We start from the raw sequence: 57671 nt of genomic DNA, 5'->3' as shown, positions 1-57671 counted from the left end.
AAGTCAGCCAAAGTAAAACAGTACCTTTGACATATTTTGGTGAAAACAGCATGCCGAACACGCCTTTTTTATCACCTACATTGGCTTTTTCTTCAGGCACATGAAATTCAGTGACGCCTTGTACTTGCTGTGGCGCAATACGTGTCAAAATCTGACGTACTTTTTCGTTATTGCCGCCTTTTACAATTAAGAAGCGATAAGATTCAGGCAGACAGAAAATCACCAGAAGCATTAAGATTAGAGGCGCCCAGCCACCTAATAAAAATAGGCTATGCCAACCATGGGCTGGAATCAGCCAGCTACTAATGAAACCACCCATTGCCATGCCCAAGTTATAACCACAAAACATGCAGGTCACTAAAAGTGAACGCACGCGCGCTGGGCAATACTCAGAAAATAATGTGGTGGCATTTGGCATGGCTGCACCAAGACCAATACCCGTCAAAAAGCGGAAAATCACCAAACTATCCAGATTGGTTGAATAAGCACAAGCCAGCGTAAAACCACCAAAAATCAGCATGGAAACAGACAAAACGATTTTTCGACCAAAACGGTCAGCGGTTGGGCCAGAAACCAGCGCACCGATAATCATCCCGCCCAATGCAGCACTCATCACAGGGCCAAGTTGAGAACGATCAACACCCCAATCCTGAGCCAATGCAGGTGCAATAAAACCCATTGCAGCAGTATCAATACCATCAACAAAAACAATGAGAAAACAAACAATGGCGATCAACCACTGATACTTACTTAAAGGAGCATCATTGATCAGTGCCTGTGCATCTAAACTCGTTTTTGAAGTAGCGTAATCCTGAGACGCCATATTTGCCTCCTAAGGCCTAAAGTCCTTTTAAATATCTAAACTACTGAATAGACTCAATAAATTGACTGAAGACTTGAGTAAAGGCTTCAGGTTGTTCAATATTGGAAAGATGAGAAGCTTCAATGATATAAAGCTGACTTTCTTTGATGTGCTGTTGCATAAATTTACCATCTGCAACTGTAGTTACAGGGTCAGCAGTTCCTGCAATAATCAAAGTTGGAATCGCAATCGATGCAAGTTGTTCACGTACATCCGCCTTTGCCAAAGCACGACAGGCATTGGCATAACCTTGAGCTGGTGTATTGGCCAGACTCTGAATGGTTTGTTGTGCCAAATCATTATTTTGATAATCGAACTTATCGCTAAACCAACGCGTATGTGTGGATGCGACCAAATCAGCCAAGCCGTTTACTTCAACTGTATCTGCACGTGCATTCCAACCCTCGACTGTCCAAATTTTGGCAGCAGAATTCGCCACAGTAATGCTATTAAAGCGTTGAGATTGATGAATACCCAACCAGAGTGCAGTCATACCGCCCATTGAAATACCGCAAAAATGTGCTTTTTCAATGTTGAGTGCATCCAAAATATCGATGACATCTTCACCCAGATTTTGTAGTGTTGTATTTTCAATGACATCACTTTGACCATGACCACGGGTGTCATAAGTTACAACTCGATACTGGCTTTTTAATGCAGCAACTTGCGGTTGCCACATCCCATGATCTGTACCCAATGAGTTTGAAAATACGATTGCAGGTGCATTTTCAGGCCCATTGATCTGGACAGATAATGTTTTGCCTTGACGATTGGTCATCATGATGCTGTCGTGTTCGCTCACTTTGCCACTCCTTTTGCTTCCTGCAATACTGCGTCGATCTGGTCTTGAATATTGCCCAGATATGACTCAGGTTTAAAAATTTCATCAAGTTGTGAGGCATTAAAATATTGCTTCACGTCTTCAATGTTTGAAATTACATCTTTTAAATGTGTCTGTTCTGCAACTGCTTTTTTGCATGCAGCTTCCACCACATGATGCGCATTAAGACGCCCCATATGCGGTGCCAATGCCATCATCACCGCTTCTGCCATAACCAGCCCATGGGTACACTCGATATTACGTTGCATGTTATCCGTATTGACTTCCATGCCTTGTAACACATCCAAAGTGCGCTCTAATGCACCTGCGGTGAGTTGAAAAATTTCAGGTAAACACAACCATTCTGCATGCCAACTACCTAAGCCGCGCTCATGCTCTTGCACCATACTTTGATAAATGCTCGACATCAGTGCTGGCACACGATTTGCTGCTGCCAATACAGATGCCGCTGCGACTGGATTACGCTTATGTGGCATAGTTGATGAACCACCGCGACCTGTCGCAGTAGGCTCAAAAACTTCTGCAATTTCAGTCTGCATCATGAGTGACCAGTCACGCGCCATTTTGCCTACGCTGCCCGTAATCATGCCAAGTACACTTGCGATTTCAACGATACGATCGCGTTCACCATGCCAAGTACAAGCGGCTGCATTTAGCTGTAATTGATGTGCAAAAGCATCGACAACCATTGAGCCTTGATTCTGCAATGAAGCCAATGAACCTACAGCACCACCCAGTTGCGCGGTTAAAACACGTGCTTTCATGGCATCTATACGATCCAGATCACGTTTAAAAGCAGAAGCCCAACGTGCCAATTTATGACCTAAAGTAATCGGTAAAGCCTGTTGCAACCATGTGCGACCCATCATCACTTGATAACGATAAGATTGTGCTTGAGACAAAGCAGTGTCATAACACTGCTGAACTTGATTTTGTACAATGGCTAAAGCAGCACGACATTGCAAAATACAGGCTGTATCTAAAATATCCTGACTGGTTGCACCCCAATGTACATATCGCGCAGCATCTTCATCCGCTTGTTTGACGATGGCAGTCAACTGTTTTACAAATGGAATGGCAATATTTCCTGCCAAACCTGTTGCGGTTGCCAAAGCATCAAAATCAATGTGTTCCAATGCTGTTTTTGCAGTACGCTCAATCACATCAGCAGCAGATTGAGGAATCACCCCAACCTGTGCCTGTGCTTGCGCCAGTGCTACTTCAGCTTCAACCATATATGACACTAAAGTACGGTCACTGAAAATTTCAGTCACCTCTTTTTGGTAAAACAAGCTGGCATATAACTGGCTCATGATGACTTTCCTTAAACCCGCTCAATAATCAAGGCAATACCCTGACCTACACCAATACACATTGAACATAACGCATACGTACCGCCTGTTTGTTCAAGTTGATTCAGTGCTGTCGTGACCAGCCGTGCTCCAGATGCACCCAATGGATGACCCAATGCAATCGCACCGCCATTTGGATTCACTCGTACATCATCGTCTTGTAGACCTAAATCACGGGTACAGGCTAAAGCTTGCGCTGCAAAGGCTTCATTCAGCTCAATCACATCCATCTGATCAATAGTCAAATTAGCTCGCTTCAATAGTTTTTTAATCGCAGACGCAGGTGCAAAACCCATAATCCGTGGTTCAATACCCACTGTGGTTGCTGCAATGATCTTGGCACGGGGTTTTAGCTGGTATTGTGCAATCGCTTCATCAGAAGCAATGAGTAATGCCGCTGCACCATCATTAATGCCAGATGCATTGCCCGCAGTCACTGTACCGTCTGCTTTAACCACGCCTTTAAGTTTGGCTAAAGCTTCTAAAGTGGTCGATGCACGTGGATGCTCATCGGTATCGATGATGATCGGATCGCCTTTGCGCTGCGGGATCGTGACAGGCACGATTTCTTTGGCAAAATAGCCTTTGGCTTGTGCTGCTGCCGTGCGTTGTTGACTGCTATAAGCAAACTGGTCTTGATCTTCACGGTTGATATCAAACTGCTCTGCCACGTTTTCAGCCGTTTGTGGCATGCTGTCGACACCATACATGGCTTTCAGCTTTGGATTGATGAACCGCCAGCCCATGGTGGTGTCTTCAATCTTTTGGCTACGACCAAATGCACCTTCTGATTTACCCATCACATACGGTGCGCGACTCATGCTTTCGACACCACCTGCAATGATTAAGTTAGCTTCACCCGCTTTAATCGCACGTGCTGCCATCGCAATCGCATCCAGTGATGATCCACATAAACGATTCACTGTGGTTGCAGGGACTTCAACGGGTAAACCTGCAAGCAGTGCGGACATTCGTCCCACGTTGCGGTTGTCTTCGCCTGCCTGATTGGCACAACCATAAATCACGTCATCGACTTGTTGCCAGTTCACGCTTGGGTTGCGTTGCATCAATGCAGTAATTGGTACAGCACCCAAGTCATCAGTGCGAACTGGTGCTAAACCACCTGCGTAACGACCAAATGGGGTACGGATTGCATCAACGATGTATGCATTTTTCATATTCAGTTATCCTTATCCCTGTGTCGCATCAATCAGCGTTGCACCCGTCAAGCTTTGTAATTCGTCAAAGCTTAAACCTTCTACTTTCTCAGTCACTTTCAGACCTTCTGGTGTCACATCAATAATGCATAAATCGGTGTAGATGCGATCTACACATTTTTGCCCTGTGGCAGGATAAGTCAGTTCTGCAACAATCTTCGGTTCGCCTTTTTTAGTCACGTGATCCGTGGTCACAAAGACTTTCTTTGCACCGACGGCCAAGTCCATCGCTCCACCTACCGATGGAATTGCATCAGGTGCACCGGTATGCCAGTTGGCAAGGTCGCCATTAGCGGCAATCTGGAAGGCACCTAATACACAAATATCGAGATGTCCACCACGCATCATCGCGAATGAATCACCATGATGGAAGAAACAACCACCTTTGAGCATGGTCACGTATTCTTTACCGGCATTGATCAGTTCTGGATCTTCTTCACCTTTTGCGGGTGGTGGGCCAAATGCCAGTAAGCCATTTTCTGAATGTAGGAATACATCTTTGTCCGCAGGCAGGTAGCTGGCAATTTTGGTCGGTAATCCAATACCAAGATTGACATATGAACCTTCGGGAATGTCTTGTGCCACACGCTGTGCAATCTGGTCACGGCTTAGTTTTTGATAACTCATGTCGTTCTCCTTATGCTGAAACAGGTGCGGGTGCAGGCTGTACCTGTACCACGTGTTGTACAAAGATGCCTGGGGTCACGACTACTTCTTGATCAAGCTCACCGAGTTCAACCACTTCACTGACTTGGGCAATGGTTACATCGGCAGCCATCGCCATAATTGGGCCAAAGTTTCGTGCAGATTTGCGATAGACCAGATTGCCCCAGCGGTCGCCTTTATGCGCTTTAATCAGGGCAAAGTCGGCTTTGATTGGATTTTCTAAAACGTAGTCTTTGCCGTCATATTGAAGGGTCGGTTTACCCTCAGCCAACAATGTACCAAAACCTGTTGGGGTGTAGATTGGACCAAGTCCCATGCCTGCGGCTTGCATACGGCAAGCCAGATTGCCCTGTGGTACGATTTCCAGTTCGATTTTGCCTGCACGATACAGTTCATCAAACACGTATGAGTCGGCTTGACGTGGGAATGAGCAGATGATTTTTTTGACTGCGCCAGTTTTGAGTAGCTTGGCAAGACCGTAGTCGCCATTGCCTGCATTGTTGCTGACGATGGTGAGGTCTTTCAGTCCAAGTTCGATTAAACCATCAATCAGTTCAGCGGGTTGACCTGCTGTACCAAAGCCGCCAATTAAAATGGTGGCACCGTCTTTAATCTGGGAGAGCGCTTCCGCGAGGGTCGCTGCACTTTTATCTATCATTTAGATAACTCCATTGTGCATCAAGCAAAATTAGAAAGGTGGAAAACTAGGACATGGCTAAGGAAGAACATTTCATGCAAGTTCAAATACTATTCCTTAGTCATTCGGTAGGATTCCCTTGTCTGATCATTTTTTATAATTTTTTGTTTGAGTTCCAGACCAGTTTAGTAGGTTTTGTTCGGTGATTAAATCATTTGTTCGACTATCGAACAAAACCTGATTTATCTGGTCGGCTTTAGCGTTATAGTATGCAAATCAATATGACGAATGTATCAAATGCTAGGAATGTCAGTAGATATGGATAAAAAAATAGAGAAAGAAGAAAAAATTCTTCACAATTCAAGTAACAAAAAAACGATTCGTCATGAAGATTTTGTTGCTGGAATTGGTAAAGGCATGGCGATTTTAGACAGTTTTGGTACGGATCGCCACCGATTAAATATTACCATGGCAGCTGAAAAAACAGGGATGACTCGGGCAGCTGCACGACGCCATTTACTTACTTTAGAGTATCTCGGTTATCTTGAATCCGATGGGCATTACTTTTACTTAACACCTAAAATATTAAAATTTTCAGGCTCTTATCTTGGTGGTGCACATCTTCCAAAAATTTCTCAGCCTTTACTTAACTTATTGACAACACAAACTTCTCTCATCTATTCGGTCATGGTACTTGATGGCTACGAGGCGATTACCATTGCCAGAAGTGCTGCACACCAACAAACAGATCGGGTAAATCCCTATGGTCTACATTTGGGAAATCGCTTGCCTGCACATGCAACCTCAGCAGGAAAAATTCTTTTAGCCTATCTAGATGATCATGAACAACAGGAATGGTTATCACAACATCCACTACAACGCCTAACCAAATATACGCATACCAATAATCAGGATTTTTTAAAACTTTTATGTGAAATTAAAGAACAAGGCTGGTGTTATTCCTGTGAAGAACATGAGCTGGGTGTGCATGCCTTAGCTGTACCTATTTATGGACAACAGTCGCGTGTTGTCGCTGCGCTTAATATTGTTTCTCCCACGATGCGAACCACTAAAGAATACTTAGTCCAGCATATTTTGCCTTTATTACAGGAAACAGCCAGAGAGTTACGCAATATTTTATAATTCAAATTTTAAACTTATCGTTCGATCATCGAACTCTTGTATTTCTCTAGAAAATATTGCGGCTATGGTTTCGATTAGAAAAAATACACAAATGTTCTAAATTGATTAACTTCTGCTTGAGTATGGATCAGTCTATAACATTCAAGCGATGAAATACATTTAGATAGTTTATGTGAATCTTCATTTAATACCGACACTCTAGGCAAAATGAAGATTCATTATTTACATATCTTACATGTGCATTTTTATTGCATAAAATGTTCGAGATGATTGCTAAAATGGCGTTGAGGGGCAAAAAAATCATCCCATGCTGTTAAAGCGATAAGAAAGATCATCGCAATGACTAATATTACAATGATACGTAAAGTTCCTAGAAAATAATGCATTAACCTTCCCCCTTCAGTTGACTCGAATTTAGTTTCTGAATCATGTAAAAACATACGCTACACACAAAGCCAAGGCTCATCATCATTGCGCCAAGAAAAAACAAATGTGGGTAAATGACACCACTTGTATGTAAAAAGCTAATCAGCAAACCACCTACAAGCTGTGCCGTTGCAAATGCTGCGGTTGCAATACTCCATGCGGATTGGTGATTTTGAGTACCTAATATGTTCAATAAAGCACTTGAACTAAGGGAAACCACAGCAGGATTTAATAAACCTGTTAAAAAAGAAGAAAGTGCTAAGCTATAAAAATGGTGAAAATAAACTGGAATAAAAATGGCAAGGCTATAAAGTAAATAACAACGCCATAAAGCACCCGAAATCTGCCAATGTTTACTGCAATAAAAAGCAAATACTGCTCCTAACATCGAGCCTATTCCATAAAATGCCCACTGCTGATTGGCAAATTGAACACTTTGATGTAATTCATGTTGTATAAAATCGATCCAAAACAAACTATGTGGAATATAGGCAATTGCACTTAAAGCGTAAGCAGCAATGATTAGCCCAGCCATTTGAACGTATTTGGGTGCTAAAGAAATGCCTGACTGGTATGTCTGCTGAGTCTGTAACGTCTTTTGTTGCCCTTGTAAACCAATAAAAATGACAAAACTAAAGATCAAGCTTAGAACACCCAGAAATAACCATCCTAATCCAACATTGATTTTGGCAGCATAAGGCACAATAAATGTTGAAATCACTACCCCCGCTCCTATCCCACTAAATGCCACCATACTGAGCCGCTGTCGTATTTCAGGCTCTACCCGTCTTAGCGCGTAGCTTGGGGCAAGCACCATTAAAGTCGCACCTGCAATTCCTGAAAATAATCGAAAAACAATATATAAAAACTCAGGTAAACCATGAATTGCACAAAGTAAAAGGCTTAAAGAGCCTAGAAATGCACTGATACTAATTAATTTTTTATCTTGGATATAACGCGAGGCAGCATGGGCCAATAATGCCCCGATGAGATAGCCCAATAAATTTGCACTACTTAAATAACTGGCAAATGATGCAGTAAACCATTTTTGTTCAACTAAAAGTGGCATCAAGGAGGTATATGAAAATCTAAACAACCCAATCCCTAGGCACGTTGATAGAAATGCCACCCAAAACAATCTGGATGTATTTTGCATTGACCAATCTCTGTTTAAGTTAAATAGATTAAAGCGGATTATTTATATCTGGTAAAATGATTTATAGTGATAGCTAGTATCTTATTTTGAGATAGTATTTTTGCGATAGTTTAAGTTTTGAGATGAAACTCTGAGAGAAAAATAATGCAATTAAAGTCTTTGGAAATTTTTTTAAAAGTCGTGGAATGTGGTAGTTTTTCCCATGCAGCAACGCATTTGCATACGGTGCAATCGAATATTACTAATCATATAAAAAAGCTTGAAGATGAATTAAACTGCGAATTATTGTCGCGTCAATCTCCGATTCGCCCCACCAGTGCAGGTCAACAGTTACGCCATTATGCAGAGCAAATGATTGAGCTACATCAACAAGCTAAATTTCATTTTTCTGATCAAACATTATGCCATGACGTTCCATTAAAAATTGGGAGTATGGAAACCACTGCTGCAACGCGTCTACCCCAGTTATTTAAAGACGTACTTTCACAACTGCCTGAATTAAGACTTCACTTAAATACGGGTACAACACGTGAATTGATTGACCGCGTTTATAAGGGCGATCTTGACTGTGCTTTTATTGCCAGTTCGCAAGTGCTGCCTGATTTTTATAATCTTCTGGCATGGACGGAACATTTAGTTTTGATTTGTCCTAAAGAAGTCCATGCATTTCCAGATAAGAAGGTTTTATTAAATACGCCTTTTCTTGCGATCCGTCAGGGTTGTTTTTATCGAAAAAGCATTGAGTCTTTTTTACAGGGTTATGATTTACCCCCGTCACAACTCACTGAAATGGGCAATCTGGATGCCATCTTAAGTTGTGTGCATTTGGGTATGGGTTACGCCATATTGCCACGTTCATATATTGAAAAGTCATCCTATAAAGATACGCTACAGTTTTTTGATATCGATGAGCAAATTGGTGAAATTAATACGTATCTCATCGCCAATAAACCACAAAGCTGGAGTGGTAATCTCAAACATTTTATTGAACAAGCTACAGATATTTTAGCGCAATCTAAAACCGTGGAAATGACATAAAGCTTGTAAAATGGCTCTTAAATAAGATGAATGCTTAACATTCATCTTATTTCATTGTGATAACAGCCAAATTTAATAGCCTTTCATGACATTCACTTCATTGACTAAAGCTAAGCCCTGCTGCACACGATGATCATTTTCAAGAATTTGTCCAATGACAGCCGACCAAGGTGCGTGTGAAGCAACATGGGGCGTAACCAACACTTTAGGATGTTGCCAAAAAACGTGATCTTGTGCCAAAGGTTCTTTTGCAAATACATCTAAAATTGCACCACGTAATTGCTCTGAATCCAGTGCTGCAATTAAATCCTGTTCGTTTAGATGTTGTCCACGACCACAATTAATTATACAGGCTCCTTTAGGAAGCTGTTGAAACAATTCAGTATTTAATAGACCAACATTATCTTCAGTCAAAGGAAGCAAGTTAATCAAAATTTCACTTTGAGCAAGAAAATCCTGTCTTTGTGCATCACCTGCAAAGCAAGTTACCCCTTCAATTTGCTTTAAACTACGCGACCAACCTGAAACCTGATAACCTAGCTTTGCAAATTTTTCAGCAATATAACCGCCCATTTGCCCTAAGCCCATAATGCCGATTTTGACATCTGCACTGGTTTTTTGTGGCGGTTGTTTCCAGCGTTGCTGTAGTTGCTGAGCGATCAAAACATCAAAAAAACGCTGATAGTACAGCACGCACCATTGCAAATAATCGTACATGCCTTTTTGATGAGATTCATCGACGACACGGCATACCGCATAACGGTCACCTATGCGTTTTAGATTTAAATGCTCAACACCCGCCGCCATAGAATGAATCAGCTTTAGATTTGGCAATGTTTCCAGATAATCCAGATCTGGAAACCACGAAATTGCGGTAGTTGCCTGTTGAGCTTGTTCGCTATGTGCCAGACAATAAGCCTCTTGCGGTGCATATTCAGCCAATGCATCTTCAAGCCATTTTTGTACTTTGGGAACAGTGGTTGCAATCACGATCATGAACAGTATTCCTCTTTTTGTTGTTCAATCAATGACAATGCAGCATGCCATGCATTTGCAATAATTCGCTCAATGCCTTTGGATTCAAATTGTGCTGAAGTATGTTCACAAACCTGTTGACTCGGAATATTTAACTCACAACCACCAGCTAGTGCTTTGATTTGTGCCTGACAAGCGCGTTCTAAAAAGTAAATTTCATGGAAAGCTCGCTGCACACTATCACCTGCTGCCAACAAACCATGATTACGCAAAATCATGACACGATTTTGCCCAAAATCCTGAACTAAACGTTCGCGCTCTTCGGTTAACAAGGCAACGCCTTCATAGTCGTGATAGCTGATTTTGTTATAAAACTTTAAGGCATGTTGCGAGATCGGCAATAATCCCTGCTTTTGTGCAGATACCGCAATTCCATCAGCGGTATGGGTATGAATGACACAATGTAAATCTTGACGTGCCGAATGAATGGCTGAATGAATGACAAATCCTGCCACATTGACCATTTTTCCCTGATCATGTTCATCGATAATATTGCCGTTATAGTCGATTTTTACTAAATGAGACGCCGTCATTTTTTCAAAAGGAATACCATATTGGTTAATTAAAAAATGACCTTCCTCATCGGGTACACGTAAACTAATATGGGTGTCGATTAAATCGGTCATGCGATAATACGCAATTAAACGATATAAAGCTGCTAATTGACATCTGGCAGCCCATTCATTGGCTGAAACTTGTTGTTGTAAACTTGACATGATTGCATCCTTTGCATGTATTGGGTGTCACAAATCGTTTTAAGTTTAATCGAAGTTGGGCTGACGTTTTTGCATAAATGCCTGCACGCCTTCTTTATAATTTGATGATTTGCCTGCCTCACGTTGCAAATCTCGCTCAAGATCAAGCTGTTGTTGTAGGGCGTTTTGCTGCGAAAGATTTAAGGCTTTTTTAATGAGTTTCATGAATGACGAAGGTTGCATCGCTAAAGTCTCAGCCAATGCATTGACTTGCTGCTGAAAAGCATCATCTGGATAAACCTCCCAAATCATGCCCCATTCTAAGGCCTTATCGACCGATAGTTTATTTCCAAGCAACATCAGCGCTTTTGCTCTGGCATGACCCACCAAACGCGGTAAAATCCAAGTCCCACCTGCATCAGGAATTAAACCTACTTTAGAAAATGACTGTATAAATGAAGCGGACTGCTTGGCAACCACAATATCGCATGCCAATGCTATATTGGCACCAGCACCAGCCGCAACGCCATTGACTGCTGCAACAACCACTTTAGGCATATTGGCAATTTTTAAAATCAAAGGATTGTAATAACGATCTAAAGATGCACCAGCATCATAGTTGGGATCTTCGATGACTTCAGGTTTTCGCGCAGATAAATCTTGCCCTGCACAAAAGCCTTTGCCCATACCTGAAATCACAATCACTTTGATCTGTTCAGAGGTTTCCCATTCGGCCAAAATCTGAGCCACTTCCTGATGCATCTGTTCATTAAAACTATTGAGCACTTCAGGTCGATTCAGCGTTAAATAGGCAACACGTTGCTCGACATGTGTCAAAATATGTTGAAAATCCATATTCAATACTCTTGTTTGAGGAGATGGTTTTATGTTCGCCTTCTCCTCGTTTATCATTGATTAAAAAAAGAAATCTTCTGCATCTAGCGCCATCACTGATTCAGCGCCCGTTTTAATCGAGGCTGCATGCTGCTGAGTTCGATTTAATAACTTGTCATAAAAGAATTGTGCAGTTTTAAGTTTAGCCTGATAGAACTTCTGTTCAGTGGTGCCTTGATCCAGTTTTTGTTGCGCAACTTTTGCCATACGCGCCCACAAATAGGCAAAAACGATATAACTTGAGTAATATAAATAATCGACTGAGGCTGCTCCGATTTCCTCTGGATTATGCTGTGCTTTAACTGCAATATGCTTGGTAATCTCCTGCCATTCGTTTTTAAGTTTAGACAATTGATCCAGATAAGTTTTTAAACTTGAATTGGACTGATTTTCCTCAACAAACTGATCAATTAAATCAGTCATGTTTTTAAGCAACTTGCTTTCTGATTTGAGTACTTTACGCGCCAGTAAATCGAGTGACTGAATTTCTGTGGTGCCTTCATAAAGCGTAGAAATACGTGCATCTCGAACAATTTGTTCCATGCCATGTTCAACTATAAAACCATGACCACCAAAAATCTGAACACCATGTTTGGCAGATTCATTGCCTGATTCAGTTAAAAATGCTTTGGCAATCGGTGTCAAAAATGCCAGTAATTCATCTGATAATTTTTTTTGCGCTTCATTGCTTGAGCTTTCAACAATATCTGCGTGTTGTGCCAGAAAATATGCCAAGGCACGTCCACCTTCAGCAAATGCTTTTTGGGTCATCAACATACTACGCACAGCGGGATGTACAATAATTGGATCTGCATTTTGCGCAGGTTGTTTAGCGCCTGTGAGTGCGCGCATGGCTAAACGTTCTTTGGCATAGCCGAGCGCCCCTTGAAAAGCAATTTCAGATGCTGCCAAGCCTTGTACTGCTGTACCAATACGCGCAGTATTCATAAAGGTAAACATGCAATTTAAACCACGATTTTCAGGGCCAATCAGATAACCTTTGGCCGCATCGAAATTCATCACGCAGGTCGCATTGCCATGAATTCCCATTTTGTGTTCAATCGCGCTACACACCACCTGATTACGATCTTGAATGTTACCGGAGTCATCAACATTAAACTTGGGCACAATAAATAACGTAATGCCTTTGGTCCCTAATGGTGCATTAGGCAAACGAGCCAGAACAATATGCACAATATTTTCAGCCAGATCGTGCTCACCTGCTGAGATAAAGATTTTCTCGCCTGTGATCGCGTAACTGCCATCTGCCTGAGGTTCTGCCTTAGTCCGAATCAAACCTAAATCTGAACCTGCATGCGATTCGGTTAAACACATGGTGCCTGTCCAGATTCCTGCTATCAATTTGGTCAAGAAAGTTTGCTTTTGTTGTTCAGTTCCATGATGCTCCAATGTCCGCATCGCACCATGTGAAAGTCCCTGATACATTGCCCACGACCAGTTCGACGCGCATAACATTTCAGAAATAGCGATCCGCAACAAAGTAGGCATACCCTGCCCCCCATAAACTGGATCAGCCGTCAGTGAGGTAAAACCTAATTCGACATATTTCTGATAGGCTTCTTTAAAACCTTTTGGCGTGGTGACTTTGCCGTGTTCAAAATGACAGCCTTCATGATCACCACTTTGGTTGATCGGAGCAATTTCATTTTCACAAAAATCGGCTGCGGCTTCTAAATACTGATTGATCAAATCGCGACTAAATTGATCTGCATATTTTGGAAACTGTTGATAGTTTTCTTCAACTTCTAACATCTCGTGTAAAACGAATTGCATATCACGCTGTGGGGCTTTATATACAGGCATATCCTATTTCCTTGATTTTCTATTCAACTTAAAAGCATGTTTTAAGTTTCTCAAAATTTATTCTCCTCATAGGTTAAAAATATCTAAAATAATTCCATATTGCAAAATTTATTTCTGCAAATTTCAATTTTATTGACTTTAATTTTTCATGGTTCTTAGTCCAAAAATAAATTTAAATATAATTAAATAATAAAATACAAAATGTTATGAATTTTTTAAATTAAACCTATTTATTTAATAGAAATTTAATTTTTGTTATGCAAAATTTTATTCCGAAAATCCTATTTTTATAGTAAGGTATTTTTCATGTTTTACAGCAAGGATGAATCATGCAAACAGGTTTAGAGTTTTTAACCGCACTCAAAAATGGCGAAGTATCGTCTTCCCCAATGGCACAAACGCTTCCCATGCAGTTGATTGAAGCCTCAAAAGGTAAAGTGATCTATAAAGTGACACCCAATAACACTCATTTAAATGTTCAAGGGGGTGTACATGGTGGTTTTTGCGCGACTGCGTTAGATACAGCAACGGGCGGTGCAGCGCATTCCGTACTTGAAGCCAATGTTGGTTACGGAACGATTGATTTAAATGTCAAAATGATTCGGCCAATGCAAACAGATACGGCTTACTATGCGCATGGTGAATTGATTAATGCAGGTCGAAATATCATTACCACTGAAGGTAAAATTGTGGATGACAATGGAAAAATTTATGCATTTGCTTCAGCGACATTTATGATCATCCGCAAATAAACCCTTAGAAGATTAAGTCTTAGTGACTTAATCTTCTGTCATGAGGTTGTCTCATTTTATAAAAATCATAACGATCAATTACAAAGCTAATAATTGCCATGCCCAAACCAATACTGGCACAGGCAATCCAACCAGAATGTTTCCATGTATAAACTGCAATAAAAGAACCTAATGCTGCTCCACCAAAATACAGGGTCATATAAATTGAATTAATTCGAGATCGTGCTTGTGCAGAAATACGATAGACCAGATTTTGATTAAGTACATGTAAAGCAGATAAGCCAAAGTAGGCTAAAATCACACCAACTGCATATAAGATCAAAAATTTCTGCGCAAAAAATAAGGGAATCCAAGCCAGAATAAGCAAACTCAGACTAATCAGAGCCGTGATATTTTCCTGCTGATGTGCAATTTTTTTACCTGCCCACGGTGTTGCAAATACTCCTGCCAGACCAACTATTCCAAAGAGTCCTATTTGAAAGTCATTAAAATGATAAGGTGCATTGGCCAGTAAGAATGTCATGGTGGTAAAAATCAGCGCCAAAATACCAAAACCAATACCGCCCACTAATCCGCGACGTATGAGATGTGGTTCATGAACTGCTAAAGTAAATAATGATGCGTAGATTTGCCAGACCTTTAATTTGACTGTCTTTTTAGCAACTGGAAGTTTAAACCAGACAATCGAGGCAAACAGAAGAATAATAAAACCACTTAATAAATAAACAGCATGCCACGTCCAGATCGTCGAAATCAGTCCTGCAATCGAACGGGCTAACAAAATTCCCATGAACAAGCCACTCATCAAGGTTCCCACGACTTGTGGGCTTTTTTGAGGTGTTGCTAGACCTGCGGCAAATGGAACGAGAACCTGAGTAGAAACTGAAAAGAATGTGGAAAGAAAGGTCAAGCTATACAAAGTCGTCAAATTGGGGCTAAAAGAAAGCCCCATTTGAGCCAAACCTGTACAGATCATCAGTAAAACAATATATGACCTTTTTTCAAAAAAATCTCCCATAGGAACCAATACAAACAAACCTAGCGCATAAGACAGTTGACCAATTACGATCACCAGTGCGGCTTGATCTGGATTGACTCCCAGAGCATCTGCGATTGAATAAATCAGTGGTTGATTATAATAATTCGATCCAGCACAAATACCGCAAGTCATTGCAAGTATAAATACCAGACTTTTAGACATATCCATATGTTCTGTACTGGATTGAATCATGTTAGACATTTTTTACTCAAATGCTGATTTTAAAATTTATACATCGATACAAAGTTGACACGCGAAATGTCAGCCGTTCTGCCATCAAATACTTTGCGCTCACCTAGATGATATTCCACACCAAAATCCATTTGCGCTGTTGGACTATAAAATAAGTTAGCTGCATAATCGGTTAAACGATCATTGGCATCCTGATTTAATTCAGCATAGTCACTACTGTCATCATATTTAAAGATTGAAGCAGACCAGTTGGTACGCCATTGCTCATTAAACTTATAGGTATAACCAATATTAAATGAATCCAGTGTATTCATCACCAAATCAGTTTTGTCTTTATTTAATGAGAAATCGCCTGATGCATTTAAGCTTGCAGCATTGGCCAAACCATTTTGAGTGGTATATGGCATAAATTTCTGATCACCAACAATATGCTGATAGTTTGCCTGTAAGGACTGTTTTGGCGTAATTTGATATTTCAAACCACCACCAGCTCCCCAACTGACTTTTTTAACATCATCTCTGCCGACATCGACTGATTTTTCGTTGACGAAACCTTGGGCAAGCACAAGCAACGGACCTTCTTTATAGGTATATCGTCCTGTTAAAGATGGAAAAGCAGAAACCCGTGAGCTTGTATATTCAAGTGCAACTTTTAAATCATGATTGTTATCAATTTTCCAGTCATAGCGTACTTGTGGCAAACGTGTATATGAGGTTCCCATAAATTGGGTATAGTCGACTGATTCTGTACGGGTTTCCATATTTGACATCAGTGACCAAGTCTGACCAAACGTCCAGTCTTTATAAGTAAAGAACGCATGTCGAATACGGAACTTGCCATCGCCAGTTCCCATTGTCGAGCTATCAAAGAAATCGGCTTCAATATTACCCGTCACTTTTTTATCTGGGCTAGTGAAGTAAACACCTAAACGGCTGGCATTAATCATCGCATCTGAACGCGGATGATTGGCACGTTTATCATTTTCAAAAGGTGCTTTATAAATACTGCTTGTTGTACGCCCCCCCGTATCTGGTGAGGATTGAAAATCAACAGCCGCATCTAAACGTGCAATTCCGTAGACCTTAACATTATCAGTCCAAGTAACCCATGAAGGTGGAATGGCCTTATCTGTTTTTGCTGAAGAATCAGAAGATTGCACGGTTTTTTTCTCAGCTAATTCGGCATTGGTAGCCAATATTTTTTGCTGATTGGTTTTTTGCAGCTCAAGCTCAGTTTTTAAACGCTGTAATTCTGCTTCAAGCGCATTTATTCGTTGCTCAGTCGTACTTTCTACAGAATTTGCAAAAAGCGCCCCAGAAGCCGTGGCACAAGCCGCAGCTAAAATAAGTTTTTTCATCTTTATTCCTTAAAGATAGAGATTAATCAATCAACTTGTATATGCCCCTGAACATCCGAATTTTCATATACAAGCTATTTTGAAGTACTAAAGTAAAATTTAAATTCGAGCATCCACAAGTGGACATTCTGTTACAGCCTGCAACTCATCAAAAGTTAAACCTTCAACCATTTCAATCACATGTGCTTGTCCACCTTTTAAGTCAATAATGCATAGATCAGTGTAAATTCGATCAACACATTGCTCTCCAGTGATTGGATAACTCAATTGATTCACAATTTTGGCTTCACCTTTTTTAGTGGTGTGCTCCATATAAACAAAAATACGTTTTGCACCAACTGCCAAATCCATTGCGCCACCAACCGCAGGGATATCATCTTCTCGACCTGTATGCCAATTCGCCAGATCACCATTCAATGCAACCTGAAATGCACCCAATACACAGATATCCAAATGTCCGCCACGCATAATGTCGAATGAATCACCATGATGCATAAAACAACCACCTGGTAATAAAGTTACCAGTTCTTTACCCGCATTGACTAAATCTGGATCTTCTTCACCTGGTGCTGGCGGTGGGCCAAATGCCAATACTCCATTTTCAGAATGTAGAAAGATTTCCTTGTCTTTAGGCAAATGTTTGGCAACATTGGTCGGCAATCCAATCCCCAAATTTACATAGGAACCATCAGGAATATCTTTTGCGATAATTACCGCAATTTCTTCACGACTTCTTTTTTGAATGGTCATTTGATATCTCCTACTTTGACAACGTGCTGTACAAATATTCCTGGAGTGATGATGCATTCAGGATCAAGACTACCCAGCTCCACGACATCATTGACCTGTACAATCGTGGTCGTTGCAGCTTTTGCCATAATTGGACCAAAATTACGCGCGGCTTTACGATAAATCAGGTTGCCCCAACGATCGGCTTTGTCCGCATAAATAAAAGCAAAATCGGCATGTAATGGATATTCCAATACATAGTTTTTACCATTGATGGTTCTTGTTTCTTTACCTTCAGCAATCTTTGTACCGTAAGCTGTTGGAGTAAATACTGCCCCAAGTCCTGCACCTGCGGCCTGAATACGGCAAGCCAGATTGCCCTGTGGAACAAGTTCTAGTTCAATTTTTCCAGCACGATATAAGTCAGGAAAAACTGTTGAACTTACAGACTTTGGAAACGAACAAACCAGTTTTTTAACCAGTCCAGCCGTAAATAATTTGGTTAAACCGTTTGGACCCGAAGACGCATTATTATTGATAATGGTCAGCTCTCTTGGTGCAATATCAATAAGCGCTTCCAGTAAAGCTTCTGGTTGACCAGTAGTACCAAATCCACTGGTCATGATGGTTGCACCATCAGGAATCGTTCTTAAGACCGATTCAATATCACTGGTGATCTTATTAATCATATCAATTCATTCCTTCTGTCTTCATTTACAAAGCTTTTTGTAAACTATTCATTACTCAGCCTTTTGCGGATCGTATAATCTGTCTTTGATAAATAAGGTTGGAATCAAACCACATAAAAAGTAGGCCACTCCCATTAACAACAAACCTGCACCAATCGAGTTATGGGTTGCCAAATAACCAATGGCGATCGGGGCAAAAATTGCACCAATTCTTCCAATATTAAATGCACCACCTACCGCAGTTCCCCGAATTGAAGTCGGAAAACTTTCAGTTAAATAGGTGGCATTGATGGCATAAGGAATCCCGTATAAAAATCCAAAAATTAGCATTAACCAGCCAATATTTTCAGCCGTATGGAAATAAACAACGACTGGAATAAATAGCGCAGTCCCCATTGTTCCAAATGCAAATACAATTCGACGGCCAATTCTGTCTGCGACAAAACCAGCGATCACTTTGGCAAACATCATGGTCAGGAAAGTCCCAATCATATAAATTGCCATTTCTTTAAACTTGATTCCCAATTCTGCTTCTAAATATGAAGGCAGCCAGTTACTTACGCCAAAATAACCGAACAATAAAAATCCAGAACTAAATGTCCATAACATCAACATCTTGCCGTGTTGTTTATCTTTAAATAATGCGACATAAGGATTTTCGAGTTTTTGTGCTTTACCTGCTTGCGGGTTTGCCAACTTGAGTGCACGTGCTTTTTTCCATGAGGCAGGCTCTGGAACAAGAAAGAACATCAAAATGGAAAATACAATTGGAATAATGGTAATGAAATACAGCATTCGCCAGCCAAACTCAGGAATAATCCATCCAGATAAAGCCGTGATGACCAATGAACCTAAGGTATAACCAGTCATGAGCGTTGCCAGAACAGTGGTTCTATATTTAGTCGGGACCAGTTCCGACATAAGCGTATTACATGCAATATACAGTGATCCTAAACCCAGACAGGTAATGGTTCTTAAAATAACAATCTGTTCATAAGACTGCGCCAAACCCGTACATGCAGAAAGAATGGCAAACATCGCTGTTGCAATGACAATGACGCGTACACGTCCAAAGCGATCACTTGCCCATCCACCAATCAAACCACCAATCGCCATTCCAAAAATAGACCAGCTCCCGAGTGCTCCTGCCTGTACACTGGTTAAACCAAACTCTGCTTTCAAACTTGTTAGTGTAAAAGCTAAAATCCCAATATCTGCTCCGTCACACAGCAACACCAAAAAACAAAATATAAACGCAGTCATCCAGACTTTTTTTGGCGTCTGAATCACCGTATCTTTCTCAAAACCCAAAACTTCCATTTTCATATTGCCACCTATTTCATTTAGATGAATTTGTTGTACTTTTAAATATTGAATATTTTTAAATACAGACTGGTGATCCATCACCAGTCTGAATAGCACCATTAATCCGCTTTTTGTGGATTAAATAGTCTGTCTTTAATGAATAACAGTGGAATCACACCACAGATAAAATATGCAGCGGCCATCACCAACAGCCCCAAACCAATTGAGCCGCTTTGAGATAAATAACCGATAGTTAATGGAGAGAAAATAGAAAGTACTTTACCAACATTGTATGCACCACCTACTGCTGTACCACGAATCGACGTTGGAAAACTTTCCGTCATATAAGTTGCATTGATGGCATAAGGAATTCCGTAAAGGAAACCAAAGAACAGCATTAACCAAAGAATGTTTGTAGGCGTATTGAGATAAACAATGACTGGGATAAATAAAGCAGTCCCAATGGTTCCAAAAGCAAATACAGCACGACGCCCTAAACGATCTGCAATCATACCTGCAATGATTTTGGCAAAAATCATAATGATGAATGTGCCCACCATATACATGGCCATTTCTTTGAATTTGATACCGAGTTCAGATTCAAGATATGCTGGTAACCAGTTACTGACACCGTAATAGCCAAACTGCAATGCACCTGTACTCACCACCCAAAGCAAAAACATGATGCCGTGTTTCTTTTCTTTAAAGATTTCACGATATGGATTTTCACGCTTAACCGCTTTCATACCGCCTTCGGTTTGTGCTGCACGAAGTTGACGCGATTTTTTCCATGATTCTGGTTCAGGCACCATGAAATACATAAAGAAAGACAAAACAATAGGTGTAATCGCTAACCAATAAAGATAACGCCAGCCATGATCTGGAATAATATGCCCAGCCAATAAAGTCGCAAGTAATGAACCTAATGTATAACCTGTCATTAAGGCTGCAAGAACCGTCGTACGATGTCGGGTCGGTACCATTTCAGACATCAAAACGTTACAGGCAATATACAGTGCGCCCAAGCCCATTGAACCAAAAACACGCACCAGCGCAAATTGTTCAAAGGAATGAGTAAAGCCTAAAGCACAGGTCAAAATTGAAGAGTAAGCAATAAAGAATACGATGATACGTACGCGCCCAAAACGGTCACACGCCCATCCCCCGATCAATCCCCCGATTGCAGAACCGAATAAAGTTAAACTACCTAATGTCCCGGCTTGAACCCCAGTAAGATGAAACTCTGTTTTAAGACTGGTCAAACTTAATGCTAAAAATCCTAAGTCAGCACCGTCACAGAGCAAAGCAAGAAAAGCAAATATAAATGCAGTAATCCAAATTTTTTTAGGCGTTTGAATCGCCTGTATTGTATTACTTGATGTAATTGTATCTGTTGTCATGTCTATTTCCTCAGACAAAAAACACATGAGGCATCCAATTGCCTCATGTCATATAAGATCAGAAGTTAAGCAGTCACTTCCTTAATCATATTTTTAGCAATAATGATTTGTTGAACTTGAGTTGTTCCTTCATAAAGACGGAACAAGCGAACGTCACGATAAAAACGTTCAATTGAATATTCGCTGATATAACCCACGCCACCATGAATCTGTACGCAGCGATCTGCTACACGACCACACATTTCAGTAGCAAACATTTTTGCGCAAGATGCTTCAGTGCTAATGTTTTGACCTTCATCACGACGACGCGCAGCATCTAAAACCATACATTTGGCTGCATAGATTTCAGCTTTAGAGTCTGCAAGCATGGCTTGAATCAATTGGAAGTTTGCAATCGGTTGACCAAATTGTTTACGCTCTACTGCATAACGAAGTGCATCATCCAGCATACGTTCTGCCACACCAACGCTATATGCACCAATGTGTAGACGACCTTTATCCAAAACTTTCATTGCAGTTTTGAAACCTACGCCTTCTACCCCACCGATTAATGCAGAAGCAGGTACACGACAGTTTTCAAAAATCACATCACAAGTATGTGATCCTTTTTGTCCCATTTTTTTATCAATTTTACCGAGCGTAATTCCTGGGGTATTGGCTTCAACCAAAAATGCAGAAATACCACTTGCACCTTTAATTTCAGGATTAGTACGTGCCATCACTGTAAAAGTCGCAGCATGCGGTGCATTGGTAATAAAACGTTTAGTACCATTTAAAACGTAGAAATCGCCATCTTTTACCGCAGTTGTTTTTAAAGATGCCGCATCAGAACCCGCTTCTGGTTCAGTCAGACAGAAAGAACCAATAATTTCGCCGCTTGCATAACGCGGTAAATATTTTTGTTTCTGCTCTTCAGTACCATCAATGATCAGACCACTTGAACCAATGCCGTTATTTGTACCAATTAACGAACGAAATGCAGGAGAAGTATGACCCAATTCAAAGGCAACATTGACTTCCTCTTCCATCGTGATACCTAAACCGCCGTATTCTTCTGGAATGGTCAAACCGAATAAGCCCAGTTCACGCATTTGCTGAACAATATCTTCAGGAATACGGTCATTTTCAGCAACTTCATGTTCTCTTGGAATCAATTCATTTTTGACAAAATCCCGAATCGTCGAGAGTAATTGTTGCAACATTCCTTCATCGCGGATCATGAGTGATCTCCCATTTCATATATTTCGCTATTGATACCAACTATTTTGCAAATTAGTCAGCACACAAAGTTTCACAAAATCTAGTTCTGCATTAAATTAATTTCATACTACGAGAATTAAAACCATTTTTTCAATACTTTTTTAAAAATAAATTTCGTTAAACGAAATTATGTATCATCTAGGCTTTATTTTTCAGGCATTTACTGATTTATCAAAAAGTTCAATCAATTAATGTCATAAAAAACACTTGAAAATTTTTGTCGATTAAGCATTATATGAGGAATATAGTTTTGATATGCGAAACAAAGGATGTAAAAATGACAGATATGAACAAGGATAATTTCGTCGAAATCGATTATTCAATTGAAAAAATAGCAATCGTCAAAATCAACCGCCCTGAATCAAAAAATGCGTTAAACACAGAAGTGCGCAAACAGCTTGCACAGGCATTTAGTGAACTTAGCTTTAATGACGATATTCACGCCATTGTTCTTACAGGTGGTGATGAAGTGTTTGCAGCTGGTGCAGATTTAAAAGAGATGGCAACAGCTGGTTCAACTGACATGATGCTACGCCGTACAGAACGTTATTGGAACGCGATTTCTCAATGTCCAAAACCTGTTATTGCGGCTGTGAATGGCTATGCTCTTGGTGGTGGTTGTGAACTTGCCATGCACAGCGACATTATTATTGCAGGTAAAGGTGCCATTTTCGGTCAGCCTGAAATTAAAGTCGGTTTAATGCCAGGTGCTGGTGGTACACAGCGTCTGTTCCGTGCGGTTGGAAAATTCCATGCGATGCGCATGATTATGACAGGTGCCATGGTTCCAGCAGAAGAAGCCTATATCATGGGTCTAGTCTCTCAAGTGACCGAAGATGACCAAACCATTCCTACTGCTATCAAAATGGCGCAAAGTCTTGCCAAAATGCCACCGATCGCATTGCAGCAAATTAAAGAAGTTGCGCTGATGAGTGAAGATGTGCCATTAAATGCTGGCTTAACCTTAGAACGTAAATCTTTCCAATTATTATTTTCTACTGAAGACAAAAACGAAGGGATCAATGCTTTTATAGAAAAACGCAAACCTTCTTATCAAGGCAAATAGGTCTTTACAGTCGAATATTGAGGAAATGAAATTGATGGCGCGTAAAGTATTTATTAGTGCTGGTGGTTCCGGGATTGGTCGATGTATCGCAGAAGCCTTTTTAAAACAAGGCGATGACGTTTTTGTATGTGATATCAATCAACAAAGCTTGCAGCAATTCAAACAGGATTATCCTCAACTACAGATTGCGTATTGTGATCTGGGTCAAATGAATGCAATTCAACCCATGTTTGAAACTGCCATGCAAGCGTTAGGCGGATTAGATATTTTAGTAAATAACACAGGAATTTCTGGCCCTACCGTGGCAGCAGATGAACTGAGTTTTGAAGACTGGACACAGGTTTTAAATTTAAACCTGAACAGTACCTTTATGATGACGAAATTGGCGATCCCTTATCTCAAGCAATCCAATTCAGGTGTCATTATCAATCTTTCCTCGATTGCAGGACGAATGGGTTATCCATTTAGACTGGCCTATTCGACTTCAAAATGGGGAATCATTGGTTTTACTAAAACGCTTTCGATGGAACTGGGTGCCTTTGATATTCGTGTCAATGCAGTTCTTCCCGGTGCAGTCGATGGTGAACGTGTGCAACGTGTATTACAAGCTCGTGCAGATGCCATGAATATTTCTCTTGAAGAAGTGACTCAAAACGCACTTGCCAATCAATCCCTTAAACAATTTGTCAATCCTAAACATATCGCAGATTTATGCGTTTTTCTCGCATCGGATAGTGCGAGTTCCATCTCTGGGCAAATATTACCGATAGATGGCGATAAACAGCGATTAACCTAATTTTTTATATCTTTATTTTTTAAATGATTACAGTATCTTAGGACAGTTATCATGACACAACAGATCAAAACTATTGCCATTATTGGTGTCGGTGTTATGGGTAGTGGTATTGCCCAGATTGCAGCCCAATCGGGTCACACCACTTATTTGTACGATGCCAAAGCTGGTGCAGCACAGCAAGCCAAAGAAAAATTGGCAGCGACCTTTCAAAAGCTACTTGATAAAAACAAAATCACAGCTGAACAAGCTGATGCAGCCAATGCAAATCTTTTGATTGCCCATGAACTTAGTGATTTAAAAAGCTGTGATTTGATCGTTGAAGCCATTATTGAGCGTTTAGATATTAAACAATCTTTGATGGATCAACTTGAAGCGATTGTCCCAGAAACCACAATTTTGGCTTCAAACACTTCATCACTTTCAATTACTGCGATTGCTGCAAATTGTCGGCATCCTGAACGTGTGATTGGCTATCACTTCTTCAATCCTGTTCCACTGATGAAAGTGGTTGAAGTGATTCAAGGTTTAAAAACAGATCCAAAATATGTGGAAACGCTGAATCAGCTTTCTCGTGTATTTGGTCATCGCCCAGTGGTGGCAAAAGATACTCCAGGATTTATTATTAATCATGCGGGTCGTGCTTATGGCACAGAAGCTTTAAAAATTTTAAATGAAAATGTCACAGACATTAGCGAGATTGACCGAATCTTACGTGATGGTGTGGGTTTCAGAATGGGTCCTTTTGAACTGATGGATTTAACAGGACTTGATGTTTCACATCCTGTGATGGAATCAATCTATCATCAATATTACGAAGAAGCACGTTATCGTCCAAGTCCACTTACCAAACAAATGCTCGAAGCCAAACAATTAGGTCGCAAAGTTGGTCAGGGTTTTTATGACTATCGTACAGGAAGCAAAACAGGTGAAATACCTGCCAAAGTGGTTGAACGTTTAGATCGCTATCCGACTGTATGGATTGCAGCTGATTTTGCAGCTGACAAAAAATTGCTTGAAGCCTATCTCACTGCACAAAATATTCAACTGGATACTGGAACGACACCTCAAGCAGACAGCTTATGTTTATTGGCTTGTTATGGTGAAGATACCACACATGCAGTGAAACGTTTCAATGTAAACCCTGCGCATAGTGTCGCGATTGATATGCTGTATGGCATTGAAAAACATCGTACCTTGATGCCTTCACTTGCCACCCAAGCCGATTATGTTCAGGCCGTGCATTCAATATTCAACCTTGATGGTGCATTAGTCAGCATGATTGCTGAAAGCACAGGTTTTGTTGCGCAACGCGTATTGGCGATGGTGATTAATTTAGGTTGTGACATTGCACAACAAAATATTGCAACGGTCGACGACATCAACGCTGCTGTTCGTCTAGGTTTGGGTTATCCGTACGGCCCAATCGAATGGGGTGACGTACTCGGTTCAGATAAAATTTTACTGATCCTAAATCGCATTTCCGAATTAACTTACGATCCGCGTTATCGCCCTAGCCCGTGGTTACAACGCCGTGTCGCACTGAATCTTCCACTTACTTTTACTGCTTAATTTAAAAAGGGAATTTACTCCATGTTAAACGCATATATTTACGATGGTTTACGTACTCCATTTGGTCGCCATGCAGGTGAACTTGCTTCGATTCGTCCAGATGACTTAGCTGGCTTGGTCATTCAGCGTTTGATTGAAAAAACAGGCGTACCGGGTGCCGATATTGAAGATGTCATTTTTGGTGATACCAATCAGGCCGGTGAAGACAGCCGTAACGTGGCACGTCATGCTGCATTATTAGCAGGCTTACCTGTGACTGTGCCGGGTCAAACGGTCAATCGTTTATGTGCCAGTGGTTTAGGTGCAATTATCGATTCTGCGCGCGCGATCACTTGTGGCGAAGGCGATTTATATGTCGCGGGTGGCGTAGAAAGCATGTCTCGCGCTCCTTTTGTCATGGGTAAAGCAGAAAGTGCATATAGCCGCGATGCTAAAATCTATGACACCACTATTGGTTCACGTTTTCCGAATAAAAAGATCGTGGCACAGTATGGCGGTCATTCTATGCCTGAAACAGGTGATAATGTCGCCGTTGAATATGGCATTACTCGTGAACAGGCTGACTTATTTGCTGCTCAATCTCAAGCGAAATACCAAAAAGCAAAAGAAGAAGGCTTTTTTGAAGGTGAAATCACGGCTGTTGAAGTCTCTCAAGGTAAGAAATTGCCGCCAAAACAAGTGACTGAAGATGAACACCCTCGCCCAAGCTCAACCGTTGAAGCTTTAACCAAGCTCAAACCATTATTTGAAGGTGGTGTAGTCACAGCTGGTAATGCGTCAGGCATTAATGATGGTGCTGCTGCGGTATTGATCGGTTCAGAAGCTGCTGGTCAAAAATATGGTCTTAAGCCAATGGCAAAAATTTTGTCTGCGGCTGCGGCTGGTGTTGAACCACGCATCATGGGTGCAGGTCCGATTGAAGCAATTAAAAAAGCGGTATCTCGTGCAGGCTTAACATTAGATGACCTAGATATTATTGAAATCAATGAAGCGTTTGCTTCACAGGTTTTATCTTGCTTAAAAGGTCTAGGGGTTGACTTTAATGATCCACGTGTCAATCCAAATGGTGGTGCAATCGCCGTTGGTCATCCTTTAGGTGCTTCTGGTGCGCGTTTGGCATTGACTGTTGCACGTGAGTTACAGCGTCGTAATAAAAAATATGCTGTTGTCAGCCTATGTATTGGTGTTGGTCAAGGTTTAGCAATGGTCATTGAGAACGTCGCTTAACCATCAAAACATATCCATTCATCATAACCATGTTTATGATGAATGGATTCATTTTACAATGCAAAATAAAATGCTCTATGATCAGGAGATCCTTTTTAATTTGAGAATTCAATGTCGCAACACGCTGAAAGTAAAAAGAATGATAAAACACTCAATTTTGATGAAATTCGCCTAGATCCTATTTCTCATATTCATCGTGAAAATAATCCTCAATTTATTGCATCTTTAGCACGTGGTTTAGAACTACTACGTTGTTTCTCATTACAACATCAAGTCTTAGGTAATTTAGAATTAGCCAAAATGACAGGCCTACCTAAGCCGACCATTGCCCGCATTTGTAATACTTTAGTTAGCTTAGGCTATTTGAAACAAATGCCTGATTCTCCCAAATATATGCTTGATATTGGCGTGCTTTCTTTGGGTTATGCTGCATTATCAAATCTAACCATTCGCACTACGGCACATCCTTTTATGGAAGAAATGAGCCTTTATGCGCAAGCACCTGTAGCGTTAGCAGCTCGCGATCGTCTGAATATGCTTTATCTGGATGTCGTTCAAACCAATAGCACCTTACGTCGTCCGATTGGTTCAACATTACCGCTGTATAGTAGCTCGATGGGTCGAGCCTGTTTGGTGGCAACGCCCGAATACGAACGGAATTTAATTTTAGAGGCCATACAAAAACGAGAACCAGAACAATGGCCACAGATTCAGGAACAGCTTGATCGGGCTTTTGAACAATATGCCAAATATGGTTATTGCCTTTCTTTAGGCGAATGGCAACAAGGTATTAATTCTGTTGCTGTACCATTAATTAGTTCCAAACACGGTTTATATGTTTTTAACTGTGGTTCCCCCTCTTATCTATTAAGTGCAGAAAAAACCATTGAAGAGATCGGCCCGCGTTTAAAATATATGGTGAATAGCATTCAGGATGCATTAACAGAAAGCTTATAAATCAAATCATCAAAAAAGGAGCAATTGATGATATCAATGCTCCTTCTCGCTTTAATGGTACTGGCTTAGCCTTGTTGAACCACTTTCTTGTCTTTTAAATCTTGTAGCTCTGTTGGCGTTAAAAACCGATCTAAAATAGAGTCTGTATCTTCTCCTAGATATGGCGGAGTTTTAACATACTGTACTGGTGTTTTAGAAAGCTTGATGGGTGAGCCAATCGAGACATAATCGGAACGTAGTGGATGCTGCATATTTACGACCATTTCCCGAAAAACCACCTGTTCTTCTTCTAAAGTCTGCTGCAAATTATTGATCATCCCTACTGGTACTTTTACCGCATGAATACGCTCAACCCAAGCTTGAGCAGGTTGTGTCATAAAATGCTGTTGTAAAATGGCACTGATTTCTTCGCGATGAGTGACACGACCTTTATTCTTTTCAAATTTCGGGTCTTTGCACAGTTCAGGCAAACCAATGCTTTCACATAAAGCCTTAAACTGCTGGTCATTACCGCAGGCAATAATAAATTCGCCCTCTTGGGCTTTAAACACTTGATAAGGCACGATATTGGCATGTGCATTACCAAAACGGCCCGGCACTTTTGCAGAAGTCAAATAATTCATCGCCAAGACTGAAAGTGAAGCGACTTGCGTATCGAGTAGTGCCATATCGATGTGCTGCCCTTCACCTGTGGTCACACGTGATAACAGTGCCGCTTGAATCGCAATCGCAGCGTATAAACCTGTAGTGAGGTCAGCAAATGCCAAACCTGCTTTTTGCGGCCCGCCACCGGGCAAATCATCGCGTTCGCCTGTGACACTCATCATGCCACCCATGCCTTGAATGATAAAATCGTAGCCGGGTTCTGCTGCACGTGGGCCTTTTTGTCCAAAACCTGTAATTGAGCAATACACGAGTTTTGGATTAATCTGACTTAAACTTTCATAGTCAAGTCCGTATTTTTTAAGAGAACCTGCTTTATAGTTTTCAATTAAAACGTCACTTTCTAGCACCATTTTTTTAATCAGGGCTTGACCTTCGGCAGTTGCCATATCAATGGCAACCGAATGCTTACCACGATTTGTAGACAAATAATAAGCCGATTCACCCGTGTCCTGACCGTTATCATTTTTAAGAAATGGAGGCCCCCAGATGCGTGTATCATCACCCTGAAATGGTTTTTCAATCTTGATGACCTCTGCACCCAAGTCTGCCAAAATCTGGCTACACCAAGGTCCAGCTAGGATTCGACTTAAGTCCAGAACCCTAAATCCTGTTAAGGCACTCATATTCTTCCTCATTATTGTTGATTAAATTTAACTATTCCCAAGATCGAGTAAATTGAATATGTCTTACTCGATTTTTTATAATAAATTAAAATATCGCATTGCAAAATATAATTCTATTATTATTGTAAAAAATTTGTTTTTTCATTAAGCTTGTTGAATCCCTCTATGTGTAATCAAAAATTGCACTAAAAAAATTCAAGTGAACCTGCATGAAATCGTCGAGTATCTATACACCAACCGTTATTTTGATGGCAGTTGCGGCTGGTATTTGCTCAGGAAGTAATTATTTTAGTCAGCCTTTAATCCATTCGATGGCAGTGGCATTACATCTTTCAGAAACAACCGTTGCATGGGTACCTACACTCGCGCAAATCGCTTATGCCAGTGGACTGCTTTTGTTAATGCCTCTAGGAGATATCCTTGAGAAAAGGCGACTATTATTTATCTTAATGCTGCTCGCCTCTTTGGGTTTATTGATCAGTGGATTTTCTAGCCATATTGGCTGGATCATGTTTGGTACATTAATTACAGGCTTATTTTCGGTTTCTGCACAACTTTTATTACCACTGGCTGCAAGTTTAGTCCCTATTCAGCACAGTGGTCGCGTCGTTGGTTTTCTGATTAGCGGCTTAATGATTGGTATTTTATTGGCACGTTCTTTATCAGGACTAATGTCAACATTGTTTGCATGGAATATTATCTATCAGATTAGTGGCTTTTTATTACTCATCATAGCAGTTGTTTTATATAATAAAATCGGTTCTTTTCCTGCTACGCAGTCCGAAAGTTATTTGAAAACCATTCGTTCCATTCCTGTTATTTTTAAACAAAATCAACGTTTACGTCGTCGAACCTACATTGGTTTTTTAACCTTCGCAGGAATCAGCATGACCTTTACCACAATGTCGCTTTTACTTGCTCCTGCACCTTATTTTTTTAGTGACTTTACCATTGGTTTATTTGGTTTTGTGGGAATTATTGGGACATTTATTGCCAACTTTTCAGGTAAATATATCGATCAGGGTTATATTCATAAGATTTCAATTAGCTGTGGTATTGGTCTGATTTTAAGTTGGTTGTTATTTACTTTATTGCCACTTTCTTTTGTTTATTATGTGATTGCGACAATTTTAATTTATTCATGTCTTTCAGCAGTTCATGTTACCAATCAAAGCATCGTGTTTAAGCTTAATCAACAACTCAGATCAAGATTCAATGCAATTTATATGACTGGCTATTTTACAGGTGGCGCAGTTGGCACAACCGCTGGAAGCTATGCATGGCGGCATTTTGGTTGGAATGGAGTATGTATATTAGGCATCATTTTTGCTATTTTAGCACTTTATTGTTGTCTTCGAGATGCAAAACTTTCCCCAATTATGGATAAATAAAAACCAGTAATATTTTGAGTATTACTGGTTAACTATCTGATTTCTTTCATCATCATCTAAACCTTCTTTATTTTCTCCCAAAAGAGAAATAAAAGGGAATGATCAAAGAAATCTATAAAAAATAAAATTAACCAATTTCAGTTTTTATATTATTGACCATGTGTAATAACCGTGGTGCGATATCTTCTTCTAGCTTTTCACGTTTCATAATAAAGCTTGGCCCGCCGCAGTTAAAGACTAAAAGACCATGTTGCTCATGCAATAAAGGCACCGCGACCGAATTCACATCTTTATGCCAATCCCCCATAGAAAAGCAATAGCCAAAATCCTGATAGTCTTTAAATGCTTTATCCAGATCACGGTTGATCTTGATCCAGTCTTCCTTATGTTTAAGACGAATTGCATTGAGTAAAAAGTCACGTTCATCTTCAGGCATTGCGGCTAGACAAGCACGACCCATCGAACTCAAGTGAATGGGCAAATAGGTTCCAACCTGACGACGCATGGTCACATTACCTTTGCCCTGCACCACATCCAGATAAATCATATTCAGACGATCACGCGTCGACATGGCCACCGCAGCACCCGCATAATCAGCCAACTCTTTCATATAAGGCTGAGCAATAGATCTTACTGAGACATTGGCGAGCATCGAATAACCAAAAGCCAAAACACCTACAGATAATTGAAATTTAGTTGAATTTGGTACTTGGCGAATATAACCCAAACGCGACAATGTATGGGTCAAACGCGTAATCGTTGGCTTGGGTAGCCCCGTCATTTGTGATAATTCCTGATTACCCAAATGTGGCTGTTTGGCTGAAAAGCAACGTAAAAGCTCTAAACCACGTGCAAGCGCAGTAATAAACTGACGATCGTCCTCTTCTTGCATGTCTTCAATAGGATGAAGTAATTCATGGCGTAGCGGAACCAGTAGTTTTTCCGTTTGTTCGGTTTCGTTTAAATCAGTCATGGTATTAGAGCGCACTCAAATCTATTAATGTTTCGCAATGCGAAAATTATAATCTATTTATTCTATCAATAGCAAAAGAAGCATGTACAAAAACGTTTACTTCTTTTGCTATTACCGCCTTTTTGTAATCTTATTCTACAATCCCTTTTGATTTTAACTCATCCAGTGTTGATTTAGACAAGATCCTTGAAAGTATTTCATCGGTATGTTGTCCCAACATCGGTGGCGCACGTTTGTACTCAATAGGTGTCCGTGACATTTTGATTGGAGAACCAATGACTTTTAAATGTTGACGCTGTGGATGTGGCATATCGACTAACATTTTCCGTTCCACGACTTGTGGTTCTTCAAATGCTTGCTCTAGGTTATTAATCACGCCAACAGGGACTTTTGCCGCATGAATTGCAGCAACCCATTCATCAGCTGTTTTGCTTGCAAAATGTGTTGACAGTAAATCGGTGATATCTTCCCGATGCTTGATACGATCCGCATTTCGAGTAAATTTTGGATCATTCGGAAGTTCTGGCAAACCAATGGCCTGACAGAGCTGAATAAATTGTGTGTCATTACCACAGGCAATAATAAAATCGCGATCGCAAGCTTTAAACACTTGATAAGGCACGATATTGGCGTGGGCATTACCATAGCGACCAGGCACTTTACCTGATGCAAGATAATTCATCCCTTGATTAGCCAATGTTGCAATTTGCACATCAAGCAATGCCATATCAATGTATTGCCCCAAGCCTGTAATATTTCGATTGAGTAAAGCCGCCTGAATCGCAATTGTAGAATACAAACCTGTTGTAATATCGGAAAATGCAATACCTAATTTTTGTGGTCCGCCACCCGGTAAGTCATCTTTTTCACCAGTCACGGACATCAGTCCGCCCATGCCTTGAATGATAAAGTCATAACCCGGCTCTTCTGCACGAGGACCAGTCTGCCCAAAACCCGTGATTGAACAATAGATCAATTTTGGATTGAGTTTAGATAAAGTTTCATAATCCAGACCATATTTCTTTAATGAGCCGGTCTTATAGTTTTCAATCACAACATCTGACTCAAGCGCCAAAGCCCGAACCACTTCCTGCCCTTCAGGGGTTGCGATATCAATGGCGACAGAAAGCTTATTACGATTAGTCGATTGATAATATGCTGCTTCGTGTGTATCGCGTCCTTCATCGTCTTTCATCCATGGTGGTCCCCATGCACGCGTATCATCGCCACGTTTAGGACGTTCGACTTTAATGACTTCAGCACCCAAATCTGCCAAAATTTGACCACACCATGGTCCTGCTAGTACCCGACTTAAATCTAGAACACGAAATCCTTCTAGAGCACCCATATTTTTTCCTATAACGATCAGAATCAGCAAAAGAATTAATATTAAAAATTAATATTAAGTTTCGCATAGCGATATTAAATAACTAATATACACCCATTACCTGTAATAGCAAATACTGAGCAGTTCACGACTAAAGTCGTAGTTTTTGCTTTTCACAAAATTTTTCATTAAAAAACATAAATTTAATATACATAATAAAATATCGCTGTGCGATACTTATTTTTATAATTATTGTTTTATTTGACTCTTTGTTTTACTATCCGAAAAATTTTAGAAATCTCCCACATAAATTTCCGATTTTTAAATCGCTAAAAACTCGGTGTTGTGCTTTGGGAATCTCCTCTGTGGTAAAGGAACTGCTGTGAACACAAACAAACTGACGTCCAAAATTGGACCAAATACATGGAAAATTGCATTTCTATTTGCATTTTTAGCACTGTTGGTTGATGGTGCTGATCTGATGCTGCTTTCATATAGCTTAAATAGTATTAAAGCAGATTTCGGATTAACTTCAGTCGAAGCGGGGATGTTAGGAAGTTTTACCTTAGCAGGTATGGCTGTTGGTGGGATTTTCGGCGGTTGGGCCTCTGACCGTTTTGGGCGTGTTCGTATCGTCGTTATTTCTATCCTGACATTTTCAATCTTAACCTGTGGATTAGGTTTAACTCACAGCTTTTTACAGTTTGGAATTTTACGTTTCTTTGCTTCGCTCGGCTTAGGTTCTTTATATATTGCCTGTAATACGCTAATGGCTGAATATGTGCCTACACGCTACCGCACTACAGTTTTGGGAACATTACAAGCAGGCTGGACAGTCGGCTATATCGTAGCAACCTTGCTTGCAGGCTGGATTATTCCTGAGCATGGCTGGCGCATGCTGTTTTTTATTGCGATTATTCCTGTGATCATGGCTGTATTGATGCAAATTCTTGTACCTGAACCAGCAGCATGGCAGCAAGCACGCTTACAACCAATCCAAAATAATGAACAGCCAAAAGAATCTGCATTTAAACTGATTTTTCAGGATAAACGTAACCGCAATATGTTTATCTTGTGGGCACTCACCGCAGGCTTCTTGCAGTTTGGTTATTATGGTGTAAATAACTGGATGCCATCATATCTTGAAAGTGAACTTGGGATGAAGTTTAAAGAAATGACTGCCTATATGGTTGGTACATATACAGCCATGATTTTAGGTAAAATTTTGGCTGGGTTCATGGCAGATAAATTAGGTCGTCGTTTTACTTATGCATTTGGTGCAATTGGTACAGCCATCTTCCTACCTTTAATTGTGTTCTATAACTCACCAGACAACATTTTATATTTATTGGTAATCTTTGGCTTTTTATACGGTATTCCATACGGCGTAAATGCAACCTATATGACTGAAAGCTTCCCAACGGCAATTCGTGGTACAGCCATTGGTGGTGCTTATAACGTAGGACGTTTAGGTGCAGCCATTGCTCCAGCAACCATTGGTTTCTTGGCTTCTGGTGGTTCTATTGGACTTGGTTTTGTGGTCATGGGCGCAGCTTACTTCATTTGTGGTGTGATTCCAGCGCTGTTTATTAAAGAGAAACAGTTTGATCCGCAAAAATCGTAATTAATCATGATATTAATAACAATTTAAATCGAGTTCAGTTTATAGCCAGTATTAGCCCTACTGGCTTTTTTTTATCATTAAAAAGCCTTGTCTTATTAAAAATAACAAATTAAAATATCGACAAGCGAAACTAAATTTCTTTTTATTATGGATAATTTTGAACGAGAATCAATGGAATTTGATGTTGTCATCGTTGGTGCAGGCCCTGCGGGTTTATCTGCTGCGATTAAAATCCGTCAATTAGCCATTGAAAATAATCTGCCTGATCTTTCTGTCTGTGTCGTTGAAAAAGGCTCTGAAGTAGGTGCACACATTCTTTCAGGTGCAGTACTTGAACCACGTGCGATCAATGAACTCTTTCCAAACTGGAAACAAGAAGGCGCACCATTAACTGTTCCTGTTACAGATGATGAAACTTATTTTTTTCTATCTGACACAAAAGCACAAAAAGTTCCATATTGGATGGTTCCAAAATCTATGCATAACGAAGGAAACTATGTCGTTTCTTTGGGAAATGTGGTGCGTTGGCTAGGTCAAAAGGCAGAAGAACTCGAAGTCTCTATTTTCCCAGGCTTTGCAGCTGCTGAAATTCTTTATCATCCAGATGGTACGGTAAAAGGCATCCAGACTGGTGATATGGGGATTGCTAAAGATGGCGAACCTACCCCTCATTTCACACCCGGTTATGAGCTTCATGCTAAATACACCTTATTCGCTGAAGGCTGTCGTGGACATTTAGGAAAGCGCTTAATTAGCAAATTTAATCTGGACAAAGATGTGGATCCGCAACATTACGGTATTGGTATCAAAGAATTATGGGAAATTGATCCTGAAAAACACAAATCAGGTTTAGTGATGCATGGTACGGGTTGGCCATTATCTGAAACAGGTACTGCGGGTGGTTGGTGGTTATATCACGCTGAGAATAACCAAGTCACTTTAGGTCTGATTGTGGATTTATCTTATGAAAATCCACATATGTATCCATTTATGGAAATGCAGCGCTGGAAAACTCATCCAACGATTAAACAATTTTTAGAAGGCGGTAAGCGAATTTCCTATGGCGCGCGCGCGGTCGTTAAAGGTGGTTTTAATTCTCTGCCTAAACTAACATTTCCGGGCGGATGCTTAATTGGCGATGATGCTGGCTTTTTAAACTTTTCAAAAATCAAAGGTTCACACACGGCGATGAAATCTGGCATGTTATGCGGAGAAGCTGTATTTGAAGCGATTGCTGCGGGTGTTGCCAAAGGTGGCGATTTAGCCATTGCTCGCGTAGTGGAAGGCGATGATCATTTTGATAAAGAACTGACTAACTATACGAACAAATATGACAATTCTTGGCTGAAACAAGAGTTATATCAAGCACGTAATTTTGGTTCTGCCATGCATAAGTTTGGTCAGTGGATTGGTGGTGCATTTAATTTTATTGATCAAAATGTCTTTAAAGTTCCTTTTACTTTACATGATTTAAAACAAGATTTTGCTGTACTAAAAACGGTGGATACAGCAACATTTAAGCCGGATTATCCAAAGCCAGATGGTAAATTAACCTTTGATCGTTTGTCTTCGGTCTTTATCTCCAATACTGTACATGAAGAAAATCAACCTGCGCATTTAAAACTTACTGATCCATCAATTCCTGTAAACATCAATTTACCAAAATGGGACGAACCTGCTCAACGCTACTGCCCTGCGGGTGTTTATGAAATTATGGAAAATGATGATGGTTCTAAACGTTTTCAGATCAATGCTGCTAACTGCGTGCACTGTAAAACCTGTGATATTAAAGATCCATCACAGAACATTACTTGGGTCACGCCAGAAGGTGGTGGTGGTCCAAACTATCCAAATATGTAAATATTGGGGTCATTCTTGCGAAGCTATAATCGCTTCTCATACCCTAACATGTCATTTGTATCCGAAGATGTAACATTCGGCTCATGTGAAGCTTTAATCATTTTTCATACCCTATGCAATGTGCATCATCTATATTGCATCGGTATGAAATTGACTTAAACCAGTTATCAGTAAATATGCTGACGTTTCAAAATATGGTCATCCATAAATACGACCAAACCAAATATATAAGTTTGAACGATTTCAGACTTATATATGCACACTAATCATTATTAGTGCTTTATATCATTTTTTAGGTAAGCATAGTCCCCAAGGGGGCTATGCTTAAAAATTACATCCAGAAAGAAATAATTAGCATAATCGCACTAAGTATCGTGAAGTAACTTAATACAATAGGTAAATTGGTTCGATAGCCTTCAATCATTTCTAACGGCGTAAGTGACTTCAATACAACTCGATACTGAATAATCGATAAGATACTAATGATTAATCCCAAAACGATCACCAGCACACCAAGCCAGCGATTAAATAAAATCTTATCGTGATAGCGAACAGGATCAATCAGATGGATTAACAAAGTCGATTTTTCGATTAAAAATCCAAATGCAATTAAAGCGAGGCTACTTCTATTCCATGCCAATAAGGTTCGTTCAACAGCAAGTAATACACGGGGATCTTCTAAATTTGACATGACTCAGACTTTAAAATAATTCAATGGTAACTTTAAATAAGATTGACCATTCGATTCAGGCAAGGGAAACTTTCCTGCATCCATATTGACCTGAATAGCGGGCAAAATCAGTTTAGGCATTGCAAGTGTAGCATCCCGAGCCTCTCGCATTTTAATAAAATCTAATTTTGCAGTCGTCTGATCAATATGAATATTGAATTGTTTTTGTGTCTTTACATCAGTTTCACCGATAAAATATTCACGTGTTTCTGGTAAATAATCATGACACAAGAACATCCGTATGGTTTCAGGCAAATCATATAATCGCTGAACTGAATCATAAAGCTGTGCTGCACTTCCATTGGGAAAATCACAACGTGCTGTACCATAATCTGGCATAAACAGTGTATCCCCCACAAATACAGCATCCCCTATCACATAGCTCAAACAGGCGGGCGTATGCCCTGGAGTTGAGATGTTATACGCATCTAAATGACCAATACTGAAATGTTCACCGTCTGCAAATAAGTAATCAAAACTCTGATGCAAGTTAAAGTATTTGATATCAAGATTGTAAATTTGACTAAAGGTTTGCTGAACAATAGATATTTTATCACTCATGGCGATTTTGCCGCCGAGTTGATTTTTTAGATATTGTGAAGCAGTTAAATGATCGGCGTGAACGTGAGTTTCTAAAATCCACTCTATACTTAGGCTATTTTCATGGATATAGTGAATGACTTTATCTGCCTGAGTAGTAGAAGTTGTGGCCGAATCTGCATCATAATCCAGTACACTATCAATAATCGCGCTTTGTTTAGTATCAGGATCACTCACCACATAGGTAAAAGTATGAGTCGCTTCATCAAAAAAACTCTTAATCAAAGGTTTCTGAGTATTCATATTTTTTAAACACCTCTTATTTTCCGATGAAGTATCATGCCAATCAACATTGCACCAATAAAATATAGAGCCTGAGCATATCCGAGTCCAATTAAGGTTAACGCGGGCGCAGGACAAATTCCTGCTATCCCCCACCCAATACCAAAAATCAATGATCCAAAAATTAAATCTTGATCAATTTGATGATTCTGAGGTAACTCAATTTTCTCTTTAAATAATGTTATTGGATGTCTTTTCGCTCTTTGAAATGGAATAAATGCCACTAGAATTGCACCGATCATCACAAATGCCAAACTTGCATCCCATTCGCCAAGAACATCTAAAAAAGCGAGAACCTTTTCAGGATTAGACATCCCTGAAATTATTAAACCTAATGAGAAAAGAGAGCCAAATAAAAAAGCAAATATATTTTTCATGATAGGCCTCCCAGTAAATGACGCATCACATAAACTGTAACAAAGCCTGCAAACATAAATATGATTGTTGCGAATATTGAACGTTTCGATAAACGACTTATTCCACAGATTCCATGCCCACTAGTACAACCCGACCCCAGACGCGCACCAAAACCAACCAATAAACCCGCAATGATTAATTGATAAGGATTGGAACTGATCTTAATCTGTGGTGTATAAAAATAAGAAACAACGAACGGCGTAATCAATAAGCCAAGTAAAAACCAGATTGCAGGTGTTTTGGCTATTGTTTTAGGATTTATCACCTGTGCAAGTAAACCGCTGATGCCTGCAATGCGACCATTCACATACAAATAGCCAACGATGGCTATTCCAAGTAATACGCCGCCCAAAAAAGCTAACAAGAAACTATGCATGGTTTTAGCTCAAACAATATATAAAAACATAATATATTTTTACGTAATTTAATCAATGCACATTTGACTCATTTTTCAATTGATTAAAATCGTATCTAACTACATAAATTCCTTAAGTACACGATCTACAAACCATTTAGGGAAATGTTGCAGGTTCTTATTTAATTTTAAAGTTTCTGCTTTTTCAATTTCAGCTAAAAAAGATGCTTGAGTACCATCAGAAGAATTATCAAATATATAGGCTCGATCTGAGGCATCTATTGCATCTAATAGTAAATCCATACTTCTCAAATAGCGCGTTCGAATTTTATCTCTTGGAACATCGTGACCACCTTGACTCACGCGATACTGTACTCGACTGATATTGATATCAGGATCAACAGTAGAAACATAATAAAGATAAGTACGGAAGCCCTGTGCTTTAGCATGTTGAAGAAACTCAACCTTACTCCTATGCGACATGACTGTTTCAAAGGTAAAGCTAATTTTTAACTCAATAAATTGAATACGAATAAAATCAATAATTCTTGCTGCTAGATATGAATCAATTTCACTTGCTTCAAAAGCAATTTTTCCATTTGCTAAAATAATCGGATTGCTATTAAGTAAAGGCATCATTGTCTGATTCACTTTACGTTTTTTTGATTTTAGAAAATTGATAAGTTGCTGACTTTCAAGTGCTTCATGAAAATCTGTCAATGAAAAACAGTGATCCTGAACGAGTTGTTTTTCCAGTTCATCGGCATTGAGATACGCACCAATATGTCGCGGTAATAAATAATCTTTAATAGTACTTTTACCCGATCCATTTGGACCTGCAAACATCCTTATTCTGGGTTGTGGCATAAAAAATTAGAATGCCACTTTTTTCTTACGTTTTAATGTCGTTTCTGACACGGCGATGTCAGTATAATAAGATGAAATATTTTTCAGGATTTGTGTCTCGCCATTACAGGATTGCTTAAGCAAATACTGGTCTTTGGCATACACTACAGAAGCTGATTGTGAAGCTTGACAAAAAGCATGACGAAAAGCCTCCACAGCGAGATGCGGAATCATTTCTTCCTCTCTTAAACTGGCTTTCATGGGAACAAATGCTGTCATGCTTAATCTCCCGTATGGATTAAATACGTTTCTAGTTATCTTAGCATAATTTTGAAAATTGTCTATTTGACGACCATTTTTCTGATTTATAGATTATTTATTCTATTCAGTCTAAGCCATTCATATTCTACTCTTTGCTTACAGCTCATCAGATTGATAATGAGATTGGCACATTGCTTGCTTTATGCACCATATTACCACTCAAATAAGGTCATAAAGAATGCACGACACATCAGTAACGGATTCTTTTGATGCAACCAAACCCAATAATGCAGCAAATGAAACACTTGAAGATTATACATTACGTTATGCACCGCATAGCTTTCGTCGCTGGAGTCCCAAAGTAGTCGCCATCACGGCGCTTGGTGGTATTGCATATCTTGCAGATTTCTCTATTGGTGCAAGTATCGGAATGACTTATGGCACGACCAACGCGATTTATTCGATTTTATTCGCTGCTATTATTATCTTTATCACAGGTATTCCTCTTGCCTACTATGCTGCCCGCTACAATATTGACCTCGATCTGATCACTCGTGGTGCAGGTTTTGGATATTTTGGCTCAGTCATTACCAGTATTATCTTTGCAAGCTTTACCTTTATCTTTTTTGCGCTTGAAGGCTCCATTATGGCGCAAGGGTTATTGCTTGGACTGGGAATTCCATTATGGGCAGGCTATCTCATTTCCACGATTATGGTCATTCCTTTAGTCATCTATGGCATGAAAGCCCTAAGTAAGTTACAAGTTTGGACAACTCCAATCTGGCTGATTTTGATGATTGGCCCCGTGGCTTATTTGATTCATAAAGAACCTAATCTGGTTGGTTCTTTTGCGACTTATGCAGGTAATAGCGGTTATGCGCCTATGGATATGGCAGCAATCATGCTCGGTGCTGGTGTGTGCTTATCGCTAATTATGCAAATTGGCGAACAAATCGACTACTTACGCTTTATGCCAGCCAAAACTAAAGAAAATAGTAAATCTTGGTGGGCAGCAGTCATTTCGGCTGGACCAGGCTGGGTCATCTTGGGTGCGATTAAACAAATTATTGGTGCATTCTTAGGTTTTTACTTATTGACCAAATTACCAGGGATTAATGCGACTGAGCCTGTTCAACAGTTCAATGCGGCATTTCATGACATGTTACCGGGCTGGTTAGCTTTAGCATTGGCAGTTATCTTGGTGGTGATCTCTCAAATTAAAATTAACGTGACCAATGCCTATTCCGGTTCTTTGGCTTGGACAAGCGCTTACACTCGTATCAGCAAAAAATATCCGGGTCGTATTGTATTTGTATTAGTCAATCTGGCTGTTGCACTTGCGCTCATGGAAGGCAACATGTTTGCGGTACTCGGTAAAATTCTAGGCTTTTACTCAAACTTCGCAATCGCTTGGGTCGTTGTCGTTGCAACGGATATTGCCATCAATAAATATTTATTAAAGCTTTCACCTAAACAGCCTGAATATCGCCGTGAAATGCTGTATGACTTTAATCCTGTTGGTTTGGTGGCTTTTGGTGCAGCAGCAGGTTTATCGATTGCAGCTTTCTTCGGTTTATTAGGTGATTTCCTTTCTTCTTATTCCCCACTGATTGCTTTGATCGTTGGTTTCGTACTTACTCCTTTCATGGGCTTACTGACTAAGGGTAAGTATTATATTAAAAAGCATGATGATGGAATCAATGAACCGCGTTTTGACGCTGAAGGTACACCTGTTGCGACTGTGTATGCGTGTGTAGCTTGTGATCAAGATTATGAACGTCCAGATGTGATGTATTCACATCAGCATAACGGCGTGATCTGCTCACTATGTAAAACGATGGAAAAATAATGAGTTCTATAACAAAATTGTATTAGCAAAATAAAAATTTAACTGAGCCCTGAATTGTCAGGGCTTTTTTATGACTGAATGGACTTGATTTTAATCACCGCAAAAATTAGAGTAATTACTCTAATTTTAATGGAATTATTATAATGCTAGGATCGTATCATTGGGCGCAAGAAAAACGTGGTCAAATGACTTTAAAAGAAAAGCTGTATCTTCTACAGAAAACATTCATCCCAACCACGCAGCATTTACTACAACACCTCTTGCCGAAACAACGAGAAACAATTTTTATTGATTTTAACAAGATTATTTTACCAGACAGTACTTTAGTCAAAGCAGCGATTGAACAGCTTGAAGAAACAAAAAAAACCTCTTTAATTTATCATTCATGGCGGAGCTATTTTTGGGGAATCGCTTTTAGCCAAATTCATGGATGGCAATATGACAATGAAGCTTTTTTAGTGGCTACCCTTTTGCACGATATTGGTTTAATTGATCAACATAAAACCTCGAATTGTCAGTGTTTTACTCTTAATAGTGCAATGCAGGCTGAACAACTTTGTAAGTATCACCATTACCCTAAAGAAAAAACTGATTTAATCGCTGATGCAATATGCTTGCATATGAATGGCTTTGCAGATATGAGTCAGCCTAAAGAAGTGATCATGCTACAAAAAGGAACCAGCTGTGATGTGATTGGATCGGAACTCCATCTCATTGATAAACAATTCCAAAAACAGTGTTTGGAAAACTATCCTCGTGAAAAATTTAACACTTCTTTTAAAGCATATATTCAAGAAGAAATAAAACGTCATCCACATTCTAGAACGGCGTTTTTGAATAAACTGGGTCTCAGCAACTTGATTCAACTTAGTCCATTTAAGGAATAAAATATATGGAATGTATTCAAAAGCTTATTCACTTTCCAAAATTTGATGGGATTTATGCAGAAGTGAATACCATCAATCAATATGCAAAAACGATCGTTATTCTTCCTGCTATCGGTGTTGAAATTGATAAATATCAAAAACTGATCAGGGGTTTAAATACGAATGGATTTAATACAATAGCAGCTGATTATCCCGGATGTGGCAGAAATATCCCAAAAGTTTCTAGTCACTTTGATTATGGATATAGAGATTTATTGCAAGATTTTATTCCGCAACTTATAAACTTAGCCCCACAACCTCATTCACAACAAAACGTGGTACTACTTGGACATAGTTTAGGTGGGCATTTGGCTACATTGTATAGCCAACAACATGACGTTACAGTGATTGGGATCGCAACAGGCAATATTGGACTACATTATTGGGATTTAAAGGGTAAGATTCAAATCTTAAAAGCAATCTCAGTCTTTAGTCTTCTCATTCAAATTTACGGTTATTTACCAGGAAAAAAGGTTGGCTTTGGCAATAAAGAAGCAAAATCTCTTATTCAGGATTGGTGTAAAACTGGACTGACAGGAACATATGATCATATTTTAAAGCCAACTCATGTTTCAGATAACCAAGCTCTTTTTATTCAAATGAAGGGCGATGAATGGGCACCAATGTCCTCATTAATGGGCTTAACTCAATATTATAGTCATCCTCAAATTAAACAGCTCGATTTAAGACCAAGTCTTCAAGGCAATCAGCATAGCGTTTGGATTAAACAGCCAGAACAAGTCGTTGATGTTATCCAAAACTGGCTTAACTAAAAACGAATTTGATCTTGATGTGCCTTAATAATACTTAACCATGCTTTAGTCGCAGCGGTCATCGGCACAGAAGTATTCCATGCCATACTTAGTGTCCAACGCAAAGAAGTATTGGCTAAAGGCGTAATATTAAACTTGCTTTGATCAAGTTGCTCACAATAGATTTGTGGCAATAACGCAATGCCCATCGAAAATTCAACCATTTTGGCAATAAAATCCCATTGGCTACTTTTACATACAATTTTTGGCTGAAATCCTTCCACCTGCGCCGCCTGAATAATCAGGTTATTCAAGGTAAAACTATCGTCATATAAAAGAAAAGATTCTTCTTTTAAATCTGCTAAGCTCACCTCTTGTATATTTTTCCATCTCGAATGTTTCGCGGACAATAAACACAAAGATGAATCTACGATCGGAATTTCTGCAAGAATAGGATTGTGATTACTTAAAAGCACACCTACATCAAGGGTTCGGTTAAGAATTGCTTCTGAAATGGCATTTGATCCCACTTCCATAAATTGTAATTCAATATCAGGATATTGTTTATGAAACGATGCGATCAGTGAGGTAAGCAACACCGAGCCTAAAGGTGGTACACCCAAAGTCAATTTTCCTTTTTTTAAATGTTTTATATCTTCTAATGTTTCATAAATTTTTTTTTGTTCATCCAATATAGTAAGCGCATGTTGATAAATTTGCTGACCCGTATATGTCAGTTCCACTTCACGTTTACGCCCTGCTTCCCCTTTTTTAAATAAGGTCGTAGCTAACTCCTGTTCAAATGCAGCAATGGCTTTACTGACGGTAGGCTGCGTCATATAGAGTTGCTCCGCTGCTGCAGTAAAACTTTGGCTTTGTACAATTTGTACAAAAATCTTTAGGGTTTTAATATCCACTTACAACCATTCCATAGAAGCATAATTAATTTTTTATTATTCATAATATGGCATAACAACTCCATTTACAATTGTTCTATTCCAAACGCATCATACAGTTTATAGGTGATCCCTTGTCTTATTCCAGCCTTGCATATTTTGCCAAAGTGATCATCCAGATTGGTTTATTACTTATTTTCTGGTGGATTGGATCACTCTTGCAACAAACATTAAATCTGCCTGTTTCAGCAGGCGTTATTGGGCTTTTTCTAGTTTTGATCGGGCTTGTAAGTGGTGTGTTTAAATTACAGTGGATTAAAACTGGTTCGGATTTCATGCTAGCCGAACTTGTGCTGTTTTTCATTCCTTGTGTCGTGGGACTGATCAACTATAAAAGTTTATTTATAGCTGAAGGCTGGCAATTAATAACTGCAATTGTGCTCGGTACTCTGTGTGTCATGGTATTCACCGCCTATACCGTACATTTTTGCTTTAAATTGGAATCACGACTCAAACAACGCAGCCAAGATAAAATGCTACATCAACATGAGCTAAAATCATGAATATTGCCTTGATATGTTTTGTTGGAACACTTTTCGGTTATATCTTGGCCAAACCCATTTATCGTCGTTTGCCTTATTTACCTTTTGCACCTGCAATTTTAGTTCCTTGCTTGATTATGGCGCTACTCATGATTTTCCATGTGCCTTATACCACCTATATGCAAGATAATCACTGGATCGTGTGGATGTTAGGACCAACTACAGTAGCATTTGCGATTCCGATTTATGAATACCGCGATATCATTAAACAGCATGCATTGTCTATTTGTATGGGTATTATCGTAGGGATGGCGGCAGGTATGCTGAGTGCTTTTTATCTGGCGCGTTTGTTTCATTTTGATCAGCAAACCACTTATAGTCTCATGTCTCGCTCGATTTCTACGCCTTTTGCGATGGAGCTCACGCAACATATTGGCGGTTCGGTTGAATTGGTGATTTTGTTTACCATTTTGACTGGCATTGTAGGTATCATCTTTGGTGATCTTATTTTAGCTGGATTAAAGCTCAAGTCTTATTTGGCCAACGGCGCTTCTCTGGGCAATGCTGCGCATGGTTTTGGTACAAGTAAAGCATATATGCGCAATAAGCAAGAAGGTGTCATTGCAAGTTTAACCATGGTATTGGCAGGCATTTTTATGGTCATTACAGGCCCTTTTCTGGTTCACGTTATTGTTAAATTACTGACCTGAAAACATTGATCAATAAAAGCTGCTTAAAATAAAACTGAGTAATAAAGTTGTTTCTAGTAGTTCAATACTTGCTCCGATGGTATCGCCTGTGATGCCATTAATACGTTTGATAAAAAGATGTCGCAAATAAATCAATCCCGTCAGAAAAACAAGTAAGCTTAAAACACCTTGTAATTTCAAGTAGAGCAAACTGAGTAAAACCATCAAACTTATCAGCCAAGCACTTTTTTTAGGTAAATCCTTAGCTAAGTGCCGTCCCAGACCATTTTCACGAACATAGGGTGTGGTGAGCAATAAAATTAATGGCACAACTCGCCCAAGCATCGGTATAACAATCAAAAATAGCGCTAAATGTTGCTCTAGTAACATATAAATACAGACCCATTTAAGCAAACAGACTGCGATCAGACTTAACACACCAATCGGCCCGCAGCTTGGATCTTTCATAATCTCAAGAGTACGTTGTTTATCACCGAAACCACCGACCCATGCGTCAGCAGTATCTGCCAAACCATCCAGATGCAGTCCACCCGTTAGCCAAATCCAGATCAGCCAAATAAGACTTGCGCTCAAAAGATATGGGACAGGACTCAATAATATGCCAAAAGCATATAAAATTAGGCCGATCATTAAACCAATCAACGGATAAAATAAAACAGATCGGGCATTTTCAGTCTGATTGGGTATCCGTGATAATTGAATAGGAATCACGGTCAAAAACTGTAAGGCAATCCAGAATGGCAACATACGTTATTCCTCGGATATCTGTAACTGTTGCTGATCATCCAGAGTGATTTTAAAGCGATACAGTTGCCCTAAACTTGCCTGCATTTTCAGCAGATCATCCAATGGCTGGTGTTGCGCCAAACAACGCAATAACTTGATTACACCACCATGCGTGACCAATAAGGCATGCTCATGTTGCTGTATTTGCATCTTTTCAATGACTAAGAATAACCCTTGTTGAATGCGTGATTGAAAATCCAATAAACTCTCGCCATTCGGAGCCGTATATTGGGTGGGTTGCTGCCAAAAATTTGTAAGTAGTTCAGGTGACTGTTGATAGATCTGCGCTGTACTGATCCCTTCCCAATCTCCAAAATACATTTCCTTAAAATTTGCATCCATATTACAATTCAGATTCGTTTGTGCTGCAAACCTTTGTGCAAATGCAGCACAACGTTGTAAGGGCGAAGTAAAAACCACTTGCCATGCAGAGGGCTGCATTTGCTCAATCGTGGTCTGCATTTGCTGCCAACCCGTTTGTGTCAATGCATCGTCCAGATGACCACGTAAAGTATGGCTCAATGTCGTTTCACCATGACGTAACACATCAATGATCCACACTTTTTGCATGTTGTTTTATACCTGATCGCCTGAAACTGAAGCTTCGGCAAAAGTTGCCATTTGGTTATGTAAGGCACAGGCCAATTGAATGACACCTAACGCTGCCCCTGCACCACTACCTTCACCTAAACGTAAATTTAAGTTTAATATCGGCTGTGCATTGAGTTCAGCTAAAACACGACAATGTCCATATTCAGCAGATTGATGTCCAAACAACATCCAGTTTCGCGCATCGGGATTCAAACGCACAGCGCATAGTGCTGCAACCGAACTGATAAAACCATCAATCACCATCGGCATACCAAGCTGTGCGCAGCGAATATAAGCTCCCGTCATAGCAGCAATTTCTAACCCACCGACTGCGGTCATTATTTTAAAAGCATCCTCTTTTACATGAGGTTGATGCAATGCGATAGCGCGATCGATCACTTGTTTTTTGTATTTTAACTTTTGCGCATCTATTCCTGTACCAATGCCTGTCAATTGCTCTGCATCTTCATTGAGTAATAAACATGCCAAAGCTGAAGCTGAACAGGTATTGCCAATACCCATTTCACCCGCAACGAAAATGTCGGCCTGCGCACTCATGGCTTTCTCGACACTGTCACGTCCTAATTTCATCGCCTGATGACATTGAGCTTTAGTCATTGCAGCTTCAATTGCAAAATTTGCGGTTCCAGCACGAATGCAATGCGTTTCTACACCTTCATAACAATAAGACTCACCCACCGTACCACAATCAATCACCTGTAAATTGGCAGCATATTGTCGTGCGATTACACTGATACATGCACCACCTGTCGCAAAATTTTGTAGCATTTGTCGCGTCACTGCCTGCGGATAAGCCGAAATATTTTCTTGCATCACCCCATGATCGCCTGCAAAAATAGTGATCCACGGTTGATTCACATGTGGATGAGTAGTTCCTTGTAATGCAGCCAGTTGTATGGCGATCAACTCTAAATCACCCAATGAACCCGTTGGCTTAGTCAATTGTTGCTGGCGTTGCCTAGCAAATTGTTTAGCTTGCTCATCGATGGCTTGAACCGGTTCTACCCACCAACTCATGACTTTTCTCCTTTCAGTAACATTGGGAATCCTGCGACACAAAATTCGACCTTATCTGCGATTTTTCCTAGACGCTGATGTAACCGTCCAGATTCATCAACAAAACGACGTGTCATTTCCCCCATCGGCACCACACCCAAACCTGTTTCATTACTCACTAAAATAATATCTGATTGAAGCCGTGGTAAGAGCTCAAGCAAGTCCTCGCATGCTTGAGTTTGCTGGCTATACTGTGGATTGCAATCATCTAACAATAGAAGATTGGACAGCCATAAAGTCAAACAATCAATCAAAATGATCTGTTGTGGTTGATCAATCATCTTAAGTTGCTGAGCCAATGTAACGGGTTCTTCAATGAGTCGCCATTCACTCGGTCGTTGCCCACGATGATGGTCTATACGCTGTTGCATTTCATCATCCAGTGGCCGCGCAGTTGCAATATAAGTCACAGGATGAGACAGCGCTTTGGCAATAGCCTCTGCATGTCGACTTTTACCAGAACGCGCGCCACCTAAAATGAGATGTATCATAGATCAATCCAGTTGTAAGCAATAAAGAGAATGTAGAGGGCCTTGTAATTGTTGAGCATCATAATAGCCAAAATGAAGCTGATCGATGGTTATTTTTAAATTAATCTCAGGGCATTGCCGTATATGGTCAAGAATCACATGACTGGAATAAGCATCGCGATACAATCCAAGCGTAATATGCGGATGATATTGCAAAGCTGCAATTTCCTGATGCTCATCGAGTTGAAGGTTTCGTCGCAGATCAATGAGATAATTTTTTTCATCTCGAATATCAGCAAATAAAGCACTGCTAAAACTATTTAATTTACTGATATTCAGTTGGAATGCAGTTTGTTTTAAAAGTTTTCGGCGTTGCTGCTCAAACCAATCTATACAAAAATCATCATTATAAACAGGCTTTTGCTCCGTCAAAAAACCACAAATATACAGTGTTATATGATATTGACGTTGCGAATTGGGCAATAGCAGATCTGAAAAAGAAGCTTGTAATTGATCGAGTTTTGCAACCAATTCTGTATATTGATCACGCTCAACTAAAATATACCAAAGTGCATAGATACTACGTCCATGATGCCATTCGGAATAATCACGATGTAAAGTTGGAATGACACAACCATTTGGCTTCAAATACAAGAAAAAACACCAAAAATCAGAATGCTTTATTAAAGCATGATTTTTGGTGGGATCACTAAAATGATGAGATCAGTTTTGCGCGTGAGTTAAGCGTATGAAGACTTTATCTCTTCAGGCAAAGCAAAACTTTTGAATTGTTTTAAACACGAAGGATATTCTATGAGTTGATCAAGATGCTGCTGTATGCTCTGCTCAATCTTTTTCTTTAGAGCATGATCTAAATCAAGTTGGGCAATATTTAACTGCAAATGCTCGGTGATATTTTCAAGACTCATGTCAAACGTCTCGATCGCATAAAAATAGCCCAAACTTGCCCCCCATAACAAACTATCGATGGGTTGATCAAATTTAAGATTGTTGGCAATAGAGCCCATAACTCGTTCATTATGATTCAGCTTGCGCAAAGGATCACGTGCCACCCGCTGACACGGATCTTTGTAGGCATATTGACACGACAATACAAAGCTCTTGGCTAGTCGATCCAAATCTTTCGCTCTTTTGGGCAAACAGACGCAAAGTCCTTGCTTGATCTCTTGAACTAAATGCTCAACCAATGACTGTACCCGCGCATCTCCCATTGCGATCCCAATAGTTTCATGTCCCAATAACGAGGCATACCACGCCAACATGGCATGTACGCCATTCCATAGTCGATTTTTAATGAGTTGAATATCGGCAATATTATCCACCACAATCATTTGTCGCATTTTAGCCAACAATGGGCTGTTATTTTCGACATAGATCGGCATATCCGTTTCACTATTAAATAAAATCAGGTCCATCGTCTGCAAAATATGACTCGGCTGAAAATTACGTCGCATATCATCAATATATAAAGAGGCTTGATGTTCCTGCTCAGATGAAAGCTTGCTGGTATCTTCAATTTCGACATTTTCATCCTCAACATCAGACTGATATTGCTTAAAAAAATTATATTTAATTTTGAGCTGTCGATACAAATTTTGCTCAGAAAGTTTAGATACCATACGGTTGACAACCGTATCACAGAAATAATGTTGTCCCATAATCTGATCTGCAATTTCCACGTTGGATAATTCGATCAATTGCTCCCGAATATGAGCTAATACTAAGGTTTTAGCTCCTACTTTATTTAAAATAATCAAAAAAGTGAGTGGACGTGTATTTTGCATGGCTTGTGAAGCAAAACGTGCATAGAGTCCTTTCGCAATAATTTTTGCCTCGCTGGCAATCGCATGTTCAGGCAGGCACAGCGCGATCAAAGATGATTCCAAATACATATCCAGCATATGCTGTTGATGGTCTGTATCAATCACTGACATATATTCAATTCGTTCATCATAGGAAACTTGGCCATAACGAATACAATAGGTGCCAAAGGCATTGACTGCTTCACGATATAAACTGTTACGCGTTGAGGCAATAATGCGCTGCGGACGCGTATACCCATCCCAATGTGATAAAATCTGTGCAATGTATCCGCCACCAATTGCACCAAAACCGTGAATCCCAACTGTTAGCTGATTCAAGGTCTGTGGAAATGCTTCCTGTAAAATCGGCATCTCCATCGCAGGGACATATTGATCTAAATCCTCTAAACACTCGTACATAGTCTCAAAGTAAAAATCGGCTTTAGACAGCATATTGTCATTTGGCGCTTTGATATCTTTGAGCAAAATGGTCATGCCACCTGCTGCATGTGCAGATGTGATTCCATTTTCAGAATCTTCGAACATCAGGCACTGTGAAGTGTCCAGATTTAATTTTTCTGCGGCTTTCTCAAAAATTTCAGGATGTGGTTTGCCATGTTCAACTTCATCACCACAAACCAGCACATCAAAGAATTTATATACATTGGCATTAATCAAATATTCTTCTGCTATTGCGCGGCGGCTAGATGTTGCAACAGCCATACGTAATCCAGATTTTCTTAACCGTTCTAAGACCTGAACCAGACCTTTTTTAATAGGAACGCCTTCTTTACGTACCGTTTCCAGTTCAAGTTGATCGGCACGCTGGCGAATTTCCTGGTATGGAATATCTAAACCGTATTGTTGTTGAGCCAGTTGTTCTGCTGTTTTGGCACTTAATCCTAAACATTGCATTAAATATTCATCGGAAAATGCTTGTCCAATCAGCTCTTGAGATGCCTGTTTCAATGTTTGAAACCGTAATCGTTCAGTATCAAACATTGTTCCATCCATATCAAAAAGTGCAGCTTGAACAGCAGAACCATGAAAAATCAGCATCCATTTACCTCTATTTATTTATAATTCACATATTTAGGGTATACAAAAACTGTGCAGAATAACGGCTTATTTAATAAATGAAACATTTTTGAATGTTTTTTAATCAAACATTTTATAATTGTGCGACGAAAGCTTATTTTATTCGTTAAATTTTTGATTTTTATTTTGAATTATGAAATTAATAAAATTAAGGATACCATTCACTTTGTAATGATATCCCGAATAAAATTTCAGTGATCAGATACTGTTAGTTAACACTGTAGCACTGCTTAAGCTTTTGATAATCATAATAAAAACTCGTCGAGTTATAACGAGCATAATCACAACTTGACTTAAATAAAGTTTCTTTCTCGTTATACAACATTTTGACCAAAGTAGAACCTTGTGCATTTTGATAAATATCCCATTGCATATTGGCCGCCATAGGTGAAACATCCTCACCACGCCAAGTGCTTGAACTATAACTATAGGTTTGATTTAAGGCTAAAGGTGTCATCATTGCTTTTAATTCAAATGTCGTTGCAAGGGGTATAATGATTTCGGCATGGGCAAAACGTAACACAGCTTTATGTTGCTGTTGTTTATTGATAACCTGATCTACCTGAGCAAAGAAATCCTGTTTAAGTCCCTGTGCAATATTGCTGGTCACTTGATTGGACTCAGTAAAGCTTGGACCTTTTTGGTAGAAATCCTGTGCATCATTATATTCTGCATAAAATTTGGCAGCATCTATTGGCATATATTTTGTAAAATCTGTATTACCTAATTCTTTTTTCATCCCGGGTGCAATTGAATACAGCTCATAGAGATAAGCTGCTGCATCCACGGTACTAGCTATAGTGTTTTTGCCTTTGCCTTTTTCAGTAAATTGGGTACCATCTAAAGCTGTTGCAGTAAATGATCCAGTATTACTAAAAGTATAGCCTTGGCTACCTAATTTCTGAATAAACTCATTTTTAAACAATGGCGTCAGTACTTTCAATGCAATTTGCTGAGCGTTGTTATTATTCAATAATTCTTGTAATTTCTGTTTTAAATTCACATCATTTTCTTCAAAATCCTGATATTTCAGACTAGCATCATAGATACTTTGTCTAAGGGGTGAATTCATTTGGCTCAAATCTGTCGCTTTATCCAGACTATGGAAATAAAGTAAAAAGCGATCAACCCCTTGATCGTCAATCGACGGATTACTGTTACTATCTAAACTCGTATAACTTACTGGACGAATTTTTTCTTTAAGATCTGGACGTTTGGTGATCAATTCATTGGTAAAGAATTTGGCGCTATCCACTGCACGATCTACACCAGAACTTTGTACAGCAATATCCATTTGCCCTAACACTGAGGTATTAAATAATGATGGTAATCGCTGTAACAAACGATCTGCAATTCCACGATGTTCCTCAATACCTAATTGGCTTTCATTGCCATAGCCAGACTGACGAATTCCAGACACGCCATACCCCAACAAGATATTGACTTTCATCATTGCTTCAATATCAGCACCAAGCTGTTCACCGAGTGGTGTTAATGCATGATCAGCTTTGGCTTGTTTCCATAGGTTATAAAGCGCCAAATCGTACTTGATGCTAGATAGACCACGCGAACCATGACGGGCAACCAGCTCGGTGAAAACAGGCTGAAATCCTGTTGGTGCACTCTGATAGCTATTTAAATCTTGCTGTGGTTTATAAGGTGTTTTAGTTTGAACATACGCTGAAGTTTCTACTGCTGCAGAATGCTCAGACGTGCTGTCGTTATCATCATGATCATTACAGGCACTTAAAACGAGTATTCCGCTCGCTGCCATTAAAAATTTCAATATGTTCTTAGTCTTCATTGAATTCAGTCATTAAAAATTTTGACTTAAAATATCTGGCTTCAATGACGATTGGATGACAACCACCCTAAAATTTAAACTAAACAATATTAATGGCTTATCTTGATCTTTCTTCAAAAATTATTGATCGAGAATATCAACAAATTGAGCATCTAATATTTTTGCAATCGCTTGTGGCGCTACTCCAATATCTAAACCACGTTTTCCACCACTGACATATATTTTTGTTTTCATTTCAGCAGAAGCATCAATCACAGTTTTAAGACGCTTTTTCTGACCAAGTGGACTAATTCCTCCCACTAGATAGCCAGTCAGTCGTTCTGCATCTTTCGGATCTGCCATATGTAACTTTTTACATCCCAATGCTGCCGCAACTTTTTTTAAATTTAATTGATGATTGACAGGTAAAATTGTGACATAGTGATTTTTATCATCGGTAACCAACAAGGTTTTAAAAACTTCTTCCACATCCAGATTTAGTTTCTCTGCTGCTTCCAAACCAAAACTTTTAGCATTGGGATCATGTTCGTATTCATGCGTACTATATTCAATTTTATTGGTTTTAAGTAACTTACAGGCTGGGGTCATAATCTTTATATAAGCATGTCATCAAAGTTTGAATTTTATAATAGTTTTTCTAGGAAAAAAATCAAACTTGCTTAGGCTATTTACATCTTGATCACCTTGCAAATTGTCACATCACTTTTGTTGACGCTATGGCAATGACAAATTAAGATTTTTCAACTTGAATATTTATTGATGGTACTTCGTTTTGCAATTGCTTGATACTTTTATAAATGCTAATCGCCTGATTTTCGATAACTACAAAATTACATTCTCTAAATTATTCCTTGTAAGTAGTTTAGGTCTTTTTTTTACAGGTTGTACGACACTTGGCCCCAATAGTGGTTCTTTAGAAAAACGTTCAAATAAGCTCTCAAGTGGATTACAAAAAGCTTATGCTGTTTCACCATCTACGGCAAATCGATTATCTCCAATGATTATCCAAAGTGCTGATCGCTATGAAGTTCCACCCTTACTGATTGCTGCCACTATTCGTCAGGAATCAAACTACAATTCTTATGCACGTTCATCTGGCGGAGCTGTAGGTTTAGCTCAAATTATTCCAAGTTACTGGAGACAAGCCTGTCCTGGTAATCTGGCCGATGAATATAATAATATTCAATGCAGTGCCTATATTTTAGGACATTATAATGAAATGGCTGGAAGTTGGTTCAAAGCTAGTGCTTATTATAATGTTGGCCCAACGGGATATAAGTCTAGCTTTTGGACACGTCACAAAGCCAAAAAATATGCTCGCTCTGTCAAACGTTTTGAAAAATCCTTAAAGAAAGAACTCTAATAAAAAGTTCTAATCAACTTGAGATTAACTAATCGTCGAAATTTCATTTTATTTAAAAAAAGGAACCTAGAATGTAATATATTCTAAGTTCCTTTTCAGTAACTTCATTTAACTGAAGCTATAAAAAACACTAGCTCGCCCGAGATCAAATCTGCCGAGAATAAGTTATTCTTCAAATAAACCATCAAATAATACAGAAGACAAATAGCGCTCACCACTATCAGGCAAAATTACCACAATGGTTTTACCGTCATTTTCAGGACGCTGTGCAATTTTTGCAGCAGCAGCAAGAGCTGCGCCACTTGAAATACCCACCAGAATTCCTTCTTTAGTGGCACAGTTACGTGCCCATTCGATTGCCTCTTCACTGGTAATCGGCATCACTTCATCAACAATATTTAAGTCCAGATTTTTAGGAATAAAATTGGCGCCAATGCCCTGAATTTTATGTGGTGCAGGTGTAATGCTCTCACCACATTTGGTTTGACTAATAATCGGTGACTCCGCAGGTTCAACTGCAACTGAATAAATTGGTTTATTTTTGATATTTTCAAAGAAATGTGAAATACCAGAAATTGTCCCACCTGTCCCCACGCCTGCCACTAAAATATCAACATTTCCATCCGTCGCTTCCCAAATCTCTGGCCCTGTGGTTTGTTCGTGAATTTTAGGGTTGGCAGGGTTTTCAAATTGTTGAGGCAAGAAATAGACATCAGGTTGCTCAGTCGCCAAACGTACTGCTTCATCAACAGCACCTTTCATTCCTTTTGCTGGTTCAGTAAGCACTAAATTTGCACCAAAAGCTTTTAGCACTTTACGACGCTCAAGACTCATACTTGCAGGCATGGTCAGTGTAATTGGATACCCTTTTGCGGCTGCTACAAACGCCAGTGCAATACCTGTATTTCCACTGGTCGGCTCAACAATATGCATCCCAGCTTTCAACACACCACGTTTTTCAGCATCTGCAATTAAAGCAGCACCAATACGGCATTTTACTGAAAATGCAGGGTTACGGCTTTCAACTTTTGCCAATACTGTGGCGCCTGACTGAATAATACGATTAATGCGAACTAATGGGGTGTTACCAATCGCCTCTGCATTATCAGGATAAACCGCTATTCCTAAATTGGCAGGCGCTTTAAATTGTTGATCGGTAGACATGTTATTTCCTTATTAGATTTGGAATGATTCTGAATTATTATAGGCTTGTCAGCTAAGGAGAAAAGCAAAAACGTTAAGATTTATAGAAAATTATTGGGGACTGTTCTAAATTTTGTGTAAGTACTTAATTTTCATTTATCCTTCAGAGGATAATTACAAAAGGTACTTCACATGGATGAAGCAACAATCAAAAGTATGGCTGCTGAATTGGCTAAGGGTCTAAAAACACCAGAAGACTTAAACCAAATGACCGCCATATTTAAAAAGTTCATGATCGAAACTGCACTCAATACAGAGCTTTCAGATCATCTTGGTTATGAAAAGCATCAGCCGAAAAAAGGCTCAAATAGCCGAAATGGTTTTAGCTCAAAAACTGTTTCAACTCAAGATGGGCAATTGGCTTTAGATATTCCACGTGATCGGGAAGGTTCATTTGAGCCACAAATTATCAAAAAACATCAAACACGCATTACCAGTATGGATGACCAAATTCTTTCCCTGTATGCCAAAGGAATGACCAATAGAGAAATTGTCGCATTTTTCAAAGAAATGTACGATGCAGATGTCTCAGCATCACTTATAAGCAAAGTGACCGATGCTGTGATTGAGCAAGTGACTGAGTGGCAAAATAGAGCATTAGATAGTCTGTATCCAGTCGTCTATCTCGACTGTATTGTTGTAAAAGTCCGTCAACACTCCAATGTGATTAACAAGTCTGTATACCTTGCTTTGGGCATCAATATGGATGGGCAAAAAGAATTACTCGGTATGTGGATTGCTCAGACAGAGGGTGCCAAATTCTGGCTATCCGTCATGACAGAACTCAAAAATCGAGGGGTACAGGACATTCTTGTTGCCTGTGTAGATGGGTTAAAAGGCTTTCCTGATGCCATTGCCTCTGTTTATCCTCATACGGACATTCAGCTGTGTATCGTGCATGTTGTACGCAATAGCCTGAGATTTGTAAGCTGGAAAGACTACAAGGCTGTTACAGCTGGTCTAAAAGCGATCTATCAAGCAAGTACAGAAGAAAATGCCTTAAAATCTCTAGATATCTTCTGTGATCAATGGAATCATCAATATCCGAAAATTGGAGAATCCTGGAGAGCCAATTGGGAAAATATCCGTACAATATTTAGCTATCCAGCTGAAATACGTCATGCGATTTATACAACCAATGCGATTGAATCGTTGAATAGCGTAATTCGCCATTCAACCAAGAAGCGAAAGATCTTCTCGTCAGATGATTCAGTCAAAAAAGTCATTTACTTAGCAACAACCAATGCTGCTAAGAAATGGACAATGCCAATTCAAAATTGGCGTTTAGCAATGAATTGGTTTACGATTCAGTTCGATGATCGATTAAAAGATCATTTATAAAAAATAGAACTTACACAAAATAATTTACAGGCTCAATTATTGTTATAAATTTTGATCCCACAATAATCAAAATAGCTATCTACTACACCGAAAATAACTTAAATTAAATGCTGTTATTTTACCTTCAGGCAAGCAATACTGTAAGTTTTTACACCTTTTAAGATGAATAATGTCTGAAATAAACTGAATATTTTTCTTCGTTAATCTCTGTTTGCCACCAATAAAGCTGTTCTGGTTGTATAGGTTCAATCTCAGTGAGCTATCACATAGATGCTACTGATTTTGGATTAACGTTTTGCTTAAATGAGAGATCTGGAGGCACAATAACTTGACCAACGTATTTGCATAAAAGTATCTTTA

The 57671-nt window shown here is 39.5% G+C and carries 55 protein-coding genes (1 of these 55 only partly in view); 18 read left to right on the top strand and 37 right to left on the bottom strand.

The annotated features are described in order from the left end of the window. The 6 genes in view from F944_RS05035 to F944_RS05010 are tightly spaced (at most 40 nt apart) and all read right to left on the bottom strand, a layout consistent with a single transcriptional unit that may run on beyond the window. Window positions 1-823 carry the 5' portion of a 4-hydroxybenzoate transporter PcaK gene (locus F944_RS05035; protein ID WP_004987706.1) on the bottom strand. It extends 533 nt beyond the left edge of the window, so the window shows 823 of its 1356 coding nt (coding positions 1-823); its start codon is at window positions 821-823; the stop codon falls past the left edge of the window. A gap of 40 nt (window positions 824-863) precedes the next feature. Further along, window positions 864-1664, bottom strand: coding sequence for a 3-oxoadipate enol-lactonase (gene pcaD, locus F944_RS05030; RefSeq protein ID WP_004987705.1), 801 nt, complete (start codon window positions 1662-1664; stop codon window positions 864-866). Beyond that, complete coding sequence (gene pcaB, locus F944_RS05025; RefSeq protein WP_004987702.1) at window positions 1661-3016, bottom strand: 3-carboxy-cis,cis-muconate cycloisomerase; 1356 nt, start codon at window positions 3014-3016, stop codon at window positions 1661-1663. The genes pcaD and pcaB overlap by 4 nt, the downstream gene beginning before the upstream one ends. An 11-nt stretch (window positions 3017-3027) precedes the next feature. Continuing rightward, a complete protein-coding gene (gene pcaF, locus F944_RS05020; RefSeq protein ID WP_004987700.1) occupies window positions 3028-4233 on the bottom strand; it encodes a 3-oxoadipyl-CoA thiolase in 1206 nt (401 codons plus the stop codon). A 12-nt stretch (window positions 4234-4245) separates the two neighbouring features. Beyond that, complete coding sequence (catJ, locus tag F944_RS05015) at window positions 4246-4899, bottom strand: 3-oxoadipate CoA-transferase subunit B CatJ (RefSeq protein WP_004987698.1); 654 nt, start codon at window positions 4897-4899, stop codon at window positions 4246-4248. A gap of 10 nt (window positions 4900-4909) precedes the next feature. Next, window positions 4910-5596: a 3-oxoacid CoA-transferase subunit A gene (locus tag F944_RS05010; protein WP_004987694.1), complete on the bottom strand. Its 687-nt coding sequence runs from the start codon at window positions 5594-5596 to the stop codon at window positions 4910-4912. 309 nt (window positions 5597-5905) lie between these two features. Between F944_RS05010 and pcaU the strand changes: the two genes are divergently transcribed. Next, complete coding sequence (gene pcaU / locus F944_RS05005) at window positions 5906-6718, top strand: IclR family transcriptional regulator PcaU (protein WP_026039993.1); 813 nt, start codon at window positions 5906-5908, stop codon at window positions 6716-6718. Window positions 6719-7103: 385 nt separating this feature from the next. On the opposite strand, the gene F944_RS05000 is transcribed toward pcaU, so the two are convergent. Next, a complete protein-coding gene (locus F944_RS05000) occupies window positions 7104-8300 on the bottom strand; it encodes a YbfB/YjiJ family MFS transporter (protein ID WP_004987688.1) in 1197 nt (398 codons plus the stop codon). Between the two features lie 144 nt (window positions 8301-8444). Here F944_RS05000 and F944_RS04995 point away from each other — a divergent pair, with 144 nt between their 5' ends. Then, the gene (locus F944_RS04995) at window positions 8445-9338 is read left to right on the top strand and encodes a LysR family transcriptional regulator (protein WP_004987687.1); all 894 of its coding nucleotides are present in this window, start codon (window positions 8445-8447) and stop codon (window positions 9336-9338) included. A 72-nt stretch (window positions 9339-9410) separates the two neighbouring features. On the opposite strand, the gene F944_RS04990 is transcribed toward F944_RS04995, so the two are convergent. The 4 genes from F944_RS04990 to F944_RS04975 are packed head-to-tail and all read right to left on the bottom strand — an operon-like array spanning window position 9411 to window position 13786. Continuing rightward, the gene (locus tag F944_RS04990) at window positions 9411-10334 is read right to left on the bottom strand and encodes a 2-hydroxyacid dehydrogenase (protein ID WP_004987684.1); all 924 of its coding nucleotides are present in this window, start codon (window positions 10332-10334) and stop codon (window positions 9411-9413) included. Next, window positions 10331-11089, bottom strand: a complete 759-nt coding sequence (locus tag F944_RS04985) for a class II aldolase/adducin family protein (RefSeq protein ID WP_004987683.1) — start codon at window positions 11087-11089, stop codon at window positions 10331-10333. The genes F944_RS04990 and F944_RS04985 overlap by 4 nt, the downstream gene beginning before the upstream one ends. 45 nt (window positions 11090-11134) lie before the next feature. Then, window positions 11135-11923 (bottom strand): 2-(1,2-epoxy-1,2-dihydrophenyl)acetyl-CoA isomerase PaaG, encoded by a 789-nt coding sequence (gene paaG, locus F944_RS04980; RefSeq protein ID WP_004987682.1) that lies wholly within the window; start codon window positions 11921-11923, stop codon window positions 11135-11137. A 60-nt stretch (window positions 11924-11983) separates the two neighbouring features. After that, the gene (locus F944_RS04975) at window positions 11984-13786 is read right to left on the bottom strand and encodes an acyl-CoA dehydrogenase C-terminal domain-containing protein (protein ID WP_004987679.1); all 1803 of its coding nucleotides are present in this window, start codon (window positions 13784-13786) and stop codon (window positions 11984-11986) included. Window positions 13787-14115: 329 nt separating this feature from the next. On the opposite strand from F944_RS04975, the gene F944_RS04970 reads away from it, so the two are divergent. After that, window positions 14116-14538, top strand: coding sequence for a PaaI family thioesterase (locus F944_RS04970; RefSeq protein WP_004987676.1), 423 nt, complete (start codon window positions 14116-14118; stop codon window positions 14536-14538). Window positions 14539-14557: 19 nt separating this feature from the next. Here F944_RS04970 and F944_RS04965 read toward each other — a convergent pair whose 3' ends face one another. The 7 genes from F944_RS04965 to F944_RS04935 all read right to left on the bottom strand — a co-directional run bounded on the left by F944_RS04965 (window position 14558) and on the right by F944_RS04935 (window position 22470). Next, window positions 14558-15769 (bottom strand): MFS transporter, encoded by a 1212-nt coding sequence (locus F944_RS04965; RefSeq protein WP_373869225.1) that lies wholly within the window; start codon window positions 15767-15769, stop codon window positions 14558-14560. A 29-nt stretch (window positions 15770-15798) separates the two neighbouring features. Further along, window positions 15799-17127 (bottom strand): outer membrane trimeric porin-like protein DcaP, encoded by a 1329-nt coding sequence (dcaP, locus tag F944_RS04960; protein WP_004987672.1) that lies wholly within the window; start codon window positions 17125-17127, stop codon window positions 15799-15801. Between the two features lie 99 nt (window positions 17128-17226). After that, window positions 17227-17877, bottom strand: coding sequence for a 3-oxoacid CoA-transferase subunit B (locus F944_RS04955; protein WP_004987666.1), 651 nt, complete (start codon window positions 17875-17877; stop codon window positions 17227-17229). Next, a complete protein-coding gene (locus F944_RS04950; RefSeq protein WP_004987665.1) occupies window positions 17874-18545 on the bottom strand; it encodes a 3-oxoacid CoA-transferase subunit A in 672 nt (223 codons plus the stop codon). The genes F944_RS04955 and F944_RS04950 overlap by 4 nt, the downstream gene beginning before the upstream one ends. A 51-nt stretch (window positions 18546-18596) precedes the next feature. After that, window positions 18597-19871, bottom strand: a complete 1275-nt coding sequence (locus F944_RS04945) for an MFS transporter (protein ID WP_026039979.1) — start codon at window positions 19869-19871, stop codon at window positions 18597-18599. A 98-nt stretch (window positions 19872-19969) separates the two neighbouring features. After that, complete coding sequence (locus F944_RS04940) at window positions 19970-21250, bottom strand: MFS transporter (RefSeq protein WP_004987661.1); 1281 nt, start codon at window positions 21248-21250, stop codon at window positions 19970-19972. Between the two features lie 65 nt (window positions 21251-21315). Then, complete coding sequence (locus F944_RS04935; RefSeq protein WP_004987660.1) at window positions 21316-22470, bottom strand: acyl-CoA dehydrogenase family protein; 1155 nt, start codon at window positions 22468-22470, stop codon at window positions 21316-21318. A 317-nt stretch (window positions 22471-22787) separates the two neighbouring features. Between F944_RS04935 and F944_RS04930 the strand changes: the two genes are divergently transcribed. From F944_RS04930 to F944_RS04910, 5 genes are all read left to right on the top strand, one after another. After that, on the top strand, window positions 22788-23576 hold the full coding sequence (locus tag F944_RS04930; RefSeq protein ID WP_004987658.1) for an enoyl-CoA hydratase: 789 nt from the start codon (window positions 22788-22790) through the stop codon (window positions 23574-23576). A gap of 34 nt (window positions 23577-23610) precedes the next feature. Further along, window positions 23611-24372, top strand: coding sequence for an SDR family oxidoreductase (locus F944_RS04925; RefSeq protein ID WP_004987656.1), 762 nt, complete (start codon window positions 23611-23613; stop codon window positions 24370-24372). Window positions 24373-24423: 51 nt separating this feature from the next. After that, window positions 24424-25941, top strand: a complete 1518-nt coding sequence (locus F944_RS04920) for a 3-hydroxyacyl-CoA dehydrogenase (protein ID WP_004987655.1) — start codon at window positions 24424-24426, stop codon at window positions 25939-25941. A gap of 21 nt (window positions 25942-25962) precedes the next feature. Beyond that, window positions 25963-27168 (top strand): 3-oxoadipyl-CoA thiolase, encoded by a 1206-nt coding sequence (locus F944_RS04915; RefSeq protein ID WP_004987654.1) that lies wholly within the window; start codon window positions 25963-25965, stop codon window positions 27166-27168. A gap of 111 nt (window positions 27169-27279) precedes the next feature. Further along, window positions 27280-28125: an IclR family transcriptional regulator gene (locus tag F944_RS04910; RefSeq protein WP_004987652.1), complete on the top strand. Its 846-nt coding sequence runs from the start codon at window positions 27280-27282 to the stop codon at window positions 28123-28125. Window positions 28126-28190: 65 nt separating this feature from the next. On the opposite strand, the gene F944_RS04905 is transcribed toward F944_RS04910, so the two are convergent. Further along, complete coding sequence (locus F944_RS04905) at window positions 28191-29414, bottom strand: CaiB/BaiF CoA transferase family protein (protein ID WP_004987651.1); 1224 nt, start codon at window positions 29412-29414, stop codon at window positions 28191-28193. 209 nt (window positions 29415-29623) lie between these two features. Between F944_RS04905 and F944_RS04900 the strand changes: the two genes are divergently transcribed. After that, window positions 29624-30805 (top strand): MFS transporter, encoded by a 1182-nt coding sequence (locus F944_RS04900; RefSeq protein ID WP_004987649.1) that lies wholly within the window; start codon window positions 29624-29626, stop codon window positions 30803-30805. Between the two features lie 127 nt (window positions 30806-30932). On the opposite strand, the gene F944_RS04895 is transcribed toward F944_RS04900, so the two are convergent. Then, complete coding sequence (locus tag F944_RS04895) at window positions 30933-31778, bottom strand: IclR family transcriptional regulator (protein WP_004987648.1); 846 nt, start codon at window positions 31776-31778, stop codon at window positions 30933-30935. Between the two features lie 130 nt (window positions 31779-31908). Further along, complete coding sequence (locus F944_RS04890; RefSeq protein WP_004987645.1) at window positions 31909-33126, bottom strand: CaiB/BaiF CoA transferase family protein; 1218 nt, start codon at window positions 33124-33126, stop codon at window positions 31909-31911. A 361-nt stretch (window positions 33127-33487) separates the two neighbouring features. Between F944_RS04890 and F944_RS04885 the strand changes: the two genes are divergently transcribed. Further along, window positions 33488-34729 carry an MFS transporter gene (locus F944_RS04885; protein ID WP_004987643.1) on the top strand — a complete coding sequence of 414 codons (1242 nt, stop codon included), beginning with the start codon at window positions 33488-33490 and terminating at the stop codon, window positions 34727-34729. 147 nt (window positions 34730-34876) lie between these two features. Next, entirely contained in the window at window positions 34877-36589 is a 1713-nt protein-coding gene (locus F944_RS04880) for an electron transfer flavoprotein-ubiquinone oxidoreductase (RefSeq protein ID WP_010588926.1), read from the top strand. A 331-nt stretch (window positions 36590-36920) separates the two neighbouring features. Here the strand turns inward: F944_RS04880 and F944_RS04875 are convergent, their stop codons facing one another. The 6 genes from F944_RS04875 to F944_RS04850 form a co-directional block, all read right to left on the bottom strand. After that, window positions 36921-37280, bottom strand: a complete 360-nt coding sequence (locus tag F944_RS04875) for a YidH family protein (protein WP_004987639.1) — start codon at window positions 37278-37280, stop codon at window positions 36921-36923. A 3-nt stretch (window positions 37281-37283) separates the two neighbouring features. Further along, entirely contained in the window at window positions 37284-38162 is an 879-nt protein-coding gene (locus tag F944_RS04870; RefSeq protein WP_004987637.1) for an MBL fold metallo-hydrolase, read from the bottom strand. 5 nt (window positions 38163-38167) lie between these two features. Further along, entirely contained in the window at window positions 38168-38578 is a 411-nt protein-coding gene (locus F944_RS04865) for a DUF6691 family protein (RefSeq protein WP_004987635.1), read from the bottom strand. Beyond that, on the bottom strand, window positions 38575-38994 hold the full coding sequence (locus F944_RS04860; protein WP_004987634.1) for a YeeE/YedE family protein: 420 nt from the start codon (window positions 38992-38994) through the stop codon (window positions 38575-38577). Before F944_RS04860 ends, F944_RS04865 begins: the two co-directional genes overlap by 4 nt. Window positions 38995-39093: 99 nt before the next feature. Then, complete coding sequence (locus tag F944_RS04855) at window positions 39094-39840, bottom strand: ATPase (protein WP_026039978.1); 747 nt, start codon at window positions 39838-39840, stop codon at window positions 39094-39096. Window positions 39841-39846: 6 nt separating this feature from the next. After that, window positions 39847-40098: a hypothetical protein gene (locus tag F944_RS04850; protein ID WP_004987632.1), complete on the bottom strand. Its 252-nt coding sequence runs from the start codon at window positions 40096-40098 to the stop codon at window positions 39847-39849. Window positions 40099-40318: 220 nt separating this feature from the next. Here F944_RS04850 and F944_RS04845 point away from each other — a divergent pair, with 220 nt between their 5' ends. The 3 genes from F944_RS04845 (at window position 40319) to F944_RS04835 (ending at window position 43628) form a co-directional block, all read left to right on the top strand. Continuing rightward, a complete protein-coding gene (locus F944_RS04845) occupies window positions 40319-41929 on the top strand; it encodes a purine-cytosine permease family protein (RefSeq protein ID WP_004987631.1) in 1611 nt (536 codons plus the stop codon). A gap of 143 nt (window positions 41930-42072) precedes the next feature. Further along, window positions 42073-42816, top strand: coding sequence for an HD domain-containing protein (locus tag F944_RS04840; RefSeq protein ID WP_004987628.1), 744 nt, complete (start codon window positions 42073-42075; stop codon window positions 42814-42816). Between the two features lie 5 nt (window positions 42817-42821). Beyond that, entirely contained in the window at window positions 42822-43628 is an 807-nt protein-coding gene (locus tag F944_RS04835; protein WP_004987624.1) for an alpha/beta fold hydrolase, read from the top strand. Here the strand turns inward: F944_RS04835 and F944_RS04830 are convergent. Further along, window positions 43625-44524 carry a LysR family transcriptional regulator gene (locus tag F944_RS04830; RefSeq protein ID WP_004987622.1) on the bottom strand — a complete coding sequence of 300 codons (900 nt, stop codon included), beginning with the start codon at window positions 44522-44524 and terminating at the stop codon, window positions 43625-43627. The two genes, F944_RS04835 and F944_RS04830, sit on opposite strands and share 4 nt — an antisense overlap. Window positions 44525-44637: 113 nt before the next feature. Here F944_RS04830 and F944_RS04825 point away from each other — a divergent pair, with 113 nt between their 5' ends. Next, window positions 44638-45066, top strand: coding sequence for a CidA/LrgA family protein (locus tag F944_RS04825; RefSeq protein WP_004987619.1), 429 nt, complete (start codon window positions 44638-44640; stop codon window positions 45064-45066). Further along, on the top strand, window positions 45063-45755 hold the full coding sequence (locus F944_RS04820) for an LrgB family protein (protein ID WP_004987617.1): 693 nt from the start codon (window positions 45063-45065) through the stop codon (window positions 45753-45755). The genes F944_RS04825 and F944_RS04820 overlap by 4 nt, the downstream gene beginning before the upstream one ends. Before the next feature lie 9 nt (window positions 45756-45764). On the opposite strand, the gene F944_RS04815 is transcribed toward F944_RS04820, so the two are convergent. The 8 genes from F944_RS04815 to ybaK form a co-directional block, all read right to left on the bottom strand. Continuing rightward, entirely contained in the window at window positions 45765-46502 is a 738-nt protein-coding gene (locus tag F944_RS04815; protein ID WP_004987614.1) for an adenosylcobinamide-GDP ribazoletransferase, read from the bottom strand. 3 nt (window positions 46503-46505) lie between these two features. Further along, window positions 46506-47111, bottom strand: a complete 606-nt coding sequence (locus F944_RS04810; RefSeq protein ID WP_004987613.1) for a histidine phosphatase family protein — start codon at window positions 47109-47111, stop codon at window positions 46506-46508. A gap of 6 nt (window positions 47112-47117) precedes the next feature. Next, window positions 47118-48170, bottom strand: coding sequence for a nicotinate-nucleotide--dimethylbenzimidazole phosphoribosyltransferase (cobT, locus tag F944_RS04805; protein WP_004987612.1), 1053 nt, complete (start codon window positions 48168-48170; stop codon window positions 47118-47120). Further along, window positions 48167-48700, bottom strand: a complete 534-nt coding sequence (cobU, locus tag F944_RS04800) for a bifunctional adenosylcobinamide kinase/adenosylcobinamide-phosphate guanylyltransferase (RefSeq protein WP_004987610.1) — start codon at window positions 48698-48700, stop codon at window positions 48167-48169. The genes cobT and cobU overlap by 4 nt, the downstream gene beginning before the upstream one ends. 3 nt (window positions 48701-48703) lie before the next feature. Next, window positions 48704-49333 (bottom strand): 2'-5' RNA ligase family protein, encoded by a 630-nt coding sequence (locus tag F944_RS04795; protein WP_004987609.1) that lies wholly within the window; start codon window positions 49331-49333, stop codon window positions 48704-48706. 86 nt (window positions 49334-49419) lie between these two features. Beyond that, complete coding sequence (gene mtlD, locus F944_RS04790) at window positions 49420-51561, bottom strand: bifunctional mannitol-1-phosphate dehydrogenase/phosphatase (protein ID WP_004987607.1); 2142 nt, start codon at window positions 51559-51561, stop codon at window positions 49420-49422. A gap of 247 nt (window positions 51562-51808) precedes the next feature. After that, window positions 51809-53404: a histidine-type phosphatase gene (locus F944_RS04785; RefSeq protein ID WP_373866129.1), complete on the bottom strand. Its 1596-nt coding sequence runs from the start codon at window positions 53402-53404 to the stop codon at window positions 51809-51811. Between the two features lie 120 nt (window positions 53405-53524). Then, window positions 53525-53992 (bottom strand): Cys-tRNA(Pro) deacylase, encoded by a 468-nt coding sequence (ybaK, locus tag F944_RS04780; protein WP_004987604.1) that lies wholly within the window; start codon window positions 53990-53992, stop codon window positions 53525-53527. Between the two features lie 223 nt (window positions 53993-54215). On the opposite strand from ybaK, the gene F944_RS04775 reads away from it, so the two are divergent. After that, window positions 54216-54767 carry a lytic transglycosylase domain-containing protein gene (locus F944_RS04775; RefSeq protein WP_373866130.1) on the top strand — a complete coding sequence of 184 codons (552 nt, stop codon included), beginning with the start codon at window positions 54216-54218 and terminating at the stop codon, window positions 54765-54767. A 165-nt stretch (window positions 54768-54932) separates the two neighbouring features. Here the strand turns inward: F944_RS04775 and cysK are convergent, their stop codons facing one another. After that, window positions 54933-55931, bottom strand: a complete 999-nt coding sequence (gene cysK, locus F944_RS04770) for a cysteine synthase A (protein ID WP_004987598.1) — start codon at window positions 55929-55931, stop codon at window positions 54933-54935. Window positions 55932-56102: 171 nt separating this feature from the next. Here cysK and F944_RS04765 point away from each other — a divergent pair, with 171 nt between their 5' ends. Continuing rightward, on the top strand, window positions 56103-57311 hold the full coding sequence (locus tag F944_RS04765) for an IS256-like element ISAba26 family transposase (protein ID WP_004987597.1): 1209 nt from the start codon (window positions 56103-56105) through the stop codon (window positions 57309-57311). Window positions 57312-57671 lie beyond the last annotated feature (360 nt).

Source organism: Acinetobacter ursingii DSM 16037 = CIP 107286 (assembly GCF_000368825.1).
Classification (GTDB): Bacteria; Pseudomonadota; Gammaproteobacteria; order Pseudomonadales; family Moraxellaceae; genus Acinetobacter; species Acinetobacter ursingii.
The sequence above is the reverse complement of the archived record's forward strand: the minus strand, read 5'-3'. Positions and strand labels throughout refer to the sequence as shown.

What these genes read in the sequence shown, in the direction of transcription:
- F944_RS04810 (WP_004987613.1), bottom strand. Translation starts at nt 47,111, where the DNA reads ATGCAAAAAGTGTGGATCATTGATGTGTTACGTCATGGTGAAACGACA.
- F944_RS04900 (WP_004987649.1), top strand. Translation starts at nt 29,624, where the DNA reads ATGAAATCGTCGAGTATCTATACACCAACCGTTATTTTGATGGCAGTT.
- F944_RS04910 (WP_004987652.1), top strand. Translation starts at nt 27,280, where the DNA reads ATGTCGCAACACGCTGAAAGTAAAAAGAATGATAAAACACTCAATTTT.
- pcaB (WP_004987702.1), bottom strand. Translation starts at nt 3,016, where the DNA reads ATGAGCCAGTTATATGCCAGCTTGTTTTACCAAAAAGAGGTGACTGAA.
- F944_RS04765 (WP_004987597.1), top strand. Translation starts at nt 56,103, where the DNA reads ATGGATGAAGCAACAATCAAAAGTATGGCTGCTGAATTGGCTAAGGGT.
- F944_RS04785 (WP_373866129.1), bottom strand. Translation starts at nt 53,404, where the DNA reads ATGAAGACTAAGAACATATTGAAATTTTTAATGGCAGCGAGCGGAATA.
- F944_RS04875 (WP_004987639.1), bottom strand. Translation starts at nt 37,280, where the DNA reads ATGTCAAATTTAGAAGATCCCCGTGTATTACTTGCTGTTGAACGAACC.
- F944_RS04940 (WP_004987661.1), bottom strand. Translation starts at nt 21,250, where the DNA reads ATGACAACAGATACAATTACATCAAGTAATACAATACAGGCGATTCAA.
- paaG (WP_004987682.1), bottom strand. Translation starts at nt 11,923, where the DNA reads ATGGATTTTCAACATATTTTGACACATGTCGAGCAACGTGTTGCCTAT.
- F944_RS04935 (WP_004987660.1), bottom strand. Translation starts at nt 22,470, where the DNA reads ATGATCCGCGATGAAGGAATGTTGCAACAATTACTCTCGACGATTCGG.
- F944_RS04985 (WP_004987683.1), bottom strand. Translation starts at nt 11,089, where the DNA reads ATGTCAAGTTTACAACAACAAGTTTCAGCCAATGAATGGGCTGCCAGA.
- F944_RS05010 (WP_004987694.1), bottom strand. Translation starts at nt 5,596, where the DNA reads ATGATAGATAAAAGTGCAGCGACCCTCGCGGAAGCGCTCTCCCAGATT.
- F944_RS04870 (WP_004987637.1), bottom strand. Translation starts at nt 38,162, where the DNA reads ATGAATACTCAGAAACCTTTGATTAAGAGTTTTTTTGATGAAGCGACT.
- pcaF (WP_004987700.1), bottom strand. Translation starts at nt 4,233, where the DNA reads ATGAAAAATGCATACATCGTTGATGCAATCCGTACCCCATTTGGTCGT.
- cobT (WP_004987612.1), bottom strand. Translation starts at nt 48,170, where the DNA reads ATGAGTTGGTGGGTAGAACCGGTTCAAGCCATCGATGAGCAAGCTAAA.
- F944_RS04915 (WP_004987654.1), top strand. Translation starts at nt 25,963, where the DNA reads ATGTTAAACGCATATATTTACGATGGTTTACGTACTCCATTTGGTCGC.
- mtlD (WP_004987607.1), bottom strand. Translation starts at nt 51,561, where the DNA reads ATGCTGATTTTTCATGGTTCTGCTGTTCAAGCTGCACTTTTTGATATG.
- F944_RS04975 (WP_004987679.1), bottom strand. Translation starts at nt 13,786, where the DNA reads ATGCCTGTATATAAAGCCCCACAGCGTGATATGCAATTCGTTTTACAC.
- catJ (WP_004987698.1), bottom strand. Translation starts at nt 4,899, where the DNA reads ATGAGTTATCAAAAACTAAGCCGTGACCAGATTGCACAGCGTGTGGCA.
- F944_RS04890 (WP_004987645.1), bottom strand. Translation starts at nt 33,126, where the DNA reads ATGGGTGCTCTAGAAGGATTTCGTGTTCTAGATTTAAGTCGGGTACTA.
- F944_RS04845 (WP_004987631.1), top strand. Translation starts at nt 40,319, where the DNA reads ATGCACGACACATCAGTAACGGATTCTTTTGATGCAACCAAACCCAAT.
- cysK (WP_004987598.1), bottom strand. Translation starts at nt 55,931, where the DNA reads ATGTCTACCGATCAACAATTTAAAGCGCCTGCCAATTTAGGAATAGCG.
- F944_RS04815 (WP_004987614.1), bottom strand. Translation starts at nt 46,502, where the DNA reads ATGTTGCCATTCTGGATTGCCTTACAGTTTTTGACCGTGATTCCTATT.
- F944_RS04895 (WP_004987648.1), bottom strand. Translation starts at nt 31,778, where the DNA reads ATGACTGATTTAAACGAAACCGAACAAACGGAAAAACTACTGGTTCCG.
- F944_RS04945 (WP_026039979.1), bottom strand. Translation starts at nt 19,871, where the DNA reads ATGAAAATGGAAGTTTTGGGTTTTGAGAAAGATACGGTGATTCAGACG.
- F944_RS04905 (WP_004987651.1), bottom strand. Translation starts at nt 29,414, where the DNA reads ATGAGTGCCTTAACAGGATTTAGGGTTCTGGACTTAAGTCGAATCCTA.
- F944_RS04840 (WP_004987628.1), top strand. Translation starts at nt 42,073, where the DNA reads ATGCTAGGATCGTATCATTGGGCGCAAGAAAAACGTGGTCAAATGACT.
- F944_RS04860 (WP_004987634.1), bottom strand. Translation starts at nt 38,994, where the DNA reads ATGCATAGTTTCTTGTTAGCTTTTTTGGGCGGCGTATTACTTGGAATA.
- F944_RS04925 (WP_004987656.1), top strand. Translation starts at nt 23,611, where the DNA reads ATGGCGCGTAAAGTATTTATTAGTGCTGGTGGTTCCGGGATTGGTCGA.
- ybaK (WP_004987604.1), bottom strand. Translation starts at nt 53,992, where the DNA reads ATGACCCCAGCCTGTAAGTTACTTAAAACCAATAAAATTGAATATAGT.
- F944_RS04820 (WP_004987617.1), top strand. Translation starts at nt 45,063, where the DNA reads ATGAATATTGCCTTGATATGTTTTGTTGGAACACTTTTCGGTTATATC.
- F944_RS05000 (WP_004987688.1), bottom strand. Translation starts at nt 8,300, where the DNA reads ATGCAAAATACATCCAGATTGTTTTGGGTGGCATTTCTATCAACGTGC.
- F944_RS04855 (WP_026039978.1), bottom strand. Translation starts at nt 39,840, where the DNA reads ATGCCACAACCCAGAATAAGGATGTTTGCAGGTCCAAATGGATCGGGT.
- F944_RS04955 (WP_004987666.1), bottom strand. Translation starts at nt 17,877, where the DNA reads ATGACCATTCAAAAAAGAAGTCGTGAAGAAATTGCGGTAATTATCGCA.
- F944_RS04995 (WP_004987687.1), top strand. Translation starts at nt 8,445, where the DNA reads ATGCAATTAAAGTCTTTGGAAATTTTTTTAAAAGTCGTGGAATGTGGT.
- F944_RS04835 (WP_004987624.1), top strand. Translation starts at nt 42,822, where the DNA reads ATGGAATGTATTCAAAAGCTTATTCACTTTCCAAAATTTGATGGGATT.
- F944_RS04865 (WP_004987635.1), bottom strand. Translation starts at nt 38,578, where the DNA reads ATGAAAAATATATTTGCTTTTTTATTTGGCTCTCTTTTCTCATTAGGT.
- F944_RS04930 (WP_004987658.1), top strand. Translation starts at nt 22,788, where the DNA reads ATGACAGATATGAACAAGGATAATTTCGTCGAAATCGATTATTCAATT.
- dcaP (WP_004987672.1), bottom strand. Translation starts at nt 17,127, where the DNA reads ATGAAAAAACTTATTTTAGCTGCGGCTTGTGCCACGGCTTCTGGGGCG.
- F944_RS04990 (WP_004987684.1), bottom strand. Translation starts at nt 10,334, where the DNA reads ATGATCGTGATTGCAACCACTGTTCCCAAAGTACAAAAATGGCTTGAA.
- cobU (WP_004987610.1), bottom strand. Translation starts at nt 48,700, where the DNA reads ATGATACATCTCATTTTAGGTGGCGCGCGTTCTGGTAAAAGTCGACAT.
- F944_RS04965 (WP_373869225.1), bottom strand. Translation starts at nt 15,769, where the DNA reads ATGATTCAATCCAGTACAGAACATATGGATATGTCTAAAAGTCTGGTA.
- F944_RS04880 (WP_010588926.1), top strand. Translation starts at nt 34,877, where the DNA reads ATGGATAATTTTGAACGAGAATCAATGGAATTTGATGTTGTCATCGTT.
- F944_RS04920 (WP_004987655.1), top strand. Translation starts at nt 24,424, where the DNA reads ATGACACAACAGATCAAAACTATTGCCATTATTGGTGTCGGTGTTATG.
- F944_RS04950 (WP_004987665.1), bottom strand. Translation starts at nt 18,545, where the DNA reads ATGATTAATAAGATCACCAGTGATATTGAATCGGTCTTAAGAACGATT.
- F944_RS04970 (WP_004987676.1), top strand. Translation starts at nt 14,116, where the DNA reads ATGCAAACAGGTTTAGAGTTTTTAACCGCACTCAAAAATGGCGAAGTA.
- F944_RS04850 (WP_004987632.1), bottom strand. Translation starts at nt 40,098, where the DNA reads ATGACAGCATTTGTTCCCATGAAAGCCAGTTTAAGAGAGGAAGAAATG.